Source organism: Arsenophonus endosymbiont of Aleurodicus floccissimus, from assembly GCF_900343025.1.
GTDB lineage: Bacteria > Pseudomonadota > Gammaproteobacteria > Enterobacterales > Enterobacteriaceae > Arsenophonus.
In genome coordinates this window covers 1,095,757-1,153,427 of record NZ_OUND01000001.1, presented here as the reverse complement: position 1 = coordinate 1,153,427, position 57,671 = coordinate 1,095,757, and the positions used below count along the sequence as shown (strand labels likewise).

Genomic DNA, 57,671 nt, shown 5'->3' with positions numbered 1-57,671 from the left:
TCGATGATTGCGCTCTGCCGGTGATATCGGAACACATGACCTGGGGCGATAGTCTGATACTCAATGAGCAACTGCTGCTGGCTCTCGAGATGTGTAACCAAGATAAAGCGGCGATAAGGCAGATTGAAAAGCAGAGAGAATAACTGCCGAGGCTTCGTCATTGAAAATAGGAAAAAGGATAGTCAACAATGAAAAGGGCAAGCGGCGTTACGCCCGTTCCCGTCAATCGGGAGACTAAAAGAGGGTGAGTAAGAAGAAAATAGGGCGGCCGAGTAAGTTAGCCGTGAGCCTCGAAAAGGCCAACGCCTATTTAATGAGCGAATACAAAACCGTGGGGGATGTTGTACTCAGTGTGGCGGGTTTAGTCTGTTATTTAGGGATAAGCCGGTCTACCGCACAGGAATATGCCAAGGAAAATAGCGCTTTTTCTGGCACGTTAGCGGCCATCAAAACGGTTCAAGAAAATAGCTTGATAAATAAATGGCTTACAGGAGAATTTAATGCTACGATAACCAAACTGATGTTATCTAATCACGGTTACGTAGAAAAACAAGAAACCACGCTTACAGGTAAAGATGGCGGTGCGATTGAGACAGATAGCAAGATGACCATTGAATTTGTAGGCATGCCTAAACGTGAAGGTACAAATTAGCGAAAAGTTCGCTCCCATGTTCAAACCGAAACGCATCAAAGTTTACTTTGGCGGTCGGGGTGGTATGAAAACGGTTTCGTTTACTAAAATAGCCTTAATCACGGCCGCAATGTATAAGCGCCGGTTTTTATGTTTGCGGGAATTTATGAATTCGATTGAAGATTCTATCCGTGCGGTATTACATGCCGAGGTAGCCACGTTAGGATTACAAGCCCGATTTCGGGTGTGCAATAGCTACATTGAAGGCATCAATGCGTCTATTTTCAAATATGGCCAGTTGGCGCGTAATATTGCTTCTTTCGAATCCAAACATGATTTTGATGTTGCATGGGTAGAAGAAGCGGAGACGGTATCGGAAAAAAGTCTGGATACGCTCATTGCCACGATTCGCAAGCCCGGCTCTGGGCTGTGGTTTTCCTTTAATCCTGCCGAAGAAGACGGTGCCGTTTATCAGCGATTCGTCAAGCCATATAAAGCGATAATCGATACGCAAGGTTACTATGAAGACGATGAGGTGTATATTGGAAAGTGAGCTACATGGATAATTCTTGGTTACCGGCAGAACTTAAAAATGATGCGTAGAAGATGAAACAGGAAAACTATAAAAAATAGCGGCATGTTTATGGTGGCGAATGTGATGCGAATTACGGTGATACATTAATTCAGCCTGAGTGGGTGGACGCGGCGATTGATGCACACATCAAGTTAGGGTTTACGCCAAGAGGGATACGTGTTGTCACTTTCGACCCGGCTGATTCTGGTAAGGACGAGAAAGCCTTATCCAAACGCTATGGCGTGCTTATTGAAGATTGCGTGAGCTGGTCAGAAGGTGATGTGACAGACGCTACCCTAAAGGCGTTCGATGCCGTCTTTGATTATCGGGCGGATGATTTTATTTATGATAATATTGGGTTAGGGGTAGGCACCGTAAAAACCCATCTAAGACATAGCAATGATGGTAATAAGATGGTGGTGACGGGCTTTGGCGCTGGGTATTCGCCCGATTATCCTCATGAAATCTATGTGCTAGGCAAGGGTGAATACCTTCCCTCTTCAAATAAAGATGATAGAACCCACCGTGATACCTTTAGAAACAAGCTCGCTCAATATTGGGTTTATTTAGCCGACCGATTTTATAAAAAACGTGGCACGCGGTTGAAAAGGGAGAATATCTCGATCCGGATGCGTTGATAAAAGTCTGTCTTCGAAAATAGCGAAAATGTCACAATTGAAATCAGAGCTCATCAAACAACAACGAAAACACACACCAGGAACAGATTAATCCAATTGATTAGCAAAGATAAGATGCGAGCGAAAAGGCTCAAATCACCCAATATGGCGGATACGCTGATGATGTCATTTGCCAATCCTCTCCACATAAAAGAAGACACGGAAATCATTGTCCCCTCATCGTCGAGTTGGTAATTATGGCTGAAACATTACAAAAAAGACATGAGCAAATTATGCTCAAGTTTGACCGGGCGAACTCACCGCAAAAATAGGTGAGAGAAAAATGTATTGAGGCGACACGATTTGTGCGCGTTCCTGGTGGCCAATGGGAAGGGGCCACGGCGGCGGGCTCTGAATTAGGCAAACAAGTTGAGAAGTACCCGAAGTTTGAAATTAATAAAATATCGACCGAGCTCAATCGAATAATTATCGAATATCGCAATAATCGCATTACCGTTAAATTTAGACCGGGCGACAGCGCAGCCAGTGAAGCGTTAGCGAATAAACTAAACGGACTATTCCGCGCCGACTATGAAGAAACCGACGGCGGCGAAGCGTGTGATAACGCCTTTGATGATGCCGCTAACGGGGGCTTTGGGTGCTTTCGGCTAACGACACAGTGGGTCAATGAAGCTGATCCGATGGATAAGCGATAGCGGATAGCGATGGCGCTAATTTATGATCCGGCGCGTTCGGTTTGATTCGACCCGGATGCGAAGAAATACGATAAATCCGATGCCCAGTGGGCTTTCTGCATGTATTCACTCTCTGCTGAAAAGTATCAGGCGGAATACAACAAAGACCCTGTCAGGTTAAGTCGTGGCATTGACCGATCATGGGATTACGATTGGTATGATGTTGATGTGGTTTATATCGCCAAATACTACGAAGTAAAAAAAGAGTCGGTTGATGTTGTGCGTTTTCAAAATCCCTTTACCGGTGAAATTGTGGCCTATGACAGTGACCAATTAGAACACGTTGCCGACGAACTGATTGAGATTGGTTTCATTGAAGTAGCCCGAAGAACCCCTTAAGCGCCGCTGTGTTTATGTCTCGGTGGTGGATGGTGAGGGTTTTCTTGAAAAACCACAACGCATACCCGGTAAGCATATCCCGTTAATTCCGGTGTATGGTAAGCAGTGGTTTATCGATGATATTGAGCGAGTGGAAGGGCATATTGCAAAAGCCATGGACGCACAGCGGCTTTACAACTTACAGGTGTCGATGCTGGCAGATTCTGCCACGCAGGATACTGGTTCCATTCTGATTGTCGGTAAGAGTCAGATAAAAACCCTGGAGAAATATTGGGCGAATCGAAATAAAAACAGGCCGGCTTTCTTGCCACTCAATGAGATTGTTGACAAGCAAGGTAATATTATTGCGCCCCCTACGCCAGTCGGATACAGGCAACCCCAGCCACTGAATCAGGAGATGGCCGCGTTATTACAGCAAACGGGGGCGGGATGGATATCCAGGAGGTGACCGGTTCAAGCCAGGCGATGCAGCAAATGCCTGGCAATAGCCAAAGAAACTGTTAATAATCTGATGCATCGTTCCGATATGTCCTCGTTTATCTATTTGGACAATATGGCTAAGAGCCGTAAGCGCGCGGGTGAAGTTTGGTTATCAATGGCCAGTGAAGTCTACGGCTCGGATAGACAGGTTCGCATTGTTAATGCGAACGGGACTGACGATATCGCCTTAATGTCGGTGGTCATCAACGATAAGCAGAACGGGCAAGTGTTGTCGATAAATGATTTATCCAGTGGTCGTTATGATGTTGCGGTCAATGTGGCGCCGTCTTATACCGCAAGACGGGATGCGACTGTTTCAGTGCTGACTAATCTATTGGTTGGCATGTTACCGCAAGACCCAATGCGACAGGTTTTACAAGGTATCATTCTTGACAATATGGACGGCAAAGGACTTGACGAGTTCAAAGAGTATAATCGCAAGTAGTTATTGACCCAAGGTGTCGTTAAACCGCGCAATATAGAAGAAGAGCAGAGGGTTGCGCAAATGATGCAGCAATCACAACAGCCTAATGCCAAACTTGTCGCCGCTCAAGGGGTATTAATGCAAGGGCAAGCTAAGGTTCAGAAAGCGAAGAACGAAGCGCTCGCTATTCAGGTGAAAGCCTTCTAGGCACAAACGGAAGCACGGGTTGCTGAAGCAAAAGTGGTGCAGCTGCTTGACGCTGCTGACAGCACTAAACGCGCAGAAATTCGGGAAGCCCTTTAAATGCTTCACCAATTCCAGAAAGAACAAGGGGATGGTGCCAGAAGAGCGGATGCTGAGTTGATGCTAAAAGTCACCGATACGCAGCATAACCAACCTATTGATACAGCGTCAACATAACCCACCGTCTCCTGTGGACGACTCGTAGCGTTAAGGAATCATAAATGGAAAACGAACTGATTATCGATGGTTAAGCTGTCCCTATGTCTGTACATCAGAACATACTACCGCAAAATACCGTTGAGTAACCCACGCAGGCGAGTGAGAATAATGCCGATCAAGTGCAACTGCTTGATATGGATAATACTGCAGAAAAATCCGATCAGGAAGTCGAGCCGGCGCACGATTACGCATTGCAAATTGGAGATGAAGAAATATCGCTAGGCGAAGATGAAGATTCAATAGAAGGTAAGCCTGCGCCTAAGTGGGTTAAAGAGCTGAGAAAAGGGTTTAAAGAAACACAGAAAGAAAATCGCGATTTGAAACGTCAGCTTGAGGAATTAACCACCCAGCCGACTCATCAATCGCCCGTTAATCATGATAACATTATTCCGGCTAAACCGACGTTGGGATCTTGTGATTATGATGAAGAAGTCTAGGAAAAAGCAATGAAAGATTGGCATGAGAAAAAAAACCATGTCGAACAAAAGCAACAAGCACAACAAAGGCAGCAATGAGAAGTTCAAGAACGATTTATTGAACGTCTGAAATCGCATCAAGAACGCGCAGCCAGATTGCCTGTGAAAGATTACCCAGAGATGGAAGCGGTTGTTCGTTCGTTCAGAAGTGCCCGTATTGCAGCAGGAGATTTTAATCCATGCGGCTGATGAGGGAACAGAGCTTATCGCTTATGCGCTGGGTAAAAACAATGCTTTGCGCTAGCGGCTGACCGCTGAGAATGATCCAATACGTGCCGCGTTTCTATTAAGTCAAATTAGCCAGAAGGTAAAACTGGCGCCCAAACCTAAAAAGACACCTAAGCCAGAGCCAACGCTAAAAGGGGGGGCGGGAAACCTGAAATCCGATGAATTTAACAAATTGTGCCCCGGTGCAATGATTGAATAAAGAGTAGAAAAATGGCAAATAATCTAGAATTAAATATCAGTCAAATTGTTTTAAAAAAATTCTTACCTGGCTTTATGTCGGATCTTGTGTTGTGTAAAATCATTGATAGGCAATTATTATCCGGTAAGATAAATTCAAATACCGGCGACAGTGTGAGCTTTAAGCGTCCGCCTCAGTTCAAATCTGAAAGAACAGAAGCCGGGGATATTACCGGAAAAGCGAAAAATAGTCTTCTAGCGGGCAAAGCAACCGGCAAAGTGGGTAAATATATCACGGTGGCGGTTGAATGGACCCAAATTAAAGAAGCGCTAAAGCTGAATCAACTTGAACAAATGCTATCCCCGATTCATGAGCGCATGGTCCCTGATCTGGAAATAGAATTAGCACATTTTATGATGAACAATGGCGCCTTATCGCTGGGCTCACCCAATACACCGATAAAGAAATGGTCAGATGTGGCTCAAACGGCCTCATTCATAAAAGATATTGATATTGGCATTAAAACCAGTGAAAATTACGCCGTCATGGATCCGTGGTCAGCCCAACGGCTTGCGGATGCGCAGTCGGGTTTGCATGCCACCGAACAATTAGTCCGTACTGCTTGGGAGAATGCGCAGATATCGGGTAATTTTGGTGGCATTCGGCATTGATGTCTAATGGTCTTGCATCAAGAGAGGAAGGTGATTTTGGTGGCACAATCACGGTAAAAACCGCGCCTAACGTTGATTATCTGTTGGTGAAGGATGCCTACCAATTTACGGTAACATTGACCGGGGCGACACCGAGTAAGCCGGGATTTTTTAAAAGCCGGTGATCAGCTTAAATTTACGTCTACTCACTGGTTAAATCAGCAAAGTAAGCAAACGTTATACAACGGATCGACAGCAATCAGTTTTACCGCAACGGTACTGGAAGAGACTGCCTCTGCCGCTTCGGATGATGTCACGGTTAAATTATCGTGTGTGCCGATTTATGATGAAAGCAATGCGCAAATACAATGCCGTTGATGCAAAAGTGAAGGCAGGCGATGCCGTTTCTATCATAGGAACGGCAAAACAACAGATGAAACCTAACCTTTTTTACAATAAGTTTTTCTGTGGGTTAGGCACCATCCATCCCCTTGCCAAAATTACATAGCCTTGACTCAGCAGTAGAAACGTATGAGGGTTTTTCTATTCGGGTGCATAAATATGAAATATGCAGATGGCGATGCAAATAAGCAAATGATGCGTTTTGACCTATTACCCTGCCTATGTCTGTTTTAATCCACATCAGGGTGGTCAATTTTTTGGTAATCCTTAAATTTATGATAAAGTGGGCGCTTTAGCGCCCTTTTTATCGAGGTAAAGGTGGAAAGAAAAAGTGTTTTTGTGTGGGCTAATAATGAAGCCGGTTTTGTCCAGGCAGTGATAGCGACAAGGGATTTTCATGAGTTCAAAAAAGGGGCTTTGTGGCGTCGATTGATGAAATAAAGGCAACCGAGAAAGCTAAAGCACCTAAAAATAGGAAAAGGGCTTACGATGACACAACCGCTGACTAAAGGGGAGATTGTTCTGTTTGCCTTGCGCAAGGCGGGTATTGCTTCAGACGCCACATTAACTGCCGTAGAGCCACAATCTGTTGAAGATGGCATTCATGACCTGGAAGATTTGATGGCAGAACGCCAGATTATATTTGGGGACCTGGGCTATCAGTTTTCAGCAGCAGAAGAAAATCCCTTACCAGATGATGTGTCAGGCCTGCCGCGCAAATATAAGCATGCCATTGGTTATCAATTGATGCTGAGAATGTTATCCGATTATGGTATTGAGCCGCCGCCGAGACAAGAAGTGGCCGCCGCCACATCCTATGATACGCTGCTTATTGACACGCTTAGTGTTCCATCAATAGAAAGACGGGGTGATATGCCGGTTGGGCAGGGTAATAAATATACCACGTTAGGGACTGAGAATTATTATGTTGAGCGGGGGTTCCGTGCCAAAAATACAGATCCCGTTAGCTAAAGGATTAGTTAAAGAGGCCAAGACCGCCGATTATATTGATGCCTTACTGGTTAATCTATTAGCCACACCGAAAGAAGTCCTGAATGCATCGGGTTATTACGCTCTTTCCCTGGCATTGAGAAAAAGCAGGACGTAAAGGGTGTTTTACGGGGTGTCCATTTTAATACCAAAAAGAACGCGTGCTATCGGGTCTGTGGCAATAGACTTTATTGTAATAACAACGAAGTGGCTGATATAGCGCGAATGCGCCGCGGGTCGATGTCTCACTCGAGTCATAGTCAGGCGGTTTGTGTTGAAGGTAAACTCAAGTTATACGGATATGACGGTAGCGAGAAGGAATTATCAAACTGGCCAAAGGATAAATACCTGCAATATGACTTAGGTGAAGTGATTGATGTCTGTCGAAATCGGGGGGTTACATCTGGTTACAAAAAGGGTGTGAACGATTTGGCGTTACGGATTTGGAAAATGAATCAAAACCGGATAGATATCGGCCTTTTTATGGTGCTGAATCGCAGCCAGATGGCATCGTTTCCGTCGACGCATGGTGAGACCTGATTGTTTGTTTTGGTTCGTCAAGTATCGAGTATTTCGCCTTAACCGGATCGGCGGATACGTCGCAACCGCTTTATAGTAATCAAGACGCTTATATGATCCAAGGAGGTATTGCCGGTCGTGATTGTAAATGTCGTTATCAAGACAAATACGCCATCCTGAGCCATCAATCGACTGGGCAACCGGCTGTTTATCTCATTGGCGCCGGTGAAAAAAGTAAAATATCCACCGCCACCATCGATAAAATTATCCGTGATTATTCTGCGGATGAATTAGCGGCTTCCTTTATGAAGTCGATTCGATTTGACAACCATGAATTATTACTCCTTCACCTGCTCAAACACACGCTTTGTTTTGATGGCTCGGCAAGCCATCAATATTTACAATGGTCATTACTTAAAAGAGACTTTTACGATGAACCTTATCGGGCGATTGACTTTATGTTTTTTGATAATCAGATAACAGTGGGTGATAAGCGTGAATCATTGATTGGGAAATTAGTCTTTAATGCATCAAGTCAATATGGACAACAAGCTGAACATATTCTTTATACCCCGATGATAAAAGCGGATAATGCGCGATCATTTGATTTTGAACTGGAAGCGTCAACTGGAGTGGCCCAAATAGCGGATAAATTATTTCTATCTTTAACAACAGATGGGATTAACTACAGTAGAGAGCAGATGATAGAGCAAAATTCACCTTTCCGCTATGATAAAAGGATTATCTGACGACGTATAGGTTGTGTCAGAAAAAATATCGGCTTTAAAATCCGCATTATCACGAAATCACCCGTTTAACCTTATCCAATTTTTCAATCAGGATGGCATAATGAACTCAGCTAATGCGGATAACCCGGTTGAAATCCAGGTTACGCACATTGACCCGACGATTTTACCGGCTAATTTTTCGACCGCCTACCGGATGATTGTCTTAAACAGTTTATCGGATATCGGCAGGGTGGCCGGTAAAGCCAATGAAGCGGCGGACGATGCCTATCAGTCAAAAACCAGAAATGATGAGCAAGATAGGGAACTGGTGACACAGGCGTAGCAGATTAATGCGGTTCAGGCAGACACTATTTCAAAATCGCAGGTTGATTTACAATCGCTCTCCTCGTCACTGAATGTCAAGACGGCTTATTCAGTGAATGGTATCAAAGTGATGGGCCAACGGGTGACAGGATTTACTGTTGCCACCGGAACGGCGTTGAAAGACGTGTTTAATGCGAATCAATCATTTAATGTAGGCACAACGTATAATCAGTCTGAAGTTCAGGCTTTAGCCAATGGATTAATCGCTGCCAGACAACGGATTAAAGCATTATAAGATGCGTTACGTTCACACGGATTAATTGATTGATGGAAATTAAAGTGATTGAGAACATCGAACAATTTTATCGGTTTTTTACCGATAAGGCGAATATCGGTGATGCCGTGGAAAATAACGGGGATTATCAATTAAAAAATAATCAACTTTATGTCGGGGTTTCTGAAGGATTGATGTTGGTTGGTTTTTTTAATCGAATTTATTCGTAACCAGTTACTGGAAATCCATCCGATATTTGCGCCGGGTTTCAGGGGGAAATATGCATTGAGCGCCACCCGAAGTTTTTCAAAATGGTTGATGGATAATGTCAGCTTCTCAACCATGATGACGTATGTGCCTGAAAAAACGTCCTGGGGAAAAGTGATTTGCCAATTAATGAATATGCGAAAAGTGGGGGTGATTGATAACGCCTTGACGGCGGGTCATCACCAAATCAATATGACCCTGTATCAAGTAACGAAAGAGGAATTAGCCAATGGGTGGAAGCAGCGGAGATAACGGCTCTAACGAACAGGCCAGGGCGTCACGTGACGCCCTGGCCTTGCAAAGAGACCAATGGCATCAGGCCATGCAAAATTTGGCGACGTATATGAAAGTGAGCGCCCCCCGGCATTAGGAGATTTGCAAAATCTGACGACATTAGACGGTCAAGGACAAGCATTAAACCCATTGTACCACTCGCAACAGTTTAATGATTTAGCCAATCAAGCTCGATATCAACAGCTAAATGCCACCGAAGCGACAGGCGGTTTAGGGTCGACGGCCACCGGGAATCAATTAGCGGTGATAGCCCCGGCATTGGGTCAAAACTGGTTATCGGGACAGATGCAAAATTACGGTAATTTAGTGGGTATTGGCCTGAATGCTGCCAGTGGACAGGCTGTAGCTGGACAAAATTACGCCAATAATGTCGGTCAGTTAGTACATAACATTGGGGCGGCTAATGCCACGGCGGCCAATAGTCCTTCTGGATTTCACAGCGCGTTAGGCGGTGGTATGGCCGGCGCGTTAACCGGGGCAAGCATTGGCGGGATGAAGGGGTCTATTGGTGGTCACTGGGGTGCTGCCATCGGTGGTGGGCTCGGTCTGTTAGGGAGTTTATTTTAATCGGGAGTGATTATAGCAACGTTTCAACTGCCTGGCTTTCCAAGTCAGTAAATAGAAAATCAAACGGCAGGGGGCTTAGGGTTGCCCACCGTCCCACAATATGCTGAACGTCCTAATCCGGGCGTGATGCTAGCGCAAGGATTGGGTGGCATTTATGACCGATTGGCGGCGGGCAAACAACAGCAAGCCGAAGCCGATTTTATGGAATCCTTTGGTGCCGCTTATGCGGCCAATGATCGTCATGCCATAAAAAAACTCGCGGCGGCGCATCCTGAACACATAGAACGCATTCAAAAAGGGATGGGATTTGTTGATCAGGATAGCAAGCAAATGATTGCGATGCGGCAATGGATTTGCGCCTAGCGGCTAAAAGGGGGATGAGCCTCTTATGGCGTCGTTATAAAAAAATATACCGGTATTATGTCAACTCGGTTTGACACCGGAAGCCGCGTTTTTATCCTATAAGCAGGACCCGCAGCAATTTGATTAAATTACCAATTTAATTGGCCTGCACGCATTGGGGCCAGAAAACTATTTTGACATTCAGGATAAAATGGCAAGGCGTGACATTGATAAAAATAAACTGGCTGTCACGATGCGAGGACAGGACATCAGTAGAGCAAATGCGTTAACGACTGCCTATGCGCCGACTGCGGCGATGCAAAACTATCGTCAATACGTTAAAATGCTTCAGTCAGATCCGGATGCGGCGATGGCATTTGTGAATGCGGTGGGTATTAATACCGTAAGTAAAAAGCTCATGCAGGTTGAGAAAAATGACGATAGCTCAGTAATCAAATATTACACGGATGGGAGTGAAGAAACGGGAAAAATAAACCAGCCCATTGCGGGTGATGGCATGAAGCCAATCAGCCTCCCAAACGCGCAAAGTATCATGGATAAAGCCAATGAGGGATCAAAAAAAGCAGTGGGATTCGCCCTCCGCCTGAAGGATTCCATGGATTCAATGCATGAATTAGGAAAAAAGATAGACACTAAACGGGTGGTATTAATCAATCGCTCGTTGGGTTATGGAACACTGGCAAACCTGAGTCTGTCTCCGATAGAACAACAATATATGGTAAATGCACGGGATGCCCTGTATGCCATTCTTCGGCCAGAAATCGGCGCGGCCATTACTCTTCCAGAAATACAAGAATATGCGAAAATGTATTTACCTCAGCCGGGCGATTCTACCCTCGCAACGGAAACAAAAATGAAAAAGATACAAGGGCAATACAACGCACTGAGAGGTCAATCAGGAAGAGTCTATGATGCTTTGGTCGTCTCTTCCGCGGCCAATAATCAACTTCAGCAATCAGGGGGTCACTATACATCAAAGTCCGGCATTCAATTTAAGGTGGAGTGATGAAAGTCACGGCAAAGGGTAAAACGTTTGAGTTTCCAAAATGGTACTCCCACGGATGATATTGGTACGGCGCTTGACGAGTACTTTGCTGGACAAGCTACTCAGTCTGGTGAAGCCGTTCATCATCACGATAATAATACTTTGTCATCGGCGCAGATGGCCAATCTTGATATACCCACGGATGAAATCGTAGCTTATCATGATAAAGAAAAACCCCCTGGATCGTCGCAAGGACAAGAACCCTTCACGGAAGCGGCACGGGGTTTAGTAAATATCCCTTTTGATGTCCTTCAAGGCGGCGCTAATCTCATCGATGCATTAAGTCAAGCGGGGGGTCGGTGGGGGTTAATTATTAGGCGATATTTATCGTCCCGCAGACAGGCCTACAGACCCTTACGCCTAGTCAGGGGAGATAGTGGGCGGATTACCTTATCCCAGGACTTGGCGGAGCAGGAAAAATGATGGTAGGTTCGCTGGCTAATGCCTCGAATCAACAAGGCGACTTTACTCAGAACGCCGCGACAAATGCGGGCGTTAACCTTGCAATACAAGGGTTGCTGTCTGTAGCTGCAAAAGGGGTAGTGAAGGGGATAACGGCATTAAAAGGCGATATCTCTCCACAGGCAGCGCAGAAGATTACCACGGCTGAATCAATGGGGGTTGCCCCCATGACATCAGACATGCTTCCACCTCAGAATGCACTGACTCGCGGGCTTACTCAGGGTGGGGAAGGCGCCTTACTGGGTACGGTGGCGCGTAGAGCAACGCAACAGACAATATGTAGCAAACTTGTCAGGGATTATCTCGACAGGTTTGGTGAGTACAATCCTGATACGGTGATTAAGTCACTAACATCCAATCTGAAAAGTCGTAAAGATGCCGCGGGGCGTGTTATTGACGATATAACGCAAAAAATGGGCCGAAATTTGGTAGAAACAACCCATGCTGTTAACGCTATTGATACCGGTATATCAAGACTTGAGAAGCTAGGGACATCGGCAGACCAAAATTTGCTTAATACACTGCGGAATTTGAAGGGGGAGTTAACTCAGCAAGGCGGTGTTGATTTTGACCTGCTTAAGCAACACCGAACGGCCTTTCGCTCAAATGTTCAGGGTGATGCCATGGTGTTGCCAAAGCAATGACGAATAGCGTTGAAAATGCCATAACAAAAAGATTTGCGGAACTCAGTCAGCAAGTCCCTTGGCCCTCCGGAAGCCGCCACCTACCTCAAAGCAAATTCTGATTACGCCAACGTCTACAACAAGGTGCTGAATAAACGCATTGCCAACAACCTAAATAAAGCCAGCCGTGAAGCAACCGAGTTAATTAATAGCGTAGTATACAGTCGTCATGCTTCGGATATTAAACGTATCTGGCCCAGCGCTGGATAATACCGGAAAGGATGCCGTACGTGCAGCATATATCGCCAAAATTGCTGAAACGGTAGGGGATTCGCCCGCAAAATTCATGACACAAATTAGCAAACTCAAGAAGCAAGCCGGTGGAGAAATCTATAACACGGTATTCAGCGGAAGGCATATGAAGGAGCTTGAGGCGCTAAATGATGTACTCCAGACAACTCAGCGTGCGGATACGGCAAATGTAGTGACACAGACGGGTCAGGCATTGGCTAATCCGCTCAGGATTGGCGGGGTTTTTGGCTCGGGAGGAGGGGTGTCTCTAGCCGGTGAAGTGGGCTTCGGGATCATCATGAGGATATATGAGTCGAAGCCGGTAAGAAACGCCTTGTTGAGGCTAGCAAACACCAAGACAGGCACGCCAGCTTATGAGCGGGCCTTAAATGAGGCTATTAATATTTCGCGGCCTATCATTGCAGCCTCTTCCAGTCAACAGCAATCAGAAACGCAATAAAAAAACTTATTCTATGCCAGGAGAAATGCGTGTCAGAAATTATCCCTAATATTGTCGTGAGCATGCCTGCTCAGTTATTTACCTTGCGAGGCAAATTTCAGGCATGCGCTAACGGTAAAATCTATATCGGTAAGATTGATACTGACCCAACCCTACCAAAGAACTAGATTCAAGTGTATCTTGAAAATGAAGAGGGCTCAACTTTCCCCGCGGTTCAACCCATTATAATTAATCACGCCGGGTTCCCTGTTTATCATGGACAGGTGGCAAAATTTGTAACGGTCGAAGGGCATGCAATGGCGGTCTATGATGCTTATGGTGCACAACAATTTTATTTCCCTGACATATTGAAATACGACCCCTATAGATTTAAAGAACAAGCAGAACAATATATTGCGTATATCGAAAAATTAAAGGGAACTATTCAACAAACGACCGGTGATTCAATAACCGATGTGATAAGCCAAAAAGGCTGTACAGATACTTTTGCTAAGAAAAATTCAAAAGAATCCCTCAAAGCGGGAAGACTTAACCTTGAATCCCCAAACGGTGATACGATTTTTAATCTAGGCGGTACAGGCGGGTCAGCAGGTTCTGAGTTTTCGTATATCAAAAATTCAAAAAGAACACAGATTCATGATGTTGCTTCGAAAACAACGGTTCTGTTTCCGCAAAAAAATGGAACCCTGGCGATACAGGAAGAGAACTATAAAAAAACAGAAGTCGATAAAAAAATAAATTCAGCGAACTGGACAGCGAATAAATTGGCAAATGGTTGGCTGAAAGATCCGAATACGAGCCTGATTATTCAATGAGGTGGCGTGCGTGCCTAGAAATGATACTTCAAGAAATTTATTTCCTATGGCTTTCCCAAATACCTTAGCAGGAATGGGATTGGCTAATTTTAATTCCAATTCTACTCTATCTCAAATGTATGCACCTAATATAATGAATGCGGATAAAGTTGGATTTAACATGCGTCAGAGTAAGGTCACTGAGGGATCTAATGCTTCTCCATTCACGGATATGAGATGGATAGCAATAGGATGGTAATTATGAACTCAGTAAACGAAGAAACTTATTATTTTGGTCAGAGAGAATTAGTCTGGTTAGCAGATTCAATGAAAAAGGATTATATCGAAGCGGGTAGCTAGGATGATAAAGCCAAAGCAGTCCCCTACAGCGTTTATCGTGAATTTGCGCTTAATCCACCCCCTATCGGTAAAACGTTAGGGATCAGTGAAAAGGGTGACCCCATTAAGACATTATCTTAGTAGTTGAGCGTTTAATAGAGGTGAGTCACAAACGTGACTTGTTGAGGTACCATTAACGTGTCATCAATATGTCACTATATGACATTATTAATGGAAATGAAAGCTGATATATACTTTAAAATCAATATCTTAACGTTAGATGAAGGAACTTTTAATCAATTGGTCACAGGTTCGAATCTTGTACGGAGTACCCACCATCAATATTGCTTTATCAATGATGATTTGTGCCTAACTTTGACGAAATTGCGCAAACCATTCTGCAATCATTAACATATAGACATATTGATTTACTATAAAAACTATTAGATAAAAATAGAGTCAGAAAGATAGCTTGTAGGTTAAAGCACTTTATTTATTATCTAATAGATTGAGGTTTAAATTTATTTCCTCAAAACTAAATGATGGAGGTTATATGGTATTATTTGATTTCTTAAAAAGTGCCGGCGACAAACTATGGGATCCTGTTTCGGCAACTAAAGAAGATAAAGAAAAAAACTGAAAGAACATCTTGATTCATTAGGGATCAAAGGGGCTGATCAGGTCAATCTCAATGTTGATGATAATGGTAAAGCCACCGTTTCCGGTGAAGGCATTGTTGTTGACATGAAAAATAAGATTTTGGTTGCCCTTGGCAATGTTGCTGGTGTTGAGAAGGTTGAAGACCATACTGGAGTTAGTAGTGTTGATGTTCAGCATTACACAGTGGTAGCGGGTGATACGTTGAGTGCTATTTCGAAAAAAGTTTATGGTGATGCTAATCTCTATCAGCAAATTTTTGAAGCAAATAAGCCGATGTTGAAAGATCCAAATAAAATTTATCCTGGACAGGTATTAATTATTCCTAAACGATAAATGCGATAATCACTTGCAATAAGTTAACGTTAATAAAGCCGCTAAATTGATAAGCGGCTTTATTGATCAACGCTGTTTTTTTAATCAACAGGATCACGACCTAAGCTAGTATCCTGTTTGGCAAGTAATTCAAGTAAAGCATAGCGCTTTTGTGCCGCTATCTCTGCTTGTTTTGCCAATATTTCCGCTTGTTCAGGTAGTTGTCTGGTTAATTGAGAAAAGCTCTGCTCTTTTTATAAGATATCCGCAAGCGATGCGTTTGGTGATTTTAAATCAAGTATTAACGCTGCTTTTCTTGCCTGACTACGTTGAGGATCAAAACGATATAATGGTCAAAATCCAGCTGCTGTTAGTTGCTTGGTTTGTTGATGACTATAGGCAAGATCATAACCATGCTCTTCACAAGGGCTATAAGCGATAATGAGTGATGGTTCTGAATAGGCCAGCTTTCTGAATCGCCTTAACTGTCTGATTCATTTGGGCGCCAATAGCGATTTGTGCCACAAATACATGTACATACATCATCATGGTTATTCCCGGATCTTTACGGGTTTTTTGTTTGCCATTTTGACCAAACTTAGTCACCCCACCGATGGGCGTCGCTTTTGATTGCTGGCCCCGGTGTTGGAATAGCATTGTGTATCTAGCACTAGAACATTGATATTTTCGCCACTATTGAGTACATGATCTAGGCCACCATAACCAATATCGTAGGCCCAACCATCACCACCAATGATCCATACTGATTTATCAATCAAATAGTGAGCATCGGTGCTTAATTGTTGAGCTTCAATAGTGTTTGATATTATTCAGTAATGATTGTTACTGATTAATTAACGTTTTATCTCAACCGATAAAAAATCATCTTTTAGTTGATTAATTAGTGCTATCGGTAATTGTTCAGCGAAGCTATCTAGCAGACGAGAAACTCTTTTTTTATGTTATTCTAATGTTAAACGAAATCCCAGGCCAAACTCGGTGTTATCTTCAAACAAGGAATTTGCCCAAGCGGGCCCTCGCCCCGCGCTATTTTTGGTATAGGGAGTTGTTGACAGATTACCACCGTAAATAGATGAGCAGCCCGTAGAGTTAGCAATCAGCAGTCTGTCACCATATAATTGAGTCAGTAATTTTATATAAGGAGTTTCCCCACAGTCGGCACAGGCACCTGAATATTTAAATAACGGTGTAATTAATTGTGAAGTACGAATATCAATACCCTCTAGTTGATGCGGCGTGATATCAGGAATTTGCCGGAAAAAATTGAAATTTATTTTTTCTGGCGCTAGATGTTCAACTCGTGGCTGCATATTGATAGGGCGGATTTGTGGATTTTGCCGCTTTTTTGCTGGACAAACTTCATAACAGAGATTACAACCGGTACAATCCTCCGGTGCTACTTGTAATATATAATTAAGTCCTCGCATATCTCGAGATTTAACTGCTAAAGAAGGTAAACTAGGCGGTGCAGCTTCCAGTATTTCGGCAGAAGTGACTTCCGCCCGAATAGCAGCATGAGGGCAGGCGGCAACACAATAATTACATTGGGTATAGAGATCAGGTTGCCAAATAGGGATTGTTTCGGCGATATTGCGTTTTTTCCATTTTGTCGTGCCTGTTGGCCGGCTACCATCGAGTGGAAATACCGACACGGGTAGAATATCACCTAAATCTGCGATCATTGCTGCGGTAACATTTTTTACAAAATCCGGGGCATCATGGGCTACGGTAGTGGGTCGGTAAAGGCTAGTGATATCAATCTCTTGTAAATCAAATTTTTCTATTGCCTTAATGGTAAGATCAATAGCGTTAATATTATTTTCAATGATATTAGCGCCTTTTTTGCCATAAGTTTGGCTAATTGCCTTTTTTAATCGTAGCGAAGCATCAGGCATCGGTAATAATTGTGTCAAATAGAAAAAAGCGGTTTGCATAATAGTATTTATCCAGCCACCTAATTGGCATTGTCGGGGGATTTGATAAGCATTAATGGTATAACATTGTGCTTGTTTCTGTCGCAGCAGATATTGTATTTCTTGCGGCAGATGATGCCAGATTTGATCAGATTTATAAGGAGCATTGATTAAAAAAATACCGCCGGGCTTTAATTTTTCAATCAACTGGTATTTATGGATAAACTGTCATTGATGACAACCTATAAAATCAGCTTGCTTAATGAGGTATGATGAATAAAGCGGATGGTGGTTAATACGTAAATGTGAAACCATTACCCGCCTGCTTTTTTAGAGTCGTAAACGAAGTATCCCTGTGGAAATAAAGGGGTATGGTTGCCAATAAGTTTGATCGTATTTTTGGTGGCCGATACCGAACCATCACTACTTAGGCCATAAAATAAAGCGGCTAATTTGTGTATATTAGGTAGCGATGTTTTAATCATTGGTAAAGATAGTCCGGTAACATCATCATGAATGCCAATAGTAAAACATGGTTTGGGCTTTGGTAGCTTAAGTTGATGAAAAATGGTGAACACACAGTCAGGATCAAACTCTTTTGAGGACAATCCATAGCGACCAGAAATAACATTAGGTAGCTTATCACGTTGGCCCTGGCTAAATGATTCAGCAAATGCCGTCATAATATCTAGGAAAAGCGGTTCTGCTTGTGATCCTGGTTCCTTATTTTGATCAAGAACGGCAATCGATTTTACTGATAGTGGCACTTCTTTAAGCAAGTGCTGGGCAGAAAAAGGGAGAAAAAGATGAACTTTTACCATGCCGACTTTTTCATTTTATGTCAGCAGTTGATCGATAACCTCTTCACAAGGTCCGGCCACTGATCCCATTAAAATGATGATCCGATCAGCACCAGGATGGCCATAATATTCAAATGGTTGATAGTAACGGCCGGTAGTATTACCAAAGGCCAACATGGCATTTAAAACATGCTGGTAAGCGTCAAGATACCAAGAATTAATAGCTTCACGAGCTTGAAAATAGGTGTCTGGGTTGGCTGTCGTTCCTCGGATAGTGGGGGTCTCTGGCGACAAAGCACGTTGACGATGTTCTGTTATTGCTTTTTGAGGTATCAGTTTTTGCAGTATTTCATCGGAGATTGGCTGAATTTTGTTGATTTCATGTGAAGTACGAAAACCATCAAAAAAATGGATAAATGGCAATCGACTATTTAGCGCAGCTATTTGTGCAATAACGGCAAAATCCTGGGCTTGCTGCACATTATTAGCGCACAGCATAGCACAACCCGTTTGTCGCACAGCCATCACATCGGAGTGATCGCCAAAAATTAATAAGGCATGGGTGGCGACATGTAAGACAAAAGGTAGTAATTGGCCAGCTAGTTTATAAAGCGTTGGGATCATCAATAATAATCCCTGCGATGGGGTAAATGAGGTAGCCAGTGCGCCGGTTTGCAGGGCTCCATGCAGCGTTGCAATGGCACCAGCTTCTGATTGCATCTCAATTATTTGGGTGTGTCTTGCCAAATATTTTTTTCGCTGATTAGCTGCCCATATATCTGCTTGCTCAGCCATACTGGAACTAGGGGTGATAGGATAAATTGCGATAATTTCATTGAGTCGATATGCTACGGAAGCAACGGCAGAATTTGCATCTGTCGTTATATGAGAGGAAGTTAAGTTACTCACAAAAATGGCCTTTCAATTTTTGATAATATTTTATTAGTCAAAGAAATTAGCAAAATAAGCCAGTAAAATTTATCGATATTGTGGGTAATCGAAGTTATTTAAAAGACAAATAAGATGTTTAAATTATTAAATTTATAGATTATTTTACATTAAGGAATTAATGTTAATTACGGATTAATAATCTGTCATTTTTAATAGAATGATAAAGGTTATTTTTTAAATTTATGTAGCCTTTAAATTTACAATATTAATTTAATTAATTAAGCTGTTTTGTTAGAAAATTGCTATAAGCATCAAGCCATTTTTGTAAAAAAATCTTCGTTCTTTCCAGCAAATTACCATGCTGATCAATAATATTTTCATTCCATTGGATAAACGCTTCTGGTTGATTTAGTGTTGGCATATCAAGAAAAGTTAGCACATTTCTTAAATGCTGTTGTGATAGAGCACTTCCCATAGAGCTAGGAGAAATTCCGATAACCCCCGTAGGTTTTTGCGCCCAGACATTTTTTCCATAAGGTCGAGAACCTTGATCAAGGGCATTTTTTAATACACCAGGAATAGATCGATTATATTCTGCGGTAACAAAAATAACGCCATCAGCATCGGCTATTTGTTGTTTAAAGTCTTGTACTACTTTACTTGGCTGTTCATCATCATCTTTGTTATAGAGTGGTAGTTTTCCTATTTTGGCGAAAGAAAATTGTAGTTGTGGGTGAGCCAGTTTGATTAATACGTTAGCCAGTTTTTTATTATATGAGCCTTTACGTAAGCTACCAACGATGATAACGACTTTATATTCTTTCATATATCACCTTTAGCTTATTGAACGTCAAGCAAACAATAGATTTGGCAAAAATTAATCATGTTATTTAATAGTGTATATCAATGGATAGTTTATCTTAAATTAAGAATAATAATTAATTAGTGATATTGCCAGCCAGGCGAGATGATTATTCCCGCACAATCGTGTTTATCTAATCACTAAAACTGGAATTTTAGCATAATTCACCACTGCGGTAGCGGTTGAACCGAGTAAATGTGTTCTAAAATTAGGTCGGCGAGAGGCGATAACAATCAAGTCAGCATTAATTTCATCGGCGATTTCTAAAATAGCATCCCTTGGCGGATCGGTTTTAATTAAGCAGTGTATTTTATCCGCTGGAATAGCAAATTTTTTGCCATACTTTGTAGGCTTTGCAGAGCTTGTTGGACAATTTCATCTTCATCGCTAATTGGCTGTTTAGAATAGACAATTTTACTGGCAATGAAAAAAGAAGGCGCATAAATCGTAGAAATGAAATAGAAATCAGGATTATCAGTTTAACTTAGCGCGTTAATATGGGGGATAACTTTTTGCGTTAATGTGTCTTCAGACAGATCGGGACTAGAATAGTTTGATACATATTGTCTCCTGTCTTGGCATAATTTAACAAAATTTTAGCTGTTATTATTTTATTATCAAATAAATGGAATGGCTCTTAGTTATGGTGATCGTCTAATAGCAAGATTATGTTATTTAATTTTTAATGGTAGCAACAATGAAAATAATTATTGCCCCAGATTCATTTAAAGAAAGTTTAACGGCTAAGCAGGCGGAACATGCCATCGAAGCAGGTTTCATGGCCGTTTTTCCAGCAGCTGAATATTTATGTTTTGCTATGGCGGATGGTGGAGAAGGCACAGTTGATGCATTGATTGACGCTGAAGTCGGTGAACGTATTGAATTGACCCGTAACATGGCCGTTGAGAATACCAGTGAAAGCTTATTATGGCTTGCTGAATAATGGTGACACAGCAATGATAGAAATGGCAGCGGTAAGTGGATTAAGGTAAGTTCCTTTAGCGCAACGTGATCCCTTATTAACAACCAGTTATGGCATCGGCCAGTTAATGCTTGCAGCGCTTGAGCGCGGAGTTAAAAGGATCATTTTAGCGGTTGGTGGAAGTGTTACGGTAGATGGAGGAATTGGCATGATGCAGGCACTTGACGCCCAATTTTATCGTGCAGATGGTCATTTATTAGAGTTTGTAGCTAAAGAGATGGTTGAACTGGAACGGATAGATTTGGCTTGTTTAGATAGCAGATTGCAATAGTGTCAGGTTGAAATAGCCTGTGATGTGAATAATCCATTAGTTGGCGAACAAGGTGCGGCAAAAATATTTTCGCCCCAAAAAGGCGCTACAGCCGACATAGTTATCCGTTTAGAACAGGGTTTAATTCATTACGCTAATGTTATTCAACGCATGACAGGTACTGATTATCGATATCTACCTGGATCTGGCGCTGGTGGTGGAATTGCTTTAGCCGCATTGGCTTTTCTAAATGGCACATTGCGTTCAGGCACTGGATTAGTTTGTCAGGCTATCCACTTTAAAGATAAATTAGCCGATGCATCTCTAGTTATTGTTGGGGAAGGGAGTATGGATGGGCAGACAATGGCTGGAAAAGCAACCGTTGGTATTGCAAAGCTTGCGGCTCAATATGGTATCCCTATTATCGCAATAGTGGGTAGCCAAGGAAAAAATATTGATGCTCTCTATCAGCAAGGGATCAATGCGGTATTTAGCATTTTACCTCGAGTCTTATCGCAGCAAGCAGCCTTAGAGCAAGGGATGTTAAATCTACAGCACTGTGCATATAATGTTGCAAAAGTTCTACAAACCGGGATAATGCTGGCCAAAAATTAATGGTTTCGGTTAAAAGTTAAAACTTATTGATTATTCGTTTTTTGCAAAGTTATTAAATCAGCGTTAAGTAGTAAGAATTTGGTTTGTTGGCTATTGAGTAAATAATTTGAATGTTGTTGCTCTTTCTTAACAAAGCCTCTTCTTAATATTTGTAAAATAATAATTAATTAAATTTACTTTAATAGTGGAAAATACTCTTTAAAAGCCTAGCAACAGCATTTCTTTGTAACAAAAAAGTAATAACCTAATTTAATATTAATAATTTTTTTGCTTTTGGTATTAGTTTAATATATTTCATTATTTTGTTGCTTGAAATACAGTTTTATTTTGCCTGTAAACATTATTTATTGATTATTCAAGATTTCATTAGCAAAAAAAAGAAGGATCGTTGATGATAGGACTGGTAAAAATTTCCAGTCATATTCGCTGGTTTACATTCCTCAGTTGGACATTAATTTATTTTATTTCGGCGGTTATTTCTAACGAAGTATAAGTACCGTATGATGACGTGCTAGTTGTCGTCTGGTTTCCTGCTGGTGTAAGTATTGTGGCATTTTTATTATCACCAGTACGTGCCTGGCCTATTTTTTGTTTTTTATTTAGTTTGGTTAATTGATATTTGGAACCATTCGATTTTGTATCTTTTTCCTTGAGTATGATGAGTGCAGTTAGGTTACTTATTTTCCCGTTATTAATTGCCGTTATTGTAAGATATTTATCACAATATTAATCGCCATTAAATACCATTATGACTTGGATTGTGATTTCAGCAATAATATGTGCTATTAATAATTGGCTGAGTGTCGTGTGGTTGGGATCCCTTGATGAGAAGATTATTTTAGATGATTTTTTTACAAGTTGGCTTGCCGATATGTCAGGTATCTATTTTGCTGTTGCTATGTTATTAGGTTTAGTACAACCACAGTTATTAAAGCAGCTTAATAGTATTAAAAAAGTATTATTGATATTATGTTGGTTAATATTACTGGCGATAAGTAGTCGGTTAATTTTTTCTGATGCGATCACCGGACTAAAAGGTTATATTAATCATTATTATGGTTCAGCATTAAATATTATATTAGCCTGTATACCGATCATTTTTATTATTCTTTTGATCCTATTTCTACAAGATTTTGGCCGGGGAATTGGATTATTAGTGCTCGGAACCATTGTTATTTTCTATAGCGAATAGGGTTATGTGCCTTTCTTTTTACCTGGCTTATTAAGAGAAGAACCTTTATTACTTGCTCAAGCTTACCTATCTGTTATTGCCATTTTTATGTTGCTACTTTCACTGCTTGCTGCATCTCAAGTAGAAAAAACGGTTAAACATGCATCAAAATCCCTTATTCGTTACCAATTATTTATTCAAGATAACAAAATAAAATTTGATCCACAAATTAAATTAATAACATCATTACCTGTAAAAAGTAATATTTACCATATATTACAATCAATTGAAATTTCGGCCCATCAAATTATAAAAGAGCACTGGTCATTAGTAAGCTCTCATCATGGTATTCCTGTTAATTTTCAATTAAAGGGGTTAGATGGTAAATGGCTTAATGTGCGTGATCGAATATTAATTACTATTGCTGATAAAACTAATCCAATGTTGTTAGGTGAATGGCAAATTCTTGCAAAATCAAAGGCTAATTTATAATGGATTTTTTATGTTGCAAATTGCTTGTTTACTTTTAGGTAAAAAATTTATGCGCCAGTAGTCAATTTAGTTATTAATTGGTGGTGTATTACGGGCTTTATTGGGTTTAGTTATATTATGTGATGAATTAGTACAAACACGTTATATTCCAGTTGTCTGGATAAGTATATTCACATTAATTGAGAGTTTAATTACCCTGATTGTCGCCAATAGTGGAATTGGTAGCCAAAAATTTATCCTTTTTCTTAAAGGTGGATTATTTTTTCTGGTATCTGTTTCTCTTTTAATTGATGACAATTATAGTCATTTAATCTTATCAATAATGTTAGGCTTTAATTATTTATTACTTGCTATATTCAGTATTGTGTCCGCTTTAGTTGTTCGTCATCGCCTGTGAAAACGTACTATTTGGCTAGGTGGATTTTATTTATTGTTTGGCTATGGTGATTTTATTTCCTTACCCCATTAGTTACCAATCGACATTTTCAATCGTTTTGGCTGTGTTACTAATGCTTAGTGGAATATCTGCCATCCGTTTTTCCAATAAATTACGGGTTATTCGACATGGACAAACGATATTTACTTTAATGGCTGATAGCGCATTATCGCAAAAGGAATTTGAGCAACAAGAAATTAAAATAGATGCTATTATGCCAATGACTGACGAACAGCGAATGAATATCAATTTGTCTCACATTTTACCGCTTATAGTTCATATTTGGACACCAGAAGGTTCGGCTAATATAACGGCCAGACCTCGGCCAGTGATTAATCATTATATTGCAGCTGTTGACAGTAATGGTGTTATCTCTACCGGTCACGCGGCATTGGAAATCAGAAATCAGATTTATATTAGCTTGTATCCTATTGAGGATATCGATCGTTCTCTTTCTGAATTTTTAAATAAATTAAAAGCTACCGAAGAAAATAATGTTGCTGGTGAATTTCAGTCTGACTATGTCTCAGAAGTTTCGCAGTGGTGTCGATCAGATTTTCAGATCCATTTTTATCATTATAACTCGGTTAACTTGGCTATTTTTGGCAAAAATATCGGCAAATAGAGCTTTATAATCTAACTTACCGCAATTGCTCCAGTAGTGTGGCTTATGCGTTAGAAGCTGCGTTAGAGGGAGTGCTGTCTGATAAAAGTAACAATTTTTTAACGCTTGGCAAATTATTGCTGGCGCCAGAATTATGGATTGCATCGCAAATTCGCCAGCGAGTGATATCAATGGCACATGGACGCTGGGTTTAGTCATGGACTATTCTCGTGCCTTGAATGCGCTAGTACACCCTACACCACATAGTTGGTACCAACGGTTTTTACGTATTTGTCATTCTAGCTGAGTGAAGAAAATAACAAGCCAAAATAATTATCATAAGCAATTTTGTTAAATTTAATTTGTTATTTTAACTAATCAATAGCATAAATTGAATTTTTTATGAATTATTATCTATAATTTATGCAAATTCTTAAAGAAAATAGTAAGCTCGCTTTATTATATCTTATATTAATAAATCATATAAAATAGATAGAAATATTAGATTTATTTTGATTGCTAATTATTTTGGCATAAGTTTAATTTAATATATTAGGATTATTGTTGTCATTTTTCTGATGATATTGCTTTTAATTTTGTGTTGCTACGTTTATTATTCTGTCTTTGTTAAATCTATTGGCGCAACTGGTTTTGGCTATTGCTGGGTGTTTTTCCTGATTAGCTAATACAGTCTTTTTCCAGTTGCGGTTCTATCTGCATTACTATAAGGGATAGATGATACCTTAAATGACTGAGACAACCTCTTTTATACCACTAATCGAATTAAAATCCTTAACTAAAGGTTTCGATGGCAAAAATATTATTTCACAATTTAATCTTACGATTAATAATGGTCAATTTCTTACCATATTAGGTCCGTCAGGGTGTGGTAAAACGACTATTTTGCGATTAATTGCTGGATTAGAGCACGCTGATAATGGGCGTATTTTTCTTGAAGGTCAGGATATTACGGACATTCCGGCTGAACAGCGTCATGTAAACACTGTCTTTCAAAGTTATGCCTTATTCCCCCACATGTCGGTATTTGATAACGTTGCCTTTGGTTTACGTATGCAAAAAAAATCTTTTCAAGAAATAAAACCCAGAGTGGAAGAAGCGCTATGCATGGTGCAATTAGAAGATTTCGCCCAGCGATATCCCCATCAGTTATCGGGTGGACAACAGCAAAGAGTGGCAATTGCACGTGCAGTTATTAATAAACCTAAGGTTCTTTTATTAGATGAGTCATTATCGGCGCTGGATTATAACTTACGTAAAAAGATGCAAAGTGAATTAAAAGCCTTGCAACGTCAGTTAGGGATTACTTTTATTTATGTGACCCATGATCAAGAAGAAGCGTTAGCCATGTCTGATCGTATTTTAGTTATGCGAAACGGTCATATTGAACAAGATGCGTCGCCCCGTGAAATATATGAAGAGCCGAAGAATTTATTCGTTGCGCGGTTTATCGGCGAAATTAATATTTTTGATGCGATTGCTTTACATCGAATTGATGAGCAACGTATTCGTGCCAATATTGAAGGCTATGAGTGCGATATTTACACTAAGCTTTCTGTATCGGCAGGCCAGCGATTAAAAGTTTTATTACGGCCAGAGGATTTACGCGTTAAAGAGATCGATGATGAACAGCAACCTTCTGGACTGATTGGTCATGTACGTGAACGCAGCTATAAGGGCATGATGCTTGATATAGAAGTAGAAATGAACAATGGTAAGCGGGTAATGGCCAGTGAATTTTTCAATGAAGATGATCCAGATGTTGACCACTCGTTGGCACAAAAAATTGCCGTAACATGGGTAGAAAGTTGGGAGGTCGTACTTCTCGATGAACAATAACCGTAAAATTTTTCAGAATATTATCGTTATCGGGTTGGTTTCCTGGTTGCTATTGTTTGCCTTTCTACCAAATTTAATGATCATTATTACCAGTTTTTTGACCCGTGATGATGCTAATTTAGTCGACATGGTTTTTACCCTCGACAATTATACTTGGCTATTTGATCCTTTATATGCAGAGGTAATGATTCACTCACTAAATATGGCAATCATTGCTACTTTCTGTTGCTTAGTCATTGGTTATCCATTTGCATTTCTTCTAACACGATTACCGCCAAAATTGCAGCCATTGATGTTATTTTTATTGATTGTGCCATTTTGGACTAATTCGCTTATTCGTATTTATGGGCTGAAGATTTTTTTGAGTACCCGAGGTTATTTTAACGACTTTTTACTGTGGATTGGATTGATAGATAAACCTATTCGTATCATGTATACACAAGAAGCCGTCATTATGGGATTAGTTTATATTTTGCTGCCATTTATGGTGATGCCGCTTTATTCTAGTATTGAAAAACTGGATAAATCTTGTCTTGAGGCTGCTCAGGATCTTGGTGCTAACAAATTTCAGACCTTTTTACGCATTATAGTGCCTCTAACTATGCCTGGCATTATAGCGGGATGTTTATTAGTGTTACTACCAGCAATGGGATTGTTTTATGTCGCGGATTTGATGGGTGGGGCAAAAAATTTATTAATTGGTAATGTTATCAAAAGCCAATTTCTTAATTTGCGCGATTGGCCTTTTGGCGCTGCGACCAGTATTGTATTGACTATTGCAATGGGCTTGCTACTTTATATTTATTATCGTGCTGCGAATTTGCTGAATAAAAAGGTGGATTTAGCATGATTGGACGTCTTTTACGAAGTGGTTTTCTCACCATAATTTATGCTTATTTATATATTCCAATTATTATTTTGATTGTCAATTCATTTAATGCATCACGCTTTGGGAATCAGTGGAAAGGATTGACTATCGATTGGTATGATATGTTGTGGAATAATGATAGTTTATTACAGGCGGCAGGCCATTCATTGACGATAGGAATGATTTCAGCTAGTTGTACCACTTTGATTGGTTCATTAGCAGCAGTGGCTTTATTTTGCTACCAATTCAGAGGAAAGTCATTTGTTAGTGGTATGCTATTTGTTGTCATGATGTCCCCTGATATTGTAATGGCAATTTCATTACTATTAGTCTTTATGTTATTAGGCGTTTCTTTAGGTTTTTGGTCTTTACTCTTCTCTCATATTACATTTTGTCTACCTTTCGTTGTTATTACCGTTTATGCACGACTGAAGGATTTTGATGTGAAAATATTAGAAGCTGCGCGAGACTTAGGTGCTAGTGAATTAACCATTTTACGGCAAATTATTTTACCATTAGCATTGCCAGCTGTAATTTCTGGTTGGTTATTAAGTTTCACCCTTTCTATGGATGATGTGGTTGTATCTTCTTTTGTTACTGGACCGGCTTATGAAATATTACCTTTAAAAATTTATTCAATGGTAAAAATAGGAATTTCACCAGAAGTTAATGCGCTGGCGACAGTTTTATTACTATTTTCATTGATAATGGTGTTATTGAGTCAATGGATGTTAAAAAGAAAATCGATAAAAACTATAAATTAAGTTAGTGTCAAAATTAAAGACTATTAATCGTTAATTAGTATATTAACGGTATTTTAATAATTGTATTTCAGTTAGTCATTATCATTTGTTTTTTATTTGAGCAAAATGTCCGAAATAGTCTTTTTCTAATAAAAAATTCACTAAACGACTTTTATAAGCTTTACCCAATTACAGGTGCCTCATATAATGACTTTTTTGGGCTAGAAAAAAGTCTATTAGGTTTTAATTTAACATTATTTTATGAAGGAAACACTATATGAAAAAGTGCTCCTCATGGCTTGCAGCAGGGATCATAGCCGCGAGTATTGGCTCAGCAGTAGCAGCTAATGATGATAAGGTAGTCTATTTTTATAATTGGTCGGAATATGTTCCTCCTGGGCTACTTAATCAGTTTACTAAAGAAACTGGTATCAAGGTAATTTATTCTACTTATGAATCTAATGAAAGTATGTATACCAAACTCAAAACTTATGCGGAAGGAGCTTATGATTTAGTAGTGCCTTCAACTTATTTTGTATCAAAAATGAGTAAGGAGGGTATGCTACAAAAGATTGATAAAAGTCAAGTGAGTCAATTTAAAAATCTTGATCCAAATTTATTACATAAATCCTTTGATCCCAAGAATGATTATTCGATTCCTTATATTTGGGGAGCGACAGGAATTGGTATCAATAGTGAAGTTATTGATCCCAAAACTATTACCTCTTGGGTAGATTTATGGAAACCTGAATATAAAAATGGACTGTTATTAACTGATGATGCCCGGGAAGTGTTTCAAATGGCACTACTCAAGCTTGGTTATTCAGGTAATACAACAGATCCGGCATTGATTAAAGCTGCATATGAAGAATTAAAAAAATTAATGCACAATGTAATGGCATTTAATTCTGATAATCCCGCGAACCCTTTTATGCAAGGTGAAGTTGATTTAGGCATGCTATGGAATGGTTCTGCCTATGTAGTGAGTCAATCAGGTGCCCCGATACAATTTATTTGGCCTAAAGAAGGTGGCATTTTTTGGATGGATAGCTTAGCAATTCCAGCCAATGCAAAAAATGTTGAAGGTGCGCTTAAGTTGATTAATTTTCTACTTCGCCCTGATATTGCCGCTAAAGTAGCGCAACAAATTGGTTATCCGACACCCAATCTAGCAGGTAAGCAATTGCTACCATCCACGTTAGTTGCGGATAAAACCCTATATCCTGATGAAGAAACCTTAAAAAAAGGGGAATGGCAGAACGATGTGGGCAATGCTAATATTTTGTATGAAAATTATTTTCAACGATTAAAAGCGGGTCGTTAAATTTCATTACGCTATTAGTATCTTGAACACGGTAATTATAATAAAGCACCATCATAATATCGGGGTGCTTTATTATTTACTTTTAACGATTAAATAAGAAATAAACATTGAGAATTATATTTGATATTTTTTGTTAAAAAATTAATTTAGTTATTTTAAATTAATAAATTTAACGTTTTAAACTCAGAAATATATTTACTAATTAAAGATGGTGTAATAGTAGGTATTGTATCCTCAACAGCAGAAGAAAATTTATTAGCTAGAAACCAGAAATTGCTGGTTATTTTCTATGGCTGTTTTAATTGTGCAATAACAGTAACATAGAATACTGTTTTAAATTTTTAGGTAATTTCCTCATTTTTAATTTTAAATTGTTGATACCATTCTTGATAGTTATCAATTTTTTTAATGTTAAAACCTGAATTAATTAACCAATCAATAATTGTATCAAGAGCCACTTTATCATTTTTGGGATTAACTATGTTCAAAGTGAGTCGCTGATGGTCATAATTTTTTGATAGTTTGATTATTTATGAAGCAACAAAATCAATTGCTAATCCATTATAATGAAGAGATAGTTCGCTCTCTGAATGGTAGAATGATTTTGGCGCAATCTTAGTATTAATGATACTTAATAGTAATCGACTAAATACATCAGTAATATTAAGCTGAGTATGATATTGGCGATGAGCCAATATCATACTAGGGCGAAAAACGATCATAGGTAAATTAAATTGATTATATGCATCATGGAGCAAAATTTCAGCCGCCCATTTACTAATAGCATAGCCATTGGCGTATTGATTATTAATTTCTTGGTAAGGTATGGCTTCGCATATATTAGCTTCTTCGCTTAGTGGTTTATTATTGTAAGGTAATGCGACAATTACACTAGAAATAAAAACGAAAGGCTTCAATCGATTGATGAGCGCTAATTTAATTAATTCTGCTGTACCTAACACATTTGTTTCAAACAAATGTTGATATGGCAATATATGATTAACTAAAGCACCAGCATGAAAAATATATCAACAGTTTGCGATAAATAATCCCATGTTTTTTCATCAAGCCCTAAGTTTGCCTTAGTTAAGTCGCCCGCCAATACAGTTAGATATTTATCGGCAAGTTGTTTAAATTTAACTGTTAGCTGATTATTATGTGGCGCAAACGTATTAATTAAACGTTGTCTTGCGCTATTATTATCTTTTTCGCGTATCATCCAAATTAGTTTACTATCAGTTTTATTTAATTCTTCGAGTAAAGCTAAACAAAGAAATTTTCCCAGATAACCATTTGCTCTAGTCAATAATATGTTATGAAAGCTCGATAGGAAGTGAGAGGAATTTTTTATTTGTTGGAAAATCTCGGGACCTATAAATTTATCTAAAGCTAATTGACTAGCATAAATTTTCTTCTTATCTTATACTATGTATGACAGAGAAAATCGGATGTGAATTTATTACATATTGATTTGATTTTATATAATCAGCAATATCATCCAGGGTACACGTTGGATTGGCAATCATTTCGACAGATACAATGACACCAAAAATTTTTTCTAATTCTAATGAAAATTGTAATATAGACAAAGAGTCGCCACCCAGTTGGGAAAAATTTGCTGTTGAATTAATAACAATATCAGAGGAGACTACTAGATACTGTGTTAATTCTATAACAGTATTTAATATGTTTTCTTTATTAATATGTTGTGACAAATCTCACAAATTGTTATTGTAAATTTCTTTGTATAATTGATGTAACTTATCAATATAACGAGCTTTAATTTTTTTAATGGTTTTCCTAGTTCTGATCATAAGTCATTCTTTTGACTGAAAGGTTCTGTATCGATTAAGAAATCTCGTGGAACTTCGTAGGGTTTTAAATTAGCATCTTTAGAAATTTTTAAGTGATTGGTGAATTAATCGTTTTATTTCATTGTGTTGTTTATTATAGCGATATAATAATTCTGCTTTAGGAATGATAACAGCTAATAAATAATACCATTGACTATCAGCGTAGATAAAAATATCTTGTAGCAAGGGACTATTTTTGAATGAAATTTCAAGCATTGTAGTGGCAATAAATTCACCATGAAAAAGTTTGATAATATTTTTTCTTCTTTCAATAAATGCTAACTGATTTTTCCCTAGCTCTTCGACGATATCTCCAGTTTTATAATAACCCTGTTCATCAAAAAATTGGTTATCTAATTCAGGACGTTTATAATAACCTGAAATAATAGTGGAAGTCTTAAGTAATAACTCACCTCGTGGATAAAGTTTATCTGTTGTATAATAATCTAGCTTAGGAACATCAATAAGTTTATAATCCTCAACGTATGGTTTCGATACCTTATTATCATGACAAATAACTAATGTTTTAGTGCTACCATAATTATTGTGCAGTGGTATTTGAAATATTGACTCAATAAAATCAGCTAATTCTTTGGCAAGTGGCGCTGAAGTATAATCTATTTGTTTGACATTGCCGCCAAAAATATTGATACGTATCTCTTCTTTGAGTGTAGTATTAAGTTGTCGATCATCCTCTGTTTTCTTTCGACGTTCTAGCTCAGTTTGATATAGCTGCAGTATTATTTCAGCTATTCTGGGTATTAATATAAGTTCAGTTGGCTTTGCTAAGGAAATATCTTCAAATAAAGAAGATAAGTTACTTTTAGCCACCAGATAACAAGTACCACCTCTTGCTAAAAGATTATAAAATTGTATGTTTGCCAAACTATGACTTATCGGTAGGTACAAAACAGTTGTCATTTCTTTATTAGAATTATTATTAAAAAGAGTAGGGTTCCACATATTTGATACAAATTTTTCATTATAAATAGCGCCTTTAGGCGAACCAGTGCTACTGGATGTATAAATTATCATCGATATCTAGGATAGATCATTATTATTCTCAGGGTAAGGTACTTTCGGTAACTGGCTACCTAAATGGATAATATTGGATAGCTCTTAGATTGTGATATTTGATTGTTTTTGTAATTGTTCAAGTTTTTCTGAATTATCATTGGAAAAGTTATAATTGAAAACAATTATTCGTTTTATTGACTGATTATTTTTTACTAACTCTACTGTTATATGTAAGTATTCTATGCTGGCTGCGATTATTTATGGTTCTACTTCTTGTAAAATAAGCGTTAATTCTTTGGTTGATAAATTAGTTTGTAGAGAAATTATAATTGCATTAATTTGCACACAGGCGAGATTAATAGCAATATAATCACTATTAATAAAAGATAAAATAACAACTTTATCACTGGGCTTTTAGTGGGTATTGGCAATGGTAATACCATTCATTGGCAATATTTTCAGCTCTATTCCATAATTGTTGATAAGTAATTGTTTGATATTTTGCTTTTAATTGGCTAACAACCCGCTTGGATTTAGCATCTGTTATATAGTGTTTAACACGCTCGCCAATCGTGATATTTTTTATAATATTTTCAACTATATATAGTAAAGGCATAACCCCTCCTTGTTATTTTTAGTACGAAATAAAAGTATATTAATTATACAAGAACGCTTAACGTAAGTTCAGTGATATTAAGTTAGCGGTAAATGTAGTGTATAAATATACGCAAAATACAGATTGCAATAAATGGTAAGAAGTATAGGGGATGGTAAATAACTTTCTGCTGATTAAAATAAGTTGCTATCAATTTGTTAATGGTGTACCCTGTAGGAATCGAACCTACAATTAGCCCTTAGGAGGGGCTTGTTATATCCATTTAAACTAAGAGGACATAGAATTGCTTCAGTCTAAATTGCCTTGATATACTATCTATTTTATTATTAAATCCCTATTAAAATCAACTTGTTGAATACAATTAGTTTAATTTTATTGCTGATTGCTGATTGCTGATTGCTGATTGCTGATTGCTGATTGCTGATTGCTGATTGCTGATTGCTGATTGCTGATTGCTGATTGCTGATTGCTGATTGCTGATTGCTGGATTTGTGTTTAAATAGGTTTGATTCTTTGTTGCGTTATATTAGAGAAAATCGTTAAATTATTATTTCATAAATTATCATTTAGTGAATTATTTAATAATTATTGTTATTAAATTTGTTTATCTATTTTACATTATGATGTGTTTATCATTTTGAGAATAATTATTATTGTTTGTTTTTTTTTTAATATTTTGGGGCTATAACTTAGGGTTATTTATTTTTTTTTAACCTATCCCCCTATTTAAAGTAATCGCTTGCACATTATATGCTTAGATAAATAGTGATTAAATTCTTATCATTAAATCAAAAAGTAAGTAAGATTAAATTAATGAGGATATATAATTATGAATGGACAATCTATGTGAGGGTGTTTTGTTGAATAGAAAAACAAGATTTAAAACATATCGATTATGCGGCGTATTTTTTGCAGTAGGATTGATTACGAGCTGTTCGAGTACACCGACCTATAATCAACAGCGCTTTGATCCGTTAGAGAGTTTTAATCGAACAATGTTTGATTTTAATTATCATGTTTTGGATCGTTATGTGGTACGTCCAGTTGCCGTTGCTTGGCGTGATTACGCTCCTATGCCTGCACGTAATGGTTTAGTTAATTTTTTGGCTAACCTGGAAGAGCCTGCGAGTATGGTGAATAATTTTCTACGCGGTGATATTTATCAAGGAATGAAGCATTTCAATCGTTTTTTCCTAAATAGTGTTTTTGGTATGGCGGGATTGATCGATATTGCTTCAATGGCTAATCCTAAACTTGTTAAACAAGAATCTAATCGTTTTGGTAGTACTTTAGGATATTATCAGGTTGGCTACGGTCCATATGTGGTATTGCCAGGTTATGGTAGTTTTACCCTACGAGAAGATGGGGGTGACTGGGCTGACAAAGCTTATCCGATGTTAAGTTACCTTACTTTTTGGATGTCAGCCGGAAAATGGGTAATAGAGGGAATCGAAAAACGGGCACTTTTTTTAGACTCTGATGGAATACTGCAAAACTCTTCTGATCCATATTTAATGGTCAGAGAGGCATATTTTCAGAATAAAGATTTTAAGGCGCAGGGAGGGGTGTTGAAGCCGACTATTAATCTTAACGCTGCTGTGATTGAAGAAGATTTGGATTCTATTGATGAGTAATATACTGGTATATTTTAATTTAAATGTTAATGAGTAAAAAATAACGGTGAGATAATTTATTGATTTTTATGGTCACGTTAACTTGAATCTTTATAAATAAAAAAATCAATTAATAATATAATTGTTTGCTAATTATCATTTACGATAAATTATTTAATTAGTGAATGATGGCATCAGTGATGATATTTGGATTTTATATTATCATCACTAAAATATTTCTTACTAATCGATTTTAGCAAGGATAGCAATAGCTATCCTTTTGTATTTTTAAGAAAAAATTAGAATTTGTAGTTAAAGTTAACGCTAGCTAACCAGGCGCTACCACTTGATTTAAATTCATACGCCGGTAGTGGCATACCTATTGATCGCGTTTCTTCTTTAATTTTTACGTGTTGTCCATGCATGTAGGAAATGCCTACGTCGACCGAGGCATTTTCGTTAAAGGCATAAGTTGTACCAGCACTGATCCAAAAGCGATCTTGATCAGGAATTGAGATCGAGCGATTTTTAGCGGGTACCGGGCTATCATCAAAGGCAATACCGGTACGAAATGTCCAATGATCATCATGATAGTAAGTGGTGCCTAAAGCAATACGGAACACATCTCTAAAACTTTCATGTTTATTAAATAAAACGCGTCCATCATCTTTTGCGGTGGCTTTCAATTCTTTAAACTGGCTCCAACTGGTATAGGCTAAACTATAATGAACCGCCCATTTAGGTGCCACTTTATTATAACCGGAGATTTCCCAAATTTCTGGTAGATTCAGATCCAGTTTTCCCTTAATGCTATTGCCGCTTAAACTACCAGGGATTGATGAAGGAAGCTCATTACTATAGTCGCCATTAAACTTTATTTTAACTTCTGAACGATAAGGTAAAGCTGTAACGATTATTCTCATCTAATTCATACAGGATGCCGGCATTCCAGCCATATCCCCAATCATTACCCTTTAGTTTGGCAATTGTGGTTGATTTAGGTAGCCCCCCAATATTGGGCCAAATTCCCCAATATGACGGGTAATTTCTGCATCGGCATAGACTGCATTAAAGCCTAAACCTGCACTGAAATGCTCATTAAGGCGATAAGCACCGTTTAAATTTAAGTTCAGTGCGGTGAGATCGGTTTTCCCGCCAATACGCCCAGCATTATAGTTGTGATTGAATTCAGTGGCTAAACCGTAATTAGCGGTAATTGAAGTGCCAACAGCCCATTTTTCATTTACTAGAAAAATAAAATGAGCATTGGGTATCCAGGCATGAGGCGCGATGTTGTTTGAACTGGTACTATTACCAGTGACAGGTGATTTTCCTTTTATATCAACGTCAGGATTAATATAAATTGCACCAAGAGAGAGTACTGGGTTATTGAATAACATCATCGCTGCTGGATTGCGACTACCAACACTAGCATTATCGCCATCCCCTGAAAAAGCACTACCCAATGCAGAAGTGGAATGTTCGTTTAGTTGAAAGCCAGCAGCACTGGCATTTGTCGAAATAAAACTTACAGCCATTGCCAAGATTGTATGTTTGAACAGGTTTTTCTGGTTCATAACCCAAACCTCTTAAATTATATTTATGATAAGAACGACATTGATAGTCGTAATAGAAAGGCCCGAATTGTATTGCTCCATGCCAATATGGCAAATCAGACCAGTTGACTGAGTATAAAATTGAATACCGGTTTTATTACAAGCATGTTTAATGCGTATATTTTATTTGTTTGTAAAAATGTGATTTATTTAACATAAAATTGGCGCATTAATTATACGAAGTGATAGGGATAGAGTAACAATAGGGATATTAGATTAAATAACTACTTGATATTTTATAGATTATCAGATGGTAGCTGGTATTTTTTTGTTAATTAGCGTTATGATTATATTTTGTTAATGCTTATTGTTGGAAAAAATTATGTCGGATGCTAAGAATCGTTGTCATGCAGAAGCAACTGCTGCTTGCTGTTGTGTTGATGTCGGTACAGTGATAGATAATCAAAATTGTACCGCTTCTTTTGAAAAAAATTTTTTAAATTAACAAGAGGCTTAAAAAGTATTAACACAGCTAATAGAAAAAGCGCGGTCAGTTGAATCTGAGCCTTGTGTTATTGAACATCAGATTCAGCCTATTGCTGAGGGTGTTAAATTACTAGCCAATTTTACCTTTTGTTGTGAAGTTGAAACGCTAATTTTTCAATTAAATTTGCGTTAATTGAATTTAACAGTGCCTACAGAAGTTTTGTAGGCATTTGATCGTTGAGTTGTTCTCAATATTTTGACTTGTGTGGCAAATAAATATTCATATCTTGTGTGCCGCTTCTCAGTTTTTAATTTTTATTATTTTTCTTTCACTACATTTGAATAACAATTGATTATCAGATCAGATCTCTGTGAAGTATTGGGAATGATTAACTATAGTTTCATTTTTCATTTTTTATAAAAAGGGAAGCGAGAGCTGCTATGAACTACAACGTTAAGAATACTGATCGTATCGCAATTGTTACTGGGTTACGCCTTCCTTTTGCTAAACAGGCAACGGCTTATCATAATATACCTGCTGTCGATCTAGGCAAAATGGTAGTACGTAAATTAGTTATTCGCAGTGGTATTGATTCTCAACTTATTGATCAAGTGGTTTTGGTCAAGTAGTTCAGATGCCTGAAGTGCCGAATATTGCTAGAGAGATTGTTTTAGGCACTGGACTACCTATTTCAACAGATGCTTATAGTATTTCTAGGGCATGTGCTACTAGTTTTCAGGCTATTACCAATATTGTAGAAAGTATGAAGGCGGGTACTATTGAGGTCGGTATTGCTGGAGGAGCGGATTCATCATCAGTTTTACCTATTGGAGTAACTAAAAAAATGTCAAGCACTCTAGTTGACCTTAATAGAGCAAAATCAATTGGCCAACATTTGCGGCTCTTAAGCACATTAAGTTTTCGTGACTTTTTGCTAGCTTCACCAGCAGTAGCGGAATATTCTACGGGTTTAAGAATGGGAGATACTGCCGAACAGATGGCAAAAACTTATCATATTAGTCGTGAAGAACAAGACGCTTTTGCTCATCGTTCTCATATCCTAGCCGCCCAGGCTTGGGATAGCGGCGTATTACAGAAAGAAGTAATGACAGCTTATACACTGCCGTTCCTGGAGTCATTATCGGAAGACAATAATGTTCGAAAAGACTCAACACTTGCTTCTTATGCAAAGTTAAAACCTGCTTTTGATCGCCAACATGGTACTGTTACCGCCGCGAACAGCACGCCAATGACTGATGGTGCAGCGGCAGTAATGTTGATGTTTGAATCAAATGCGAAAGCATTAGGTATAACTCCATTGGGTTATATTCTTAGTTATGCTTTTTCGGCTATTGACGTTTGGCAGGACATGCTATTAGGCCTTTCTTATGCAACACCATTAGCTCTCAAAAACGCGGGATTAAGTTTAAAAGATCTTACCTTAATTGATATGCATGAAGCTTTTTCTGCTCAAGTATTAGCCAATATGAAAATATTTGCGAGCAAAAAATTTGCTCAAGAGAAATTAGGGTAATCTGAAGCGATCGGTGAAATTAATATGGAAAAATTTAATGTATTAGGCGGGTCTATTGCTTATGGTCATCCATTTGCTACCACAGGTGCTAGTATGGTGACACAGACGCTTAATGAGTTACATCGTCGTGGCGGTTTTGGCGCTAACGACCGCTTGTGCAGCAGGCGGTTTAGGTGCAGCAATGATTTTGGAGGTTGATTAGTTATGACTAATAAAAATGAAGAAAAAAACTTACCTGAAATTACTAGCTATCCTGTGTTTCATTTTTCCGTAAAACAAAATAATATTGGTGTTATTTCCATTGATGTTCCAGGCGAAAAAGTTAATACATTAAAAGCCGAATTTGTTGACTAATTTTATATGATATTACAGCAAGCACAAGCAATAGTGGGTTTCAAAGGGATTATTATTATTTCAAATAAACCAGGGTGTTTTCTTGCTGGCGCTGATATTAGTATGGTTTCTAATTGTAAAACAAAAGAAGAAGCAACAAGGCTTGCCATGATAGGGCCAAAATTATTTAACTTGCTTGAAAATTATCCATTACCTATTGTCGCTGCAATTGATGGAGTATGTTTAGGCGGTGGATTAGAATTAGCGCTTACCTGTCATGTAAGAATTTGTACTCTGTCAGATAAAACGCGTCTTGGTTTACCAGAGGTACAATTAGGCTTAATACTTGGTTCTGGAGGAACACAACGTTTACCTCGTTTAATCGGTTTAGTTAATGGATTAGATTTGATTCTGACTAGCCGTCAATTAAGGTCAAAGCAATCACTAAAATTGGATTTAGTCGACGATATTGTTCCAGCAGAAATTTTATTGCAAACGGCAATTAACTGGATTTATAAAGGGAGAAAAGGCAAAACATGTTTGCCTCTCATGCTGTGTTTATCAGAAATATCTTATTCGCGATAATTAAAAATAAAACAAATTCAAAAAGTAAAAGGTCATTACCCTGCGTTAGAAAAAGCGATTTCAGTAGTTGCTATTGGCTATGAAAAAGGTGTTCAAGCCGGACTTGAGGCAGAGGCAAAAGCCTTTGGAAAGCTGGCAATGACACCAGAATCTAACGCTTTACGAGGTCTTTTTTTTTGGCTCGACTTCGCTAAAAAGTGAAATGGGTAGTTTTGGAAAATCTGCTACAATTCATCAGGTAGGTGTGTTAGGTGGAGGCCTCATGGGAGGCGGGATTGCCTATGTGACAGCGGCCCGAGGTAAATTACCTGTTCGAGTGAAGGACATTAATAATGGAGGACTTAATCAAGCATTAAAATTCAGTTGGCAGCGCTTAACGGAGCAAGTTAAACGTAAGCGTATATCTGTACAAGAGCGCGCTCGACAGATGATGTTAATTTTAGGCACATTAGACTATAAAGGGCTTGAAAAAACGCAAATTATCGTAGAAGCCGTTTTTGAAGATTTAGTATTAAAGCCTAACATGGTACAGGAAGTGGAGGCAATGACATTAAATGAAGTTGCTTTTGTTTCTAATACATCTTCGTTACCTATCCATAAAATTGCAGAGTTTGCTAAATACCCAGAACGTATAATTGGACTTCATTACTTCATTACTTCATTACTTCATTACTTCATTACTTCATTACTTCATTACTTCATTACTTGATTACTTCATTACTTCATTACTTCATTACTTCATTACTTCATTACTTCAGTCCAGTCGATAAAATGCCATTCGTTGAAGTGATCCCTCATAGTAAGACGAGTAATCAAACAATTGCTACTGCTGTGACATTGGCAAAAAAACAGGGTAAAACTGCAATTGTTGTTGGTGACAATGCAGGTTTTTATGTTAATCGGATACTAGCACCTTATATTGCTGAAGCGACACGTTGTCTGTTAGCTGGTGAATCCATTGAGCATATTGATAATGCTTTAGTTAAATTTGGTTTTCCGATTGGTCCATTGAACTTGTTAGACGAAGTCGGAATTGATGTAGGCACTAAAATTATGCCGGTGCTTGTTGAACAATTTGGCGAACGATTTTCTGTCCTATCAGAACTTAATATCATATTGGAAGATGATAGAAAGGGGCGTAAAAATGTCCGAGGTTTTTATCTTTATAAGAAAAATAAGATCAGTTGGCTGTGGAGTAAAAAACAGCGTCAAGCCGACACAACCATTTATGAGTTATTTAATATTCAACCCAAAGCAATTTTATCTGAGCAGGAAATTACTCGTTGCCTTGACGAAGGTGTTATTCGGCATGTAAATGATATCAAACCATCAATAGTAGCTGACACCAGTCATCAATATCCGATGTTTTATAATTAATACACTGTTTTATAAATATTTTATTTTTTCTCAGCATAGAATAGCTGTTTTTAGCTGCCTATCATAATCCTTGCGTCATGAAATTTATGTACATATTAGTGTACATGAAATATTATAGAAAAAAAACGCAAGGAGAAAAAATATGGTGGTAAGTGATTCTTGGTTAAGAGCGGTAAATGGCAAGCCACAAGATAAAATGGTAACTAAATCAGAAAGAGAGGGTTTATCAGTTCGCGTGACAGCAAAAGGTAAAGTGATTTTTTAATACCGCTATTGTTGGCAGGGGAAAGGTGATCGGATAGATATTGGAACTTATCCGGCAATTAGTTTAAAAGATGCCCGTGATAGTACGCTTTTTTACCGAGGTGAACTAAAGCAGCATAGAAACCCGAAAGTGGTTAAACGCACTCGTAAACAAAAATCAGTTGAAGCGAAAATGGTTGAATCCGTTATTCGTGACTGGTGGGAAAAGTCACTTAAAAATGCACAGATAAAAGCGGGTGAAATATTAAGGTCATTTGAAATTTATGTTTTTCCCAAGATCGGCAATTTACCTCATGACGAAACTCACTTGTATGTCTGGTTATCGCTAATTGAAGAGGTAGTAAAAGTAAAACCTACGATAGGTGCGCGGTCTTACGTTATGCCAAAACCGCCCATCGATGGGGAATACGTAGGGGGATTATTTCTTTAAATCCGCTTATCGATGTGACAGACTATAACCCTAGAAATGCCCTGATAATAAAACTAGCGTTATTGTTTGGTTGCCGGATAGGGGAATTGCTAAAAGCGAAAATGACCGATTTCCATTTTACGAAAAGAGTATGGACAGTACCGCCCGAAAATCATAAAACAGGGCGAAAAAGCAAAAAGCCGATTATTCGGCTTATTATTCCAGCGGCAGAGGAATTGATAAAAACCGCTAAAAAATTGAATTATGGCAGTGATTATTTATTTACCGTGTCTGGTGGTAGACCGTTACGTGTAGGTGGACATATCAAATTTATTAGTAACCTCAATAAAAAAATGGCTCACAGATTTGAAAACTATACTCACTGGTCAATTCACGATTTGCGTAAAACTATGCGTACGGGTGTTGCGCAGTTAACTCAACCTCATGTTGCTGAAATTATGTTAGGTCATAAATTACCGGGGGTTTGGCAGGTATACGATAAGCATACCTACCAAGAGGAACAGCGAGATGTTTATGAGCGCTGGTGGAATAAAGTTAGTCAAATCGTTTACCCTTCTCCCAATCCATAATATCCTGCCTGGCAAAATTAAGCTCATCAGATCTAAACCGAGGGCGTGGAAAACCTTCCCGCCGTTGTTTTCCATTATCCGCCCACTGTCTGATAGTGTGTATTGTTACTTTGTACCTTTTTGCAAGTTCACTGGTTTTGACAAAAGGGGATTCATTCATAGGATTTTCTCCTTTATTACTGGTAAACGCTTACCTTTCGGTATGGGTAGTTTGAGTGGTGTAAATTCAGGTGGGATAATGGTTATTAGCTCTAGACTAATTCTTCAATGTGTCGAGGAGGAATACCCTAAAATAAACGATAAGTGCAGGCACTATCATAATGCCGATAACCAGTAGCTCTTGTCCGCCTAAATGGATGTTGCCTAATTCACCACGTTTATACCTGATTTGTGGGTCAATGACGGTATCGGCGTGAGCAATTTGACCAACAATGAGTTCGAAGGCAAACGCTGCACCGATAAACAATAATATCGTGATTAGTAATTTGATGATGTTAAGTTTCATGGTTGAAACTTTTGAAATTGGCTTATTTATTAACGCAAATCGCTTTAGCGTTAATATCCTTGAAAGTCTCAAATTCACGTTGAAACTGCTTAGAGGCGAATTGGCACATGTTCTCAGTGTCGAATTCCTGATTATGAACACTGGCAAAGTTACTCGATGCGTAAGGGCTGGCGTACACTGCCAGGATTAAAATCCACATGGTGGGTTCTTCGTTATTAATGATAATAATAATGATAAATATTTGATGTTAAAATATAAATTTTTGTAAATTTAAGGTTAATTCTTTATTTTTCTTCTATGATTATTGCAGATGATAATTTTTATTCCTTTCACGTTTTTTGTGGTCAAATTCATTTTTCCCTGGTGTTGGCCAGCATTGCGCTGGTCTTTTTTTTTACTTTCTCTTCATCGCTTCTAGTAATAAATCCTGTATTGCCCGTTTCGAGTTGCGACGTTTCATAACCACTTCATCAAGGGTATCTTTAGCGACGATATGGTGAATAAAGACAGGGCGGTTATGTCCGGCTTGCGCTTGACGGATGGGGCCGATACGTTCGATAATTTGCTAGTACTGCTCTAAATCCCACCAGTGGGAGAAAAAGACCAGAATATTGCCGCCATCCTGTAAATTTAAGCCGTGCCCACAGTTTGCAGATTGGGCAAAAAGTAACGGGATTTTGCCATTATTCCAGTCGGTAAGGGTTTGTGGATTAGCGTCTAAATTTTTCCCTTTTGGAAACGCTTTTAATAAACGCTCCAGGTCATGTTTCCAGTGGTAAGCAACAACCAGTACTGTCATCCCTCCGGCTTCATTGACAATACTTTCCAGCGCCTGGATTTTGGCATCGTGTATCACTGTCCAGTTGTGATTGTCATCGCTATATATAGCGCCGGCTGCAATTTGCAAAGTTTTTATTGTTTTGACCGCGGCATTTAACGCTTCAATAGCGCTATCACCCAATTCAAGAAACAGTTCTTTTTCCATGGCCTGATAGTGTGCTCGCGCTTTTGCAGGTAGCGTAATGTTGATAACGTTGTTTATCGGCTCTTCGATATCGAACCAGTCGGATGCATCAAGGGATAACGTGACATCACTGAGTGCTAACTGAATTTGTAGCTGCGCAAACCCTAAAGGCTCAAACCTGCTCCACTGTTGTCCGGGGAACTGGATGCGATTAAACCAGCGAGACGTGAACGCATTATGGGTTCTGCCTAGGCGTTCTCTCTGGCCAACAAACCACGCTCGCCCCCATAAGTCCATCAGCCCGTTGGGTGAAGGCGTACCGGTCAGATTTACCCATCGATGAACCGATTTATGCGCGATTTTGGCGAGTGCAGCGGTGCGTTTACCGCCTTTGCGTAACCGGAATGATTTTAACCAGGTGCTCTCATCGGTGATAATCGTGCCAAAAGGCCAACTATCTCCTAGGATGTCGACTAGCCAGACGAGATTATCATAATTGATAGTAAATACGCTGGCATGGGTATTTTTGAGTGCTGCCATCCGTGTTTTGGCGTTGCCAATGATGGGTTGCACTTCGATATTATGGCGGCGGTTCCATTTAAGCGCCTCATCCGGCCAGGTGGATTGGGCCTACCAGTAAAGGGGCTAACACCAATGTGGGTTTGGTTTCACTGCCTGCAAGATAGAGATTTTCTAACGCCGTCAGCGTTGCTGCTGTTTTACCCATTCCCATCTCCACCCAGACATTTGAGCGTTTGATATCGAGCAGGTGGTTGATAATGAGATTTTGGTAAGGTCGGGGGGGTGAAGGTTTTAGCGATTGTCTTTTGTTCAGGCGAAAATCTGGATAGTTTTGTCATGGGTATGTAATCCGTTCCAGTTCTTTTTCATGGGGAGTTTGTCAGTCAGATACTGGTCATAAATTCGCTGTGCGCCTTTTCTCAGCAAAACAGGGCGATAACTAATGAAACTATTCGCACCATGTGGGCTTATTTCGTTTTATTTTTCGGTTAAATATTTATCCAGAGCGGTAGCGGCAACACGCCCGCGTAAATTGTTACCGGACTTACTTTCGTTATAGAGCCAGTTTTTCGCGGCAAGATAATGATTTATCTGTTGGCTGTTTACCACGTTAAGCATTTTGCTAAACTGGGTAGGGGGTTATACCTTCTTTGAGGAGATTTTTAAGACAATCGTTTTCGGTTGAGAGACTTTTATTTTCCAGTAATAGCTTTTCTTTCTCTTCCTCAGCACGAACAACCATGAGAGCGAGTTCTTTTGCTGTTGGTAGTAATGTTTGAGCTTGTAAAACACGTCTTTCACATTCAATAAAGTACTGCCTTGCCTGTTTCCCTTTTTCGTTACGCTCAACCATTGACAACTCTTTCGCCATATCGATGCTGATGTAGTAGTCTTTCATCGGACGTTGGCGAGATTTTGCACTCGCCAATTTTGGCGAGCTCAAATTTTCAACAATTATGTAATCCTGATTTTCAACAAATCCGTATTGTCTAATTCTGTCTTTGATCCAATTGGAAAAATCTTTTCCAATTTCCAAAAACGCATGTAGATCACGGGCATTAACCGTCTGGATTAATCCGCCGTTAATGTTTTTTGTTTCGATGTTGATTAAATTTGACATAAGGATATTCCTCAATACTTAAATTGATAAAAGATTGCCCCTTTAAAAAGGGGCGTTAAGATTAATTAGTGACGTTCTAGGAAGTGGGTCAATTTACCTTCATACCAGTGATCGGTGCGAGCGGTGATTATCCCGATTTGTTGATGGTGGAATTGTTCAAAAAGCTGTTTGATCTCCGCTAAAACGCAATTGACATTCTCACGCTTACGTAAAAGTCGTTTGATAACCTGTTTTTCAGCATCATTGATAATCTGGCGTAATGACTCGGTGATGTAATAAATCCGTCTGCATTCTTCAGCCATCAGCGGTATATGCTCTACCTGAAAATGTTCAGGAGATGGTGTGCCAGTGACTTCACTCAACGCCAGCCACACCGCATTACTCCATGAACGCTCAAACCGGAAGCCATTTGTCATACACCAGACTAAATGTATCAGGTTACGGGTGTCTGAATGGCTAAAACGCTCTACGGCTTTAGTTTGGGGTTGTGGTTGATGGAGATCATATTTACCAGTTTTGCGGATTGATGGAAGGACTTCATTAAACACCCAATCCTGAAATTGTTTTGCCTCGGTTTTATTACTGCGGAAAATAACACGATAAAGGTTAGGTTGATTGACAAATGTGAGTAGTTGATTTCCACCTTTTGTAAGGGTTACATGTTTTGTAACCCCTTTATTATCCATTTGAAAACGTTCAGGGCTTGCAACAATAATGGATAAAATTTCACGTACATCTTTAAGGCAGAACCACGGCTCAAAATTTATTATCTTTATGCGTACATCATGGGTTTCCTGGAAAGAAAACGAGATAGCTTGTGTGGTAGTCATAATATGACCTCCGATAGTGGTTTGAATTTACTCACCACCTAGAGGAGCAAAACTCATATTGGCGGTGAACTGAACAGGATTTGCACTACCGGAAACCACCGACCGGCCAGCTTTTCAGCTGCCCTATCCAGCTCACCATTGAAAGGTATAGCTAGATTACGACATTAAAAAACGCGCTCGCGGCGTGTACATGTCCGCGGTAGCTTACAGCAGGGTGCAAATCCCGACATCTGGTTTTGCAGATGCAAATAAACTATAGCGCATGATTTCTTCTTTCGTCAATAGAGATTTAAAATATCAATTTTTTACTACGCTGTGGCAATCCCGTTCATCATGACACCTAATAACCTAGGAAATTGGCTATCATAGAAATGGGGTTGCGTTTGACGAGGATGGTTTGGGTCTGTTAGGTTTTTGCCAAACTGTAATCCTTTTTCTGTCAGTGACCAGAATAATTTTTCTTTATCAGGATGTTTGCTACTTGGACGTGATTTACGCTCAACAATACCTAATAATTGCAGACGTTTAAAGCCAGATGGTGGGCTGTAAGGCTTGCCATGTAGTTGCAAAAGCTCCGTAAAAGAATGTGTCACTTCGCTTGATACTGTCAAATTTCCTTCGGGTGCATCAACAGCATAAGCGGGTAGTATATCCCGCATACCAAGGGAAGATTGCAGTTTTTTCATTGCGCCGAGTAGACCAGAAGGGGCGATACGTAGTTCTTACTTGTAAAAAGCGATCATGGCGAAGCTAGCTTGCACTTTATCGGTTAATGCGCCATTGTTGCTTTTTACTGAATCACGAAATTGTTCATAAACCTAAACTTGGAATGCAGGTTCGATCCATGCGGTATATCTAATGGTAACGAGTTCATCTGCCCAAGTTCCTGATTCAATTCCACCTTTAATCACATTAACCGAAGCTCTTTTTTGAGCATTGCTTAAGGATTGTACAAATGAGGCTATTCCATCACCTCGTAGAAAGTTTGATGGGTGTTGCGATTCTGTCGCTTTACCTTGTGCAACGGCGGCACGGTGTAGATCATTTAGACAATAACGCCCGAAAGCGTCTTGGCGTACAATGGTATTTTCGATAACAACTAATTTAGACATAAAAATATGCCTCCTTAGTTAAACAAGGGGATCAACAAGATAAGTTGCTTAAATGGTTTTCAACCGATAGTGGGTAAAATGCTGCTTAGATCCTGACTGTCCAGAATAATGACCTGATGGCCTAGGGCAAAAGCCGTGCGTGTTCGCATAACTGGTATGGAGTGGGCTTTCGCCTGGTGCTTTGCATTCCACAAAAATAATGTTGCCATTGGGCAGGGCGACTAATCGGTCAGGCACGCCTCGTCGCCCGGGTGAAACAAATTTATAGGCAATACCGCCGATTTTTCGAGCTTCATGCACCAAGTGCTTTTCAATATTGTTTTCCCTAATTAACCGCATGAATCCATCCTTTTTATATGTTCCCACTTAATTTGCATCAAACAAAAATCGGCGCGGTGTTCACTCCAGATACGATTATCACGATTTCTCGCCAGTCGGTTTGCCTGTGACCATGCGCGTGCGGTTTCATGGTATCGCCTGCCTGTTCAAGGTGAACTGCATCGTGTGCCGCCTTAAAATAAAGTGGACTGTCGTTTTTTCTAAAGGCCCTGGTGTTTATTTTATCCTGTGTAATTTATTCCTTTCGATAGCGATCAGTCTCAAACCCAGCTGCATTAAGCGGTAAATCAAAAGCCCAGTAAGGCTTGGCACTTAACAGTGTACTTAACACCTCGGCTGAGAATTGTGGGGTATCTGGCGCTTCGCTGATAATTTCATCATGGACGGTTAGGACAATTTCATAACCCGTCTTTTCAATAGGTGGAATGTTATAGGCTAATACATCCCGTGCAGTGCTCTGACATATATTTTCAGTAATTTTCCCCCCGTAGGTTTTTAACCGTTCCCATTTTCGGTTGTAGGGATTAATACCCATATAGGTGATTTATCCATTTTCTATTTGCGCAGAAGGGTAGCAAATACTCCGTCCTGATGGTAAAAAAATCCTGAGCCAGCCTTTATCGGGACGGACAGTAAGTTTACGGCACTTAAAAGGTATAGAATGGCGTTTTTTACTGCATCTTCAATGTCGTACCAAAAGGATACAGTTTGCGGGTGAGCATTGCGCTACATCCGTTTAAGGGAATCGCAGGTAACAAAGACCTTTTCGCTGAGGCCATAAGTTTTATCTGTTTCAACGGATTTTTGATACCAGCTTATTGCTTCTCGTTTAACATTAGGCGGTATGTTAGGTAATGAGGCTTTCGCCAGTTCATCTAAATCCAGACCGTAGGCGAGGGCGAACGTCAGAAATACCACAACCCCACCGCCATAGCCTAAGCCGGGTTCCATCAGCTTACCGACTTGTCGTTGGGCTTTAGTGACGTTTTCAGGTAAAAGATTAAATGCGCGCGCATAGGCGAGTTTATACAGGTCATCGCCCTTGACGTTATCAAATTCGCTAAAAGCGTTGACTTTCCAGTTTTCCCCTGCCAACCATGCCAGCATGCGGCCTTCAATATTTGATAAATCGGAGATAACCAGCTTCTTACCCAGTGGGGCAACAATACATCCTCTAAGTACAGAACTGGTCAGTTGCATAATGTCATCAAAAATCAGCTCTGTGCATCCGGCTTTTAACGCTTCAATCCCGTTATCAAGGGTATTTTGGTCAAGCGTGGGTCTGGGGAGATTATCGGGCTGAAAAATCCGCCCCGCCCAACGTCCGGTGCGTGAAGCGCCATAAAATTGCTTAGTCCATCGAAGACGTCTATCTGCGCTTACCGATTTTAACAGCGCTTTGTATTTACTGGTGCTGGTTGTGTACGATTGTAGACGGACTGACAGCAGTTCGCGTAAAGCCTGTGGGATATCGTTAATGCGGCGCTGTAGCGTGCTGGCTTGCATATCCGGTAATGTGATGCCAAATGCCGAGGTAATTATGTTGTAATAGTGCATCACGTTGGGTCGTGGACTGTACAGTGTTACCCGTTAATTGCGGGGTGACGGTTGATAACCGTTTTTGCTCGTTTTCAACGGCAGTCAAGGCGCTTTTCGCCAGTTGAACATCTATGCACATTCCAAGGCGATTAATTGTTTGGTCTAATTACCATAACACTATTTCGTCAAAATCCATATTCCAGCGGGGTAAATGTTGATAAATTTCGCACATCGCTAAAATATCAGAGCCTGCGTAAGTTTTAAACCGTTGCCAATCTTCGAAATGTGTTAACGCCGTGGCGCGCTGTATTTTACTGTTTTTAGGGCGCGGTTTGTAAAATAACTGTATAAGCGCTTTACCCTCTTTATCTTTGGCTTTATCGCTATCGACGTTGAAAATATCGCAAAGCGAACCAAACGCACCTGGTAAGCCATGTGCCAGTGCTTGTACTAATGTGTCGTGAACGCGGGATAACGGTAAGTCAATATTTAACACGTGTTTTAAAATTACCGTATCAAACATCCCCCCATTATGCGAGACAGTTAAAATCGCAGAGTCATCAAGATAGGCTTTTAAATCCTTTGGCATCGTTTTATCTTGCGTCACATCCCAAACCTTTACGGGTTCATGATTATAAGCATACGCAAAAAGTAATATCTCTGCATTTTCAGCATAACGATACGTGCCACAATTAATCGAAATATCGCTATAGGTTTCTAGATCGCAAAACAGTAAATTTTGCATAATTCATCCTTATCAGGCGGTAACGGAAAAACGCCCCATTTTAGGATGATACCACTGACTGCCGCGTTTCTCAGACTCAAGCATCGCCTTATCCAGCGCGTATTTAAATGCTTCTTCCTCAACTACCGACATTTGGGTAATCTGACCACCTGGCACTACATGGGGCACTTTTTTGTAAGGCACCTTCCACGCTGTGACCAATTACCGACATTTCGCATCGCTTAAGCCGTACTTTGTTTTAAGATAGCTATGCCTTGGAAACCCGTTGGGATAGTGTCTTGTTTGATATGCTCGATTTCTTCTAAGACTTGCTCTACCTGATGCTCGATACTCTTTAACCGACGCTCCTGTGCAACGTTAGCTAAGGTCATTGCTGCGATAATTTCATTGGCGCTTTGGAGTTTACTTTGCCGCTCCAGTTTATCAATCAGCGAGCGGCGAACCGCTTTCGACTCACGCGCGACAACACGAAGCGCTTGCTTAAGCGTCATTTCGATAACTTCTGATTCCGTGTTGTTCATTTTTTGCACTACACTTTTTGTGTAGTACTCTCCCTCAAGCTCATCCTTAATGTTTTCAATAAATTTGTTGTTTCTAATTGGTGGTTCACCATGTTCTTTTCGTGTTTCGTTGACCATTAGCAGTAATTGTTGTGAGTCGATCGTTTCACTGCCGACTAGTGTGATATTTTGTGCGTTCATTAGATTTTGCATATAAAGTTATTCCTCAATAATGAAATTGATGAAAGATTGCCCCTATAGAAAGGGGCGTTAAGATTAATTAGTGACGTTTTATGAAATGGGTTAACTCACCTTCATACCAGTGATCGGTGCGAGCGGTGATTATCCCGATTTGTTGATGGTGGAAATGTTCAAAAAGCTGTTTGATCTCCGCTAACACGGTATCGATATTTTCACGTTTACGTAAAAGTCGTTTGATCACCTGCTTTTCAGCGTCATTAATAATCTGGCGTAATGACTCGGTGATATAGTAAATACGTCGGCATTCGTCAGCCATTAACAGTATATGCTCTACCTGAAAACGCTCCGGTGATGGCGTGCCCGTCACTTCACGTAACGCCAGCCAAACCGCATTACTCCATGAACGCTCAAAACGGAATCCATCTGTCATGCACCAGACTAAGTGTGTTAGATTGCGTGTATCAGAATGGGTAAAACGCTCTGAGGCTTTGGGTTGGTATTGAGGGTTAGGTTTAACGGTTTGATTAACTGTTTGTTTATCGAGGATATCCAGCACCCATTTTCTGAATTCTTTTGCTACAGCTGTACGTGCGAACATAGCGACTAGGTGTGCCCCACGTAACGAGAATATACGAACTGGCATTCTCACCGTTCCCGTTTTTCTAACGACGCCCAAATTGACCATCGTTGCCATACATTCCCAAAATTCATCTTTATTGCGATTAAAAATTTTTGTTACCGAATCTGTTTCTATATATTCCAGTGCTTTGGCGAGTTCAGCAAAAGTAAACCAGATTTCTCCATTACGAGAAATAGTTTCAAGAATAGTATTACGGAAAACTAGAGTAGTCATAGTAATAATTTCCTTTGTAGGTTTAGGATAATCACCACCTTTGAGGTCAATCTTGGGTGGCGAACTGGACGAGGTTGACCTTACCGGCTACAAAGGGACCGGCAAGCCTTACGGCTCCCTCATCCAGCCCACCATTGATTTTTGATATGGCGGACTGACGTATAAAAAACACGCTGTTGGCGTGCTATGCGCCTTTGTAGTTACAGCAGGAGGTTAATTCCGACATCTGATTTCGCAGATGCATATAAGCTATAGCGCATGATTTCTTCTTTCGTCAATGGGTATTTTGTGGTTATAATTGCGCGGTCTTGGGTTATTAGCTTAGTGGGTAGAGCAGTGGACTCTTAATCCATCACGGTCGCAGGTTCGAATCCTGCATAGCCCGCCATTTTACCGATGCTTCTTTGCCAATCGCTTATTCTCTTTTCTCAAGAATTGGTTTTCTTCAGCCAGTAGTTGGATCATATTGATTAATGTTTTGGTTTCCTCATCGGCGTAAACGGGTTGCGTTAAATCAAGCAGATAATGGCTGTTATTACTGGCGTTAGTGAGAGTAAGGACTTTAGTCATATTATCTAATTTTATTTTTAAGCCTCCTCAGGGTATTTACGCTTTACATATCAAATTTCCCTTAAATTAAATAGAGTAAAATTTACTCATATTTTTGAGCGGTGCCTGATTATTTCACCACTTCAGGCGGCAGTAGTTCCCTGGTGTTAACTTGCCAATAACTCTTCTTCCTCAGCCATGCTAAGGTCGTCAAACTCTTCAACAGAAGCTACGTTTCCACCACTAAACGCATCATCATCACGGAAAAACTGAACGCCTATTAATGACGCTGAAACCCCTTTACCGTTAAAGTCATAGGCGTAAAACTCAATGATGGCGTTAACGTAACAGCCAGAATAGGGGCGACCATCTTGCGCCGTCAGAGGTGAAGTATTACGATCAAAGACTGACGCGAGAGCTTTATTACTGGCACTGAGATACATGTTTCCGGCATAGCCGTCGTATTCTTTATTGTCTCCATCCTGAAAGCAAAAACGGTTAGGATTATTGCAAATGTTGTTATAAATTTTTTCTACCTCTTTGGCTCCCCATTTTTCCTTAATAACCGCTTTAATCTCGGCTTTGATTTCATCAATCAGGTCAGTACGACTTTTGGCGATAAGGAAAGTGGCACGGTATTTGAATTCACTTTGACCACTAAACTGAGAAGGTTCAAATAAATCAGGGAAAGCCAGACGTACATTGTTTAATTTGATTTTCATCACGTTACCTTTTAATTAAATGGATTTATTAACGAGTGACGCTTCGATCACATCGTCAAAGTCGTTTAAGGGGTTAGTAATAATCGAAGGTCGTGGGTTAGATTCCGGTGCGATAACGGGTTTACCGTCTGCTCGTTCAATAAGCGCTTCCAGTTTTACCCAGCGACTCGGTTTGTCTTTTTTAAGCAGTTTTTCAGCCTGTGGCGGGCTGATAATTTTCTTGTGGTAGATTTTTGCTCCTGTTTAAGTTTGGCGTTTTTTAACAGCGTTTCGGCTTCATGCTCATCACATCAAGTGCGATTACCCTGTTTGCCAGTAACCAGTTTAAAGCCCGGTACCGATTGCTTGTTGTGTAATGCTTCGGCAACCCGATTGCGTAAGGCTTTACAAAAGCTTTCTATCAAATCGACATGCGAGTAGAGTTTTGCCATTTGCTCAGGGGTTAGTAGCGTAATGCGTTTTGGCGCATCGTTTAGTTGGGGTGTCAACCGTTGGGTTAAATCGACAAAATAGCCTCTGACTTCATTATGGACAAATTGCGTCTGGGCAAAACAAAAACACAATCCACCTTTTGCTTTGCAAAACCGGCATTGCTTGATGCCCAGTGAAAAGGCACTATCTGGTAGCGCATCAAGCCCGTTTCTCTCGGCAAGGGTTGCCATCTCCATGGCTTTTCCCCCTTAATCGGGCTAAGTCCCCAAAGTCTTTTAAGTCCTCAACCGATAGCGCCCAGTCAGACAGATGGTTAAGGCGGGGTTAATGAATAAAAAGCCGAACCGTTTTAAAATCATAAACTAGGTCAAACTGATGTAAAGCTTCCAGTGCATAGAGCATGAGTTGTTCGTTGTCCTGGGCATACACTTTAACGCCTTTACCGTATTTCAGGTCATGGATTTGTAACTCATCATCGCTGATAATAATCGCATCCGCGGTACCGAATGAATTCTCTACGCCAATGACCGCTGAAAAATCCACCCGTTCTTCAACATGTAAGATTTTCCCTTCCGTAAGTTGCCAGACGGTATCGATATAGGTCTGGACGTGTTCAATCATCTCTTCATCCACTTGTAGCGAATTGGCTTTTAGCAAGGGATATGTGCCGATATAATCTTTTGCATCAAAGCCAGATGTTCGCTTACGCCCGTCACTAAAAGGGTTTTGACGCATTGTTAGGATACTTTCTGCTAATGCATGCGCCGCGCTGCCTTCTTCCGCAAACGGCGATGTTTTATCGGGTAAGGTGGCTTCTACTGCGAGACTGGTGGAGCATTTAAGCCATCTATGCGCTGAGGAGGGAGAAAGTTTTGCATGTTCAGCCATCGCTACCCTCGGATTTATCATCGGTTAAAACGCTTTCCAGTTTTTCAATGAATTGAACTACATTGTCATCGGTAATATCACTCAGTCTTTTAGCATTAAGTTCATCGAATATTTTAACGACTTCATGCCGATAGCCTTTTTTTGCCAATTCGGTTATCAGTTTTGAAGATTGAGTGCGTGGGTCTTCAGCTTCTACCAATTTCACTTCCGCTGGTGTAGGCAATTCACGCACTAATGACAAGGCAAATTCACGACGTTCGGTAATGCCCTGGAGATTACCCCAATTAGCCAGTATTTTTAGGCAGATAGTTAATATCTTGGTTTTGGGAAGAAATTGCACCTTAGGTAACCCGTTTAAGGTACAATAAAGCGCATCAATTTGCCCGGTTTTGCTATCAGCTTTTTCAGATGCAAAAGTCGCTTCGGCTTTGGCCAATTGGGTATTGTCAAGTTTAAGCGCTTTGTCACCACATAAGACAGACAGGGCAACTACGTGACGCAAATCAAGCGATTCAATATCACCCTGTTCTACTTTAGGCGCTTCAACAATCGGTTTAACGGCTTTAGTAGGTTTCGTTTCTACCTTGGGGGTTTGAACCTTTTTCTCGGCGACAACCGGTGCTGGTTTGCCTTCAGCGCTAGCGGGCACTTCTATAGTAATTTCAGGCTTAATTATTTCTTTAGGCTCAACCATAGCAGATGGCGAAACAGGTTGTGGCTTAACATCCGGTGTGAAGGGTTTCGCCTTTTTCACCCCTGTCGGTTCGTTTGGATCACTGGGGTCATGTTCAGATTGTCCGACTAACTGACTGATTAACATTTTGTGGGCTTCGGCTAGTTGATTGTGAGCCATGATCATTTTCGTGTAGTTTTCTGTCAGTCTTGCCAGCAGGGGAGTATTTGCGGTAAACATTGTGTAGAGGCCTCAACGGTATACAGTGACAGGGAATTGGTGATTGACATTACGTTTTAGCGCTTCAAGTTTTTGTAAATAGCGTACACGCCGGACGTTGTTGTTCATCGGAAATCGCTCCGATGACAGGATTTTTGCTTTTTGCATGGTGGTTTTTCCGATGGAATGTGTTAAATAGGGTATGCCTGATATTTCTGGTGCGTCAGGGGGTTTTGGCGGTGTATGCCCGGAGCTATCCGGTTTATATTTACAGCCATATTGGTAGTGGCCTGGTGTTGATTTTTAACTTAATGACTGTATTTTGGTTATTTCACACACCCAAAAACCGACTTTTTTGGTGTTTTATGGTTCGCTTTTTCAGCGAGATAAAAATAATTATTGGTATTTTGTATTCTTAGATTTGGGTAAAAAATCACTTACCATAGGCCACTTCGCAAAATGGCCTATAATTAGTGTTGTTTGCGTTTGCATTTTTTTCTCTGCCAGTGTTGCCCTTTCACGACCATTTTTATCGAATAGTGTTAATCTTCTCGCCAGCCTGATCGCGTCTGACGGTACATCGCATTTAATGCGTAGGGGTCTAAACAGAAAAATCTGTGCTGTTCCGACTTTCTAAATTGTTAAAGAGCGTGTTAGTAGTTATTTGTTTGCCTTACACTGTACATATATCCATTTGTACAAATAACGTACTCTTGATATAATATATAATGCGATTTTTTAAATTTTATTTTCTCTAGTGCTAAAATACTCTGTAAATTTCTTTTGTTTTTCTGGATATGCTTTATTTGTTGCGTTGGGGGTTTCTGAGTTAGTATGGGCATCGTTCGTTAACTCGATTTGGTCACGCACTTTCACTGAAAGTGATTTTAATTCAATTGCTTTATCTAGAACCAAAGTATTCAAAACATCTCTTTCCTCGCCGGAAAGACCAAAAGAAATTCTTTGTAGTAACTCTATATTTGCTCTAATATATAAAAATTTTTAGCTAATAATGTAAAGTTGTTACCCATTCGTAAGTCTCATTACTAATTTCATTAAAATTTAGTTTACATAAATTTTAATGTCAAGATGTAAGGTAAATTTTATTTTACCTTATCTTGATATGGATAATTTTAGTGAAGAGATTTAGATATATATTGTACAGTTTTATCTAACAGCTTATTTTTGAGGCGAAAGTTTTTGAGTGAGTTCGGTGTATAATTTTCTATAATATTCGACTTTGTCTTCAAGTATTTTTATTAGATTATCTTTCTCAGTGTCAGGTAGCTGCTGAGCAAGTCTAAGTACTTTAATATCAGATGCTTCAATGTTTAGCTTTAGGTCTTGTATTTTCTCCAAACGATCTATACCAGCAATAATCCATTCAGGTGAGCATTTCAAAGCTTCGGATATATTCATTAATTTATCCCCACCTAAAACGCTTAGTTCTCTTTCTCATTGAGACACCGCTACGCGACTGACCCCGATTAGACCGGATAAATCTATTGCTATTAGACCTAATTCAGTTCGTCTTTCGTAAATTCTACGGCCTATTGCTTCCCTATCATATTCAGCCACTTGTAAACCCCTCTTTATTATATAAAATATTATTTATAAAAAGTAAACTTTAATTTATAATTTTGAGGTTTCTGAATGTTAAAAGCAATTGTTGTTAGTTATTTTCGCTCAAAAAGGAATGTTGCTAATGTTTTTGGGATATCTCCACAGGCTGTTGGACAATGGGGGGATGTTATCCTTGAAAAATCTGCATTACTTATTGAGAAAATAACCAATGGATCGCTTAAGTATAATCCTAAGTTATACAGAAAACACCATACAGAAAATTCACAACAAAATAATACCGACTAACACTAAGGCCAAATAATCCATGCAAATCAATTATTCCGTCGGGCGTAGTGTTACTGATCAGCGCCCGAGTCCTGCTGTTGCTGGCTCGTATGACGATCGTGATCACCTAAAAACATGGGGTGCGTTGCCTAATGAATGGGTGCACTTTGATTTAGTCCTTGGTTATAACGATAGATTATTACCTGTGGTTTGTAATGCTGAGGCTACTATTTCGCCTTCCAGTAAAATGAAAGCACTAGGTAAAACGCCCTCTATCTATAATTCTCAGCGACAGGTTATTGGTATAACCGAATGGACTAGCAAATCTTCCACAGGGGCAGATATTGAAAAATGGATGAGGGAGCCTGATTACGGCATCTGTGTTAAAACAGGCTCTGGCATAGTAGCATTGGATTGTGATAGTGACGATGTAGATGTACAAGCCCGTATCCAAGCCTTTATGCTACAGTTCTTTGGTCAAATCCCACCACGCCGTTTTCGAGATAACAGTAACAAATGCCTTTACCTCATCGCAGTGGAAGGTAAGTATTCTAAACGTGTACATCGTTTAAAAAACGATTTGGGGATCATTGAGCTTCTCGTTAAAGGGCAACAATTTGTTGCCATGGGCGCGCATCCTACTGGTGCGAGGCTTCGGTGGGATAATGATTTACCGTCTGAACCTTTTATAATTACGGAAAATTAGTTAAATGCTTTCTGGCAGGTATTAGCTACCGAATTACCCGTTGTGTCGTCGTCAGAATCGAATCGCTTAGGAAAAGTAAGAGACCGTTCGATCGCAACGCCTAATGCAACTGATGAAGTCGCTGAGTTCTTGGATAGTCAAGGACTAACATTAGACTGTGGCTGTAATGGAGAACGCTATATCACTTGCCATTTTGAAAGTGGACATAACACTGATAGTGGGGTCACTAGTACGGCGTATTTCCCTAAAAACACAGCCGGTTTTGAAGTAGGCCATTTCAAATGTCTGCATGCCAGTTGTGCACACCGAAACGATGGCGATTTCTTGCACGCTATTGGGTTTGGTAAAGATGATTTTGATGATCTGTCGAATAATAAGACTGAAGAGGGTTTTATCGATATCAATATAGATATGACAAGCTACTTCCTTGAACGTTTCATTTATGTAGTCAAAGGTGATCAGGTGTGTGATTTATCACGCCCTCCTTATAATTGTGTCATTGAAATGAAATCGTTTAAAAATTTGATGGCACCTTATCAAATACCGTCAATAAGTAAAAAAGGTCAACTCATTCCAGCAGCAAAATGTTGGATAGAGCATCCTAAAAAACGGGTTGCTGAAAGTATTGGATACCAACCCGGTGAGGGGCGTTTAATTAAACGACATGATGGGCGTTTTGATATTAATGAGTTTTATCTATCTGGCCATACAACGGTTTCTAATTTTGATAAATCAGATGACGTTTTTCTTAAACACATGGAATACCTTTTGCCTAAAAAAGAACAAAGGGACTTTTTTATTTCGCGTTTAGCC

52 protein-coding genes, 2 tRNA genes and 25 pseudogenes (3 of these 79 cut by a window edge) are annotated in these 57,671 nt (G+C 39.5%); 47 read left to right on the top strand and 32 right to left on the bottom strand.

The genetic code is table 11. From position 1 onward, the window contains the following. Positions 1 to 7 carry the 3' end of a hypothetical protein gene (locus tag ARADI_RS06390; RefSeq protein WP_119711486.1) on the top strand. 380 nt of this gene lie to the left of the window's left edge, so 7 of the gene's 387 nt are visible here — the last part of the coding sequence; its start codon lies off the left edge, out of view; its stop codon occupies positions 5 to 7. After that, on the top strand, positions 1 to 143 hold the 3' portion of the coding sequence (gene lysC / locus ARADI_RS21620) for an Rz1-like lysis system protein LysC (protein ID WP_439647079.1). 58 nt of this gene lie to the left of the window's left edge; only the last 143 of its 201 coding nucleotides appear in the window; its start codon lies beyond the left edge, outside the window; the stop codon is at positions 141 to 143. The genes ARADI_RS06390 and lysC overlap by 65 nt, the downstream gene beginning before the upstream one ends. Before the next feature lie 101 nt (positions 144 to 244). Continuing rightward, entirely contained in the window at positions 245 to 652 is a 408-nt protein-coding gene (locus ARADI_RS06380; RefSeq protein WP_119711485.1) for a DNA-packaging protein, read from the top strand. Next, positions 636 to 1,184 carry a phage terminase large subunit gene (locus ARADI_RS17615; protein WP_238149182.1) on the top strand — a complete coding sequence of 183 codons (549 nt, stop codon included), beginning with the start codon at positions 636 to 638 and terminating at the stop codon, positions 1,182 to 1,184. Before ARADI_RS06380 ends, ARADI_RS17615 begins: the two co-directional genes overlap by 17 nt. A gap of 281 nt (positions 1,185 to 1,465) precedes the next feature. Then, a complete protein-coding gene (locus tag ARADI_RS17610) occupies positions 1,466 to 1,843 on the top strand; it encodes a terminase large subunit (RefSeq protein WP_238149181.1) in 378 nt (125 codons plus the stop codon). Positions 1,844 to 2,154: 311 nt separating this feature from the next. Next, positions 2,155 to 2,916 (top strand): annotated as a pseudogene (locus ARADI_RS20765) (portal protein). Positions 2,917 to 2,938: 22 nt separating this feature from the next. Continuing rightward, a pseudogene (locus ARADI_RS19540) lies at positions 2,939 to 3,841 on the top strand (portal protein). A 3-nt stretch (positions 3,842 to 3,844) separates the two neighbouring features. Next, positions 3,845 to 4,027 (top strand): hypothetical protein, encoded by a 183-nt coding sequence (locus ARADI_RS22145; protein ID WP_500782214.1) that lies wholly within the window; start codon positions 3,845 to 3,847, stop codon positions 4,025 to 4,027. Between the two features lie 296 nt (positions 4,028 to 4,323). Further along, positions 4,324 to 5,185 (top strand): annotated as a pseudogene (locus ARADI_RS06365) (phage capsid protein). An 11-nt stretch (positions 5,186 to 5,196) separates the two neighbouring features. Next, positions 5,197 to 6,487, top strand: a pseudogene (locus tag ARADI_RS06360) (P22 phage gp5 family major capsid protein). Positions 6,488 to 6,534: 47 nt separating this feature from the next. Beyond that, positions 6,535 to 6,657, top strand: a complete 123-nt coding sequence (locus tag ARADI_RS19535; RefSeq protein WP_255420620.1) for a hypothetical protein — start codon at positions 6,535 to 6,537, stop codon at positions 6,655 to 6,657. A 48-nt stretch (positions 6,658 to 6,705) separates the two neighbouring features. Beyond that, positions 6,706 to 7,188: a packaged DNA stabilization gp4 family protein gene (locus ARADI_RS06350; protein WP_119711484.1), complete on the top strand. Its 483-nt coding sequence runs from the start codon at positions 6,706 to 6,708 to the stop codon at positions 7,186 to 7,188. Then, positions 7,142 to 7,746, top strand: a pseudogene (locus ARADI_RS22140) (packaged DNA stabilization protein). Before ARADI_RS06350 ends, ARADI_RS22140 begins: the two are co-directional and overlap by 47 nt. Further along, the gene (locus tag ARADI_RS22135; protein ID WP_500782322.1) at positions 7,743 to 8,474 is read left to right on the top strand and encodes a packaged DNA stabilization protein; all 732 of its coding nucleotides are present in this window, start codon (positions 7,743 to 7,745) and stop codon (positions 8,472 to 8,474) included. The pseudogene ARADI_RS22140 and the gene ARADI_RS22135 overlap by 4 nt, the downstream one beginning before the upstream one ends. A gap of 100 nt (positions 8,475 to 8,574) precedes the next feature. Continuing rightward, positions 8,575 to 9,072, top strand: a pseudogene (locus ARADI_RS06340) (DNA stabilization protein). Between the two features lie 32 nt (positions 9,073 to 9,104). Further along, a pseudogene (locus ARADI_RS06335) lies at positions 9,105 to 9,570 on the top strand (DUF2824 family protein). Then, positions 9,548 to 10,179, top strand: a pseudogene (locus tag ARADI_RS06330) (P22-gp17 family phage DNA ejection protein). Before ARADI_RS06335 ends, ARADI_RS06330 begins: the two co-directional pseudogenes overlap by 23 nt. An 81-nt stretch (positions 10,180 to 10,260) precedes the next feature. After that, positions 10,261 to 10,542, top strand: coding sequence for a phage DNA ejection protein (locus ARADI_RS17600; RefSeq protein ID WP_238149179.1), 282 nt, complete (start codon positions 10,261 to 10,263; stop codon positions 10,540 to 10,542). Between the two features lie 154 nt (positions 10,543 to 10,696). Then, a complete protein-coding gene (locus tag ARADI_RS17595; protein WP_238149178.1) occupies positions 10,697 to 11,548 on the top strand; it encodes a phage DNA ejection protein in 852 nt (283 codons plus the stop codon). Continuing rightward, positions 11,548 to 11,884, top strand: a pseudogene (locus ARADI_RS22130) (P22-gp16 family phage DNA ejection protein); the annotation flags it as partial. The gene ARADI_RS17595 and the pseudogene ARADI_RS22130, both read left to right, overlap by 1 nt. Before the next feature lie 122 nt (positions 11,885 to 12,006). Beyond that, a pseudogene (locus ARADI_RS22125) lies at positions 12,007 to 12,942 on the top strand (P22-gp16 family phage DNA ejection protein). Beyond that, positions 12,902 to 13,423: a P22-gp16 family phage DNA ejection protein gene (locus ARADI_RS22120; RefSeq protein WP_500782211.1), complete on the top strand. Its 522-nt coding sequence runs from the start codon at positions 12,902 to 12,904 to the stop codon at positions 13,421 to 13,423. The pseudogene ARADI_RS22125 and the gene ARADI_RS22120 overlap by 41 nt, the downstream one beginning before the upstream one ends. 29 nt (positions 13,424 to 13,452) lie before the next feature. Next, positions 13,453 to 13,807, top strand: a pseudogene (locus ARADI_RS17590) (phage head-binding domain-containing protein); the annotation flags it as partial. A gap of 441 nt (positions 13,808 to 14,248) precedes the next feature. After that, positions 14,249 to 14,476 (top strand): gp53-like domain-containing protein, encoded by a 228-nt coding sequence (locus ARADI_RS06310; RefSeq protein WP_119711483.1) that lies wholly within the window; start codon positions 14,249 to 14,251, stop codon positions 14,474 to 14,476. Between the two features lie 633 nt (positions 14,477 to 15,109). Further along, positions 15,110 to 15,549, top strand: a pseudogene (lysM, locus tag ARADI_RS06300) (peptidoglycan-binding protein LysM). A gap of 80 nt (positions 15,550 to 15,629) precedes the next feature. Here the strand turns inward: lysM and nifJ are convergent. From nifJ to ARADI_RS06285, 3 genes and pseudogenes are all read right to left on the bottom strand, one after another. Then, positions 15,630 to 19,057 (bottom strand): annotated as a pseudogene (nifJ, locus tag ARADI_RS06295) (pyruvate:ferredoxin (flavodoxin) oxidoreductase). Positions 19,058 to 19,427: 370 nt separating this feature from the next. Then, positions 19,428 to 19,979, bottom strand: coding sequence for an NADPH-dependent FMN reductase (locus ARADI_RS06290; RefSeq protein ID WP_119711482.1), 552 nt, complete (start codon positions 19,977 to 19,979; stop codon positions 19,428 to 19,430). A 165-nt stretch (positions 19,980 to 20,144) separates the two neighbouring features. Then, on the bottom strand, positions 20,145 to 20,339 hold the full coding sequence (locus tag ARADI_RS06285) for a universal stress protein (protein ID WP_119711481.1): 195 nt from the start codon (positions 20,337 to 20,339) through the stop codon (positions 20,145 to 20,147). A 373-nt stretch (positions 20,340 to 20,712) separates the two neighbouring features. Here ARADI_RS06285 and ARADI_RS20760 point away from each other — a divergent pair, with 373 nt between their 5' ends. The 11 genes and pseudogenes from ARADI_RS20760 to potD all read left to right on the top strand — a co-directional run bounded on the left by ARADI_RS20760 (position 20,713) and on the right by potD (position 29,357). After that, positions 20,713 to 20,958: a glycerate kinase gene (locus ARADI_RS20760; protein WP_369406947.1), complete on the top strand. Its 246-nt coding sequence runs from the start codon at positions 20,713 to 20,715 to the stop codon at positions 20,956 to 20,958. Positions 20,959 to 20,971: 13 nt separating this feature from the next. Continuing rightward, a pseudogene (locus ARADI_RS06280) lies at positions 20,972 to 21,862 on the top strand (glycerate kinase family protein). Positions 21,863 to 22,610: 748 nt separating this feature from the next. Further along, a complete protein-coding gene (locus ARADI_RS06275; protein ID WP_119711480.1) occupies positions 22,611 to 23,054 on the top strand; it encodes a hypothetical protein in 444 nt (147 codons plus the stop codon). Positions 23,055 to 23,060: 6 nt separating this feature from the next. Beyond that, entirely contained in the window at positions 23,061 to 23,525 is a 465-nt protein-coding gene (locus ARADI_RS06270; RefSeq protein ID WP_119711479.1) for a hypothetical protein, read from the top strand. A gap of 100 nt (positions 23,526 to 23,625) precedes the next feature. Further along, positions 23,626 to 23,922 (top strand): hypothetical protein, encoded by a 297-nt coding sequence (locus tag ARADI_RS17585; RefSeq protein WP_238149177.1) that lies wholly within the window; start codon positions 23,626 to 23,628, stop codon positions 23,920 to 23,922. A 19-nt stretch (positions 23,923 to 23,941) separates the two neighbouring features. Then, on the top strand, positions 23,942 to 24,586 hold the full coding sequence (locus ARADI_RS17580) for a hypothetical protein (RefSeq protein ID WP_238149176.1): 645 nt from the start codon (positions 23,942 to 23,944) through the stop codon (positions 24,584 to 24,586). 133 nt (positions 24,587 to 24,719) lie between these two features. After that, entirely contained in the window at positions 24,720 to 24,872 is a 153-nt protein-coding gene (locus ARADI_RS17575; protein ID WP_238149175.1) for a hypothetical protein, read from the top strand. 440 nt (positions 24,873 to 25,312) lie between these two features. Then, positions 25,313 to 26,422, top strand: a complete 1,110-nt coding sequence (gene potA / locus ARADI_RS06260; protein WP_119711478.1) for a spermidine/putrescine ABC transporter ATP-binding protein PotA — start codon at positions 25,313 to 25,315, stop codon at positions 26,420 to 26,422. After that, the gene (gene potB / locus ARADI_RS06255; RefSeq protein WP_119711477.1) at positions 26,412 to 27,272 is read left to right on the top strand and encodes a spermidine/putrescine ABC transporter permease PotB; all 861 of its coding nucleotides are present in this window, start codon (positions 26,412 to 26,414) and stop codon (positions 27,270 to 27,272) included. The genes potA and potB overlap by 11 nt, the downstream gene beginning before the upstream one ends. Further along, a complete protein-coding gene (gene potC, locus ARADI_RS06250) occupies positions 27,269 to 28,054 on the top strand; it encodes a spermidine/putrescine ABC transporter permease PotC (protein ID WP_119711476.1) in 786 nt (261 codons plus the stop codon). Before potB ends, potC begins: the two co-directional genes overlap by 4 nt. 256 nt (positions 28,055 to 28,310) lie before the next feature. Next, entirely contained in the window at positions 28,311 to 29,357 is a 1,047-nt protein-coding gene (gene potD / locus ARADI_RS06245; protein WP_119711475.1) for a spermidine/putrescine ABC transporter substrate-binding protein PotD, read from the top strand. 530 nt (positions 29,358 to 29,887) lie between these two features. Here potD and ARADI_RS17570 read toward each other — a convergent pair. The 5 genes and pseudogenes from ARADI_RS17570 to ARADI_RS06215 all read right to left on the bottom strand — a co-directional run bounded on the left by ARADI_RS17570 (position 29,888) and on the right by ARADI_RS06215 (position 33,120). After that, a pseudogene (locus tag ARADI_RS17570) lies at positions 29,888 to 30,663 on the bottom strand (SDR family oxidoreductase). 109 nt (positions 30,664 to 30,772) lie between these two features. Further along, positions 30,773 to 31,072, bottom strand: coding sequence for an acyl carrier protein (locus tag ARADI_RS06230; protein ID WP_119711472.1), 300 nt, complete (start codon positions 31,070 to 31,072; stop codon positions 30,773 to 30,775). Positions 31,073 to 31,249: 177 nt separating this feature from the next. Continuing rightward, positions 31,250 to 32,245, bottom strand: a complete 996-nt coding sequence (locus ARADI_RS06225) for an AMP-binding protein (RefSeq protein ID WP_119711471.1) — start codon at positions 32,243 to 32,245, stop codon at positions 31,250 to 31,252. A gap of 385 nt (positions 32,246 to 32,630) precedes the next feature. Next, positions 32,631 to 32,843 (bottom strand): hypothetical protein, encoded by a 213-nt coding sequence (locus ARADI_RS06220; protein ID WP_119711470.1) that lies wholly within the window; start codon positions 32,841 to 32,843, stop codon positions 32,631 to 32,633. A gap of 201 nt (positions 32,844 to 33,044) precedes the next feature. Further along, positions 33,045 to 33,120, bottom strand: a tRNA-Arg gene (locus ARADI_RS06215). 556 nt (positions 33,121 to 33,676) lie between these two features. Between ARADI_RS06215 and mlaA the strand changes: the two genes are divergently transcribed. After that, positions 33,677 to 34,477: a phospholipid-binding lipoprotein MlaA gene (gene mlaA, locus ARADI_RS06210; RefSeq protein ID WP_119711469.1), complete on the top strand. Its 801-nt coding sequence runs from the start codon at positions 33,677 to 33,679 to the stop codon at positions 34,475 to 34,477. A 278-nt stretch (positions 34,478 to 34,755) separates the two neighbouring features. Here the strand turns inward: mlaA and fadL are convergent. After that, a pseudogene (gene fadL / locus ARADI_RS06205) lies at positions 34,756 to 36,033 on the bottom strand (long-chain fatty acid transporter FadL). 361 nt (positions 36,034 to 36,394) lie between these two features. Between fadL and ARADI_RS06200 the strand changes: the two are divergent. The 7 genes and pseudogenes from ARADI_RS06200 to ARADI_RS06180 all read left to right on the top strand — a co-directional run bounded on the left by ARADI_RS06200 (position 36,395) and on the right by ARADI_RS06180 (position 41,591). After that, positions 36,395 to 36,691, top strand: a pseudogene (locus tag ARADI_RS06200) (YfcZ/YiiS family protein). Positions 36,692 to 36,939: 248 nt separating this feature from the next. Further along, positions 36,940 to 38,235 (top strand): annotated as a pseudogene (gene fadI, locus ARADI_RS06195) (acetyl-CoA C-acyltransferase FadI). Positions 38,236 to 38,237: 2 nt separating this feature from the next. Next, complete coding sequence (locus ARADI_RS17565) at positions 38,238 to 38,387, top strand: hypothetical protein (protein WP_238149174.1); 150 nt, start codon at positions 38,238 to 38,240, stop codon at positions 38,385 to 38,387. 6 nt (positions 38,388 to 38,393) lie between these two features. Next, positions 38,394 to 38,951 (top strand): enoyl-CoA hydratase-related protein, encoded by a 558-nt coding sequence (locus ARADI_RS17560; protein ID WP_238149173.1) that lies wholly within the window; start codon positions 38,394 to 38,396, stop codon positions 38,949 to 38,951. Between the two features lie 202 nt (positions 38,952 to 39,153). Beyond that, positions 39,154 to 39,660 (top strand): 3-hydroxyacyl-CoA dehydrogenase NAD-binding domain-containing protein, encoded by a 507-nt coding sequence (locus ARADI_RS17555; RefSeq protein ID WP_238149172.1) that lies wholly within the window; start codon positions 39,154 to 39,156, stop codon positions 39,658 to 39,660. Between the two features lie 35 nt (positions 39,661 to 39,695). After that, positions 39,696 to 40,271 (top strand): annotated as a pseudogene (locus tag ARADI_RS06185) (3-hydroxyacyl-CoA dehydrogenase family protein); the annotation flags it as partial. A 199-nt stretch (positions 40,272 to 40,470) separates the two neighbouring features. Then, positions 40,471 to 41,591, top strand: a pseudogene (locus tag ARADI_RS06180) (tyrosine-type recombinase/integrase). On the opposite strand, the gene ARADI_RS06175 reads toward ARADI_RS06180, so the two are convergent. The 15 genes and pseudogenes from ARADI_RS06175 to ARADI_RS06110 form a co-directional block, all read right to left on the bottom strand. Then, positions 41,557 to 41,751, bottom strand: a complete 195-nt coding sequence (locus ARADI_RS06175) for a MerR family transcriptional regulator (RefSeq protein ID WP_119711467.1) — start codon at positions 41,749 to 41,751, stop codon at positions 41,557 to 41,559. The pseudogene ARADI_RS06180 and the gene ARADI_RS06175 sit on opposite strands and share 35 nt — an antisense overlap. A 96-nt stretch (positions 41,752 to 41,847) precedes the next feature. Next, entirely contained in the window at positions 41,848 to 42,096 is a 249-nt protein-coding gene (locus tag ARADI_RS06170) for a hypothetical protein (protein ID WP_119711466.1), read from the bottom strand. A 22-nt stretch (positions 42,097 to 42,118) separates the two neighbouring features. Then, positions 42,119 to 42,295: a hypothetical protein gene (locus ARADI_RS06165; protein WP_182853118.1), complete on the bottom strand. Its 177-nt coding sequence runs from the start codon at positions 42,293 to 42,295 to the stop codon at positions 42,119 to 42,121. Between the two features lie 195 nt (positions 42,296 to 42,490). Next, positions 42,491 to 43,793, bottom strand: a pseudogene (locus tag ARADI_RS06160) (SNF2-related protein). A 266-nt stretch (positions 43,794 to 44,059) separates the two neighbouring features. After that, positions 44,060 to 44,200, bottom strand: a complete 141-nt coding sequence (locus ARADI_RS06155; protein ID WP_182853117.1) for a hypothetical protein — start codon at positions 44,198 to 44,200, stop codon at positions 44,060 to 44,062. Positions 44,201 to 44,204: 4 nt separating this feature from the next. After that, a complete protein-coding gene (locus tag ARADI_RS21615; RefSeq protein ID WP_439647078.1) occupies positions 44,205 to 44,717 on the bottom strand; it encodes an antA/AntB antirepressor family protein in 513 nt (170 codons plus the stop codon). 50 nt (positions 44,718 to 44,767) lie between these two features. Continuing rightward, positions 44,768 to 45,532 (bottom strand): BRO-N domain-containing protein, encoded by a 765-nt coding sequence (locus ARADI_RS06145; protein WP_119711464.1) that lies wholly within the window; start codon positions 45,530 to 45,532, stop codon positions 44,768 to 44,770. Positions 45,533 to 45,840: 308 nt separating this feature from the next. Next, the gene (locus tag ARADI_RS17550) at positions 45,841 to 46,218 is read right to left on the bottom strand and encodes a hypothetical protein (RefSeq protein ID WP_238149171.1); all 378 of its coding nucleotides are present in this window, start codon (positions 46,216 to 46,218) and stop codon (positions 45,841 to 45,843) included. 132 nt (positions 46,219 to 46,350) lie between these two features. Continuing rightward, positions 46,351 to 46,644: a KilA-N domain-containing protein gene (locus ARADI_RS17545; RefSeq protein ID WP_238149170.1), complete on the bottom strand. Its 294-nt coding sequence runs from the start codon at positions 46,642 to 46,644 to the stop codon at positions 46,351 to 46,353. Between the two features lie 59 nt (positions 46,645 to 46,703). Next, positions 46,704 to 46,983, bottom strand: a pseudogene (locus tag ARADI_RS06135) (PDDEXK family nuclease). Then, on the bottom strand, positions 46,974 to 47,078 hold the full coding sequence (locus ARADI_RS20755) for a hypothetical protein (protein WP_369406980.1): 105 nt from the start codon (positions 47,076 to 47,078) through the stop codon (positions 46,974 to 46,976). The pseudogene ARADI_RS06135 and the gene ARADI_RS20755 overlap by 10 nt, the downstream one beginning before the upstream one ends. A 140-nt stretch (positions 47,079 to 47,218) precedes the next feature. Then, positions 47,219 to 49,267 (bottom strand): annotated as a pseudogene (locus tag ARADI_RS06125) (DNA polymerase family A protein). A gap of 12 nt (positions 49,268 to 49,279) precedes the next feature. Continuing rightward, entirely contained in the window at positions 49,280 to 49,450 is a 171-nt protein-coding gene (locus ARADI_RS06120; protein ID WP_238149169.1) for a hypothetical protein, read from the bottom strand. A 38-nt stretch (positions 49,451 to 49,488) separates the two neighbouring features. Further along, positions 49,489 to 49,968, bottom strand: a complete 480-nt coding sequence (locus tag ARADI_RS06115; RefSeq protein ID WP_439647077.1) for a hypothetical protein — start codon at positions 49,966 to 49,968, stop codon at positions 49,489 to 49,491. Positions 49,969 to 50,047: 79 nt separating this feature from the next. Then, on the bottom strand, positions 50,048 to 50,821 hold the full coding sequence (locus tag ARADI_RS06110) for a BRO-N domain-containing protein (RefSeq protein WP_119711463.1): 774 nt from the start codon (positions 50,819 to 50,821) through the stop codon (positions 50,048 to 50,050). A gap of 310 nt (positions 50,822 to 51,131) precedes the next feature. Between ARADI_RS06110 and ARADI_RS06105 the strand changes: the two genes are divergently transcribed. Further along, positions 51,132 to 51,209 (top strand) — tRNA-Lys (locus ARADI_RS06105). 2 nt (positions 51,210 to 51,211) lie between these two features. On the opposite strand, the gene ARADI_RS06100 is transcribed toward ARADI_RS06105, so the two are convergent. The 8 genes and pseudogenes from ARADI_RS06100 to ARADI_RS19525 form a co-directional block, all read right to left on the bottom strand. Continuing rightward, positions 51,212 to 51,406 carry a hypothetical protein gene (locus ARADI_RS06100; RefSeq protein ID WP_119711462.1) on the bottom strand — a complete coding sequence of 65 codons (195 nt, stop codon included), beginning with the start codon at positions 51,404 to 51,406 and terminating at the stop codon, positions 51,212 to 51,214. A 131-nt stretch (positions 51,407 to 51,537) separates the two neighbouring features. After that, on the bottom strand, positions 51,538 to 52,092 hold the full coding sequence (locus ARADI_RS06095) for a DUF2815 family protein (RefSeq protein ID WP_119711461.1): 555 nt from the start codon (positions 52,090 to 52,092) through the stop codon (positions 51,538 to 51,540). Positions 52,093 to 52,107: 15 nt separating this feature from the next. After that, positions 52,108 to 53,433: pseudogene (locus ARADI_RS06090) on the bottom strand (DUF2800 domain-containing protein). Next, positions 53,405 to 54,325, bottom strand: a complete 921-nt coding sequence (locus tag ARADI_RS06085) for a hypothetical protein (protein ID WP_119711460.1) — start codon at positions 54,323 to 54,325, stop codon at positions 53,405 to 53,407. Before ARADI_RS06085 ends, ARADI_RS06090 begins: the two are co-directional and overlap by 29 nt. A 12-nt stretch (positions 54,326 to 54,337) precedes the next feature. After that, entirely contained in the window at positions 54,338 to 54,472 is a 135-nt protein-coding gene (locus tag ARADI_RS19530) for a hypothetical protein (RefSeq protein ID WP_255420619.1), read from the bottom strand. 570 nt (positions 54,473 to 55,042) lie between these two features. After that, on the bottom strand, positions 55,043 to 55,228 hold the full coding sequence (locus ARADI_RS06080) for a hypothetical protein (protein WP_119711459.1): 186 nt from the start codon (positions 55,226 to 55,228) through the stop codon (positions 55,043 to 55,045). Between the two features lie 255 nt (positions 55,229 to 55,483). Beyond that, entirely contained in the window at positions 55,484 to 55,723 is a 240-nt protein-coding gene (locus tag ARADI_RS06075) for a hypothetical protein (protein ID WP_119711458.1), read from the bottom strand. A 36-nt stretch (positions 55,724 to 55,759) separates the two neighbouring features. Then, positions 55,760 to 55,882: a hypothetical protein gene (locus ARADI_RS19525; protein WP_255420618.1), complete on the bottom strand. Its 123-nt coding sequence runs from the start codon at positions 55,880 to 55,882 to the stop codon at positions 55,760 to 55,762. A 75-nt stretch (positions 55,883 to 55,957) separates the two neighbouring features. On the opposite strand from ARADI_RS19525, the gene ARADI_RS06070 reads away from it, so the two are divergent. Continuing rightward, complete coding sequence (locus tag ARADI_RS06070) at positions 55,958 to 56,173, top strand: Cro/CI family transcriptional regulator (protein ID WP_119711457.1); 216 nt, start codon at positions 55,958 to 55,960, stop codon at positions 56,171 to 56,173. A gap of 139 nt (positions 56,174 to 56,312) precedes the next feature. Then, positions 56,313 to 57,671: pseudogene (locus ARADI_RS20750) on the top strand (DUF5906 domain-containing protein); it runs 306 nt beyond the window's last position.

Bases quoted from the DNA above. Each gene is read 5' to 3' on its own strand.
- ARADI_RS06350 (WP_119711484.1), top strand. From the start codon at position 6,706: ATGACACAACCGCTGACTAAAGGGGAGATTGTTCTGTTTGCCTTGCGC.
- ARADI_RS22120 (WP_500782211.1), top strand. From the start codon at position 12,902: ATGCTTCGGATATTAAACGTATCTGGCCCAGCGCTGGATAATACCGGA.
- ARADI_RS06290 (WP_119711482.1), bottom strand. From the start codon at position 19,979: ATGAAAGAATATAAAGTCGTTATCATCGTTGGTAGCTTACGTAAAGGC.
- ARADI_RS20760 (WP_369406947.1), top strand. From the start codon at position 20,713: ATGAAAATAATTATTGCCCCAGATTCATTTAAAGAAAGTTTAACGGCT.
- ARADI_RS06275 (WP_119711480.1), top strand. From the start codon at position 22,611: ATGACTTGGATTGTGATTTCAGCAATAATATGTGCTATTAATAATTGG.
- ARADI_RS17575 (WP_238149175.1), top strand. From the start codon at position 24,720: ATGGATTGCATCGCAAATTCGCCAGCGAGTGATATCAATGGCACATGG.
- potA (WP_119711478.1), top strand. From the start codon at position 25,313: ATGACTGAGACAACCTCTTTTATACCACTAATCGAATTAAAATCCTTA.
- potB (WP_119711477.1), top strand. From the start codon at position 26,412: ATGAACAATAACCGTAAAATTTTTCAGAATATTATCGTTATCGGGTTG.
- potC (WP_119711476.1), top strand. From the start codon at position 27,269: ATGATTGGACGTCTTTTACGAAGTGGTTTTCTCACCATAATTTATGCT.
- potD (WP_119711475.1), top strand. From the start codon at position 28,311: ATGAAAAAGTGCTCCTCATGGCTTGCAGCAGGGATCATAGCCGCGAGT.
- ARADI_RS06225 (WP_119711471.1), bottom strand. From the start codon at position 32,245: ATGATAATTTATACATCCAGTAGCACTGGTTCGCCTAAAGGCGCTATT.
- ARADI_RS06220 (WP_119711470.1), bottom strand. From the start codon at position 32,843: ATGCCTTTACTATATATAGTTGAAAATATTATAAAAAATATCACGATT.
- mlaA (WP_119711469.1), top strand. From the start codon at position 33,677: ATGGACAATCTATGTGAGGGTGTTTTGTTGAATAGAAAAACAAGATTT.
- ARADI_RS17565 (WP_238149174.1), top strand. From the start codon at position 38,238: ATGACTAATAAAAATGAAGAAAAAAACTTACCTGAAATTACTAGCTAT.
- ARADI_RS17560 (WP_238149173.1), top strand. From the start codon at position 38,394: ATGATATTACAGCAAGCACAAGCAATAGTGGGTTTCAAAGGGATTATT.
- ARADI_RS17555 (WP_238149172.1), top strand. From the start codon at position 39,154: ATGGGTAGTTTTGGAAAATCTGCTACAATTCATCAGGTAGGTGTGTTA.
- ARADI_RS06175 (WP_119711467.1), bottom strand. From the start codon at position 41,751: ATGAATGAATCCCCTTTTGTCAAAACCAGTGAACTTGCAAAAAGGTAC.
- ARADI_RS06170 (WP_119711466.1), bottom strand. From the start codon at position 42,096: ATGAAACTTAACATCATCAAATTACTAATCACGATATTATTGTTTATC.
- ARADI_RS06165 (WP_182853118.1), bottom strand. From the start codon at position 42,295: ATGTGGATTTTAATCCTGGCAGTGTACGCCAGCCCTTACGCATCGAGT.
- ARADI_RS06155 (WP_182853117.1), bottom strand. From the start codon at position 44,200: ATGCTTAACGTGGTAAACAGCCAACAGATAAATCATTATCTTGCCGCG.
- ARADI_RS06145 (WP_119711464.1), bottom strand. From the start codon at position 45,532: ATGACTACCACACAAGCTATCTCGTTTTCTTTCCAGGAAACCCATGAT.
- ARADI_RS17550 (WP_238149171.1), bottom strand. From the start codon at position 46,218: ATGAAAAAACTGCAATCTTCCCTTGGTATGCGGGATATACTACCCGCT.
- ARADI_RS17545 (WP_238149170.1), bottom strand. From the start codon at position 46,644: ATGTCTAAATTAGTTGTTATCGAAAATACCATTGTACGCCAAGACGCT.
- ARADI_RS06115 (WP_439647077.1), bottom strand. From the start codon at position 49,968: ATGAACGCACAAAATATCACACTAGTCGGCAGTGAAACGATCGACTCA.
- ARADI_RS06110 (WP_119711463.1), bottom strand. From the start codon at position 50,821: ATGACTACTCTAGTTTTCCGTAATACTATTCTTGAAACTATTTCTCGT.
- ARADI_RS06095 (WP_119711461.1), bottom strand. From the start codon at position 52,092: ATGAAAATCAAATTAAACAATGTACGTCTGGCTTTCCCTGATTTATTT.
- ARADI_RS06085 (WP_119711460.1), bottom strand. From the start codon at position 54,325: ATGTTTACCGCAAATACTCCCCTGCTGGCAAGACTGACAGAAAACTAC.
- ARADI_RS19530 (WP_255420619.1), bottom strand. From the start codon at position 54,472: ATGCAAAAAGCAAAAATCCTGTCATCGGAGCGATTTCCGATGAACAAC.
- ARADI_RS06075 (WP_119711458.1), bottom strand. From the start codon at position 55,723: ATGAATATATCCGAAGCTTTGAAATGCTCACCTGAATGGATTATTGCT.
- ARADI_RS06070 (WP_119711457.1), top strand. From the start codon at position 55,958: ATGTTAAAAGCAATTGTTGTTAGTTATTTTCGCTCAAAAAGGAATGTT.